This window comes from Psychrobacter sp. T6-5 (assembly GCF_052258485.2).
In the GTDB taxonomy this organism is placed as follows: Bacteria; Pseudomonadota; Gammaproteobacteria; order Pseudomonadales; family Moraxellaceae; genus Psychrobacter.
The window spans coordinates 692,059-749,729 of record NZ_JBQQEY020000001.1 but is presented as its reverse complement, the minus strand read 5'-3'; the positions used below and the strand labels follow the sequence as shown (position 1 = coordinate 749,729).

At 43.7% G+C, this 57,671-nt stretch carries 48 protein-coding genes and 3 pseudogenes (2 of these 51 only partly in view); 24 read left to right on the top strand and 27 right to left on the bottom strand.

Annotated elements, in window-relative coordinates:
• From ACTXGK_RS17825 to ACTXGK_RS17810, 4 genes are all read left to right on the top strand, one after another.
• Window positions 1–429 carry the final stretch of a SulP family inorganic anion transporter gene (locus tag ACTXGK_RS17825; protein WP_443515874.1) on the top strand. Its footprint begins 1,281 nt before the window's first position, so only the last 429 of its 1,710 coding nucleotides appear in the window; its start codon lies beyond the left edge, outside the window; the stop codon is at window positions 427–429.
• A gap of 224 nt (window positions 430–653) precedes the next feature.
• Window positions 654–980 carry a protein tyrosine phosphatase family protein gene (locus tag ACTXGK_RS17820; protein WP_371532859.1) on the top strand — a complete coding sequence of 109 codons (327 nt, stop codon included), beginning with the start codon at window positions 654–656 and terminating at the stop codon, window positions 978–980.
• Between the two features lie 73 nt (window positions 981–1,053).
• On the top strand, window positions 1,054–1,386 hold the full coding sequence (locus tag ACTXGK_RS17815) for a protein tyrosine phosphatase family protein (RefSeq protein WP_443515876.1): 333 nt from the start codon (window positions 1,054–1,056) through the stop codon (window positions 1,384–1,386).
• 179 nt (window positions 1,387–1,565) lie between these two features.
• On the top strand, window positions 1,566–2,318 hold the full coding sequence (locus ACTXGK_RS17810; protein WP_443515877.1) for a glutathione S-transferase family protein: 753 nt from the start codon (window positions 1,566–1,568) through the stop codon (window positions 2,316–2,318).
• Window positions 2,319–2,391: 73 nt separating this feature from the next.
• Here the strand turns inward: ACTXGK_RS17810 and ACTXGK_RS17805 are convergent, their stop codons facing one another.
• Entirely contained in the window at window positions 2,392–3,840 is a 1,449-nt protein-coding gene (locus ACTXGK_RS17805) for an alanine/glycine:cation symporter family protein (RefSeq protein WP_201597942.1), read from the bottom strand.
• 264 nt (window positions 3,841–4,104) lie between these two features.
• Window positions 4,105–5,682: an alkyl hydroperoxide reductase subunit F gene (gene ahpF / locus ACTXGK_RS17800; protein ID WP_443515879.1), complete on the bottom strand. Its 1,578-nt coding sequence runs from the start codon at window positions 5,680–5,682 to the stop codon at window positions 4,105–4,107.
• Between the two features lie 362 nt (window positions 5,683–6,044).
• Between ahpF and ACTXGK_RS17795 the strand changes: the two genes are divergently transcribed.
• The gene (locus ACTXGK_RS17795) at window positions 6,045–6,293 is read left to right on the top strand and encodes an HP1242/YdcH family protein (protein ID WP_240365428.1); all 249 of its coding nucleotides are present in this window, start codon (window positions 6,045–6,047) and stop codon (window positions 6,291–6,293) included.
• A gap of 166 nt (window positions 6,294–6,459) precedes the next feature.
• On the opposite strand, the gene ahpC is transcribed toward ACTXGK_RS17795, so the two are convergent.
• Window positions 6,460–7,026, bottom strand: a complete 567-nt coding sequence (gene ahpC / locus ACTXGK_RS17790; protein ID WP_058025494.1) for an alkyl hydroperoxide reductase subunit C — start codon at window positions 7,024–7,026, stop codon at window positions 6,460–6,462.
• A 266-nt stretch (window positions 7,027–7,292) separates the two neighbouring features.
• Here ahpC and ACTXGK_RS17785 point away from each other — a divergent pair, with 266 nt between their 5' ends.
• Window positions 7,293–8,201, top strand: a complete 909-nt coding sequence (locus tag ACTXGK_RS17785; RefSeq protein WP_443515882.1) for a hydrogen peroxide-inducible genes activator — start codon at window positions 7,293–7,295, stop codon at window positions 8,199–8,201.
• A 23-nt stretch (window positions 8,202–8,224) separates the two neighbouring features.
• Window positions 8,225–8,896 carry an HD domain-containing protein gene (locus ACTXGK_RS17780; RefSeq protein WP_443515883.1) on the top strand — a complete coding sequence of 224 codons (672 nt, stop codon included), beginning with the start codon at window positions 8,225–8,227 and terminating at the stop codon, window positions 8,894–8,896.
• Here the strand turns inward: ACTXGK_RS17780 and ACTXGK_RS17775 are convergent.
• The 7 genes from ACTXGK_RS17775 to ACTXGK_RS17745 form a co-directional block, all read right to left on the bottom strand.
• On the bottom strand, window positions 8,874–9,476 hold the full coding sequence (locus ACTXGK_RS17775) for a methyltransferase domain-containing protein (protein ID WP_443515884.1): 603 nt from the start codon (window positions 9,474–9,476) through the stop codon (window positions 8,874–8,876). The genes ACTXGK_RS17780 and ACTXGK_RS17775 overlap by 23 nt on opposite strands.
• A 106-nt stretch (window positions 9,477–9,582) precedes the next feature.
• Window positions 9,583–10,116 (bottom strand): M48 family metallopeptidase, encoded by a 534-nt coding sequence (locus ACTXGK_RS17770; RefSeq protein WP_443515886.1) that lies wholly within the window; start codon window positions 10,114–10,116, stop codon window positions 9,583–9,585.
• Between the two features lie 163 nt (window positions 10,117–10,279).
• Window positions 10,280–11,833 (bottom strand): DUF1513 domain-containing protein, encoded by a 1,554-nt coding sequence (locus ACTXGK_RS17765; RefSeq protein ID WP_443515887.1) that lies wholly within the window; start codon window positions 11,831–11,833, stop codon window positions 10,280–10,282.
• Window positions 11,834–11,836: 3 nt separating this feature from the next.
• Window positions 11,837–12,988, bottom strand: coding sequence for an imelysin family protein (locus ACTXGK_RS17760; protein WP_443515889.1), 1,152 nt, complete (start codon window positions 12,986–12,988; stop codon window positions 11,837–11,839).
• Between the two features lie 83 nt (window positions 12,989–13,071).
• On the bottom strand, window positions 13,072–14,721 hold the full coding sequence (locus ACTXGK_RS17755) for a di-heme oxidoreductase family protein (RefSeq protein WP_443515891.1): 1,650 nt from the start codon (window positions 14,719–14,721) through the stop codon (window positions 13,072–13,074).
• Between the two features lie 187 nt (window positions 14,722–14,908).
• Entirely contained in the window at window positions 14,909–16,366 is a 1,458-nt protein-coding gene (locus ACTXGK_RS17750) for an imelysin family protein (RefSeq protein WP_443515893.1), read from the bottom strand.
• Between the two features lie 426 nt (window positions 16,367–16,792).
• Window positions 16,793–17,449 (bottom strand): YiaD family glycine zipper/OmpA-like lipoprotein, encoded by a 657-nt coding sequence (locus ACTXGK_RS17745; protein ID WP_201597918.1) that lies wholly within the window; start codon window positions 17,447–17,449, stop codon window positions 16,793–16,795.
• 451 nt (window positions 17,450–17,900) lie between these two features.
• Between ACTXGK_RS17745 and yihG the strand changes: the two genes are divergently transcribed.
• From yihG to minE, 5 genes are all read left to right on the top strand, one after another.
• Window positions 17,901–18,875 carry a 1-acylglycerol-3-phosphate O-acyltransferase, YihG family gene (gene yihG / locus ACTXGK_RS17740; RefSeq protein WP_443515895.1) on the top strand — a complete coding sequence of 325 codons (975 nt, stop codon included), beginning with the start codon at window positions 17,901–17,903 and terminating at the stop codon, window positions 18,873–18,875.
• A 332-nt stretch (window positions 18,876–19,207) separates the two neighbouring features.
• On the top strand, window positions 19,208–20,299 hold the full coding sequence (locus ACTXGK_RS17735; protein ID WP_443515896.1) for a hypothetical protein: 1,092 nt from the start codon (window positions 19,208–19,210) through the stop codon (window positions 20,297–20,299).
• Window positions 20,300–20,375: 76 nt separating this feature from the next.
• A complete protein-coding gene (minC, locus tag ACTXGK_RS17730; RefSeq protein WP_443515897.1) occupies window positions 20,376–21,203 on the top strand; it encodes a septum site-determining protein MinC in 828 nt (275 codons plus the stop codon).
• 414 nt (window positions 21,204–21,617) lie between these two features.
• Window positions 21,618–22,430, top strand: a complete 813-nt coding sequence (gene minD, locus ACTXGK_RS17725) for a septum site-determining protein MinD (protein WP_058025481.1) — start codon at window positions 21,618–21,620, stop codon at window positions 22,428–22,430.
• A gap of 2 nt (window positions 22,431–22,432) precedes the next feature.
• Window positions 22,433–22,723, top strand: coding sequence for a cell division topological specificity factor MinE (minE, locus tag ACTXGK_RS17720; RefSeq protein WP_201597908.1), 291 nt, complete (start codon window positions 22,433–22,435; stop codon window positions 22,721–22,723).
• A gap of 143 nt (window positions 22,724–22,866) precedes the next feature.
• Here minE and ACTXGK_RS17715 read toward each other — a convergent pair whose 3' ends face one another.
• The 9 genes and pseudogenes from ACTXGK_RS17715 to pilG all read right to left on the bottom strand — a co-directional run bounded on the left by ACTXGK_RS17715 (window position 22,867) and on the right by pilG (window position 36,066).
• Window positions 22,867–23,388: a cytochrome b gene (locus ACTXGK_RS17715; protein WP_443515899.1), complete on the bottom strand. Its 522-nt coding sequence runs from the start codon at window positions 23,386–23,388 to the stop codon at window positions 22,867–22,869.
• A 141-nt stretch (window positions 23,389–23,529) separates the two neighbouring features.
• A complete protein-coding gene (locus ACTXGK_RS17710; protein WP_443515901.1) occupies window positions 23,530–24,027 on the bottom strand; it encodes a hypothetical protein in 498 nt (165 codons plus the stop codon).
• Between the two features lie 17 nt (window positions 24,028–24,044).
• A complete protein-coding gene (locus ACTXGK_RS17705) occupies window positions 24,045–25,043 on the bottom strand; it encodes a chemotaxis protein CheB (protein WP_443515902.1) in 999 nt (332 codons plus the stop codon).
• Window positions 25,033–31,941 carry an Hpt domain-containing protein gene (locus ACTXGK_RS17700; RefSeq protein ID WP_443515904.1) on the bottom strand — a complete coding sequence of 2,303 codons (6,909 nt, stop codon included), beginning with the start codon at window positions 31,939–31,941 and terminating at the stop codon, window positions 25,033–25,035. The genes ACTXGK_RS17705 and ACTXGK_RS17700 overlap by 11 nt, the downstream gene beginning before the upstream one ends.
• Before the next feature lie 30 nt (window positions 31,942–31,971).
• Window positions 31,972–32,910 (bottom strand): CheR family methyltransferase, encoded by a 939-nt coding sequence (locus tag ACTXGK_RS17695; protein WP_443515906.1) that lies wholly within the window; start codon window positions 32,908–32,910, stop codon window positions 31,972–31,974.
• A gap of 109 nt (window positions 32,911–33,019) precedes the next feature.
• Window positions 33,020–34,306: pseudogene (locus tag ACTXGK_RS17690) on the bottom strand (methyl-accepting chemotaxis protein); the annotation flags it as partial.
• 303 nt (window positions 34,307–34,609) lie between these two features.
• Window positions 34,610–35,140 (bottom strand): chemotaxis protein CheW, encoded by a 531-nt coding sequence (locus ACTXGK_RS17685; RefSeq protein WP_371532879.1) that lies wholly within the window; start codon window positions 35,138–35,140, stop codon window positions 34,610–34,612.
• A gap of 3 nt (window positions 35,141–35,143) precedes the next feature.
• On the bottom strand, window positions 35,144–35,506 hold the full coding sequence (locus ACTXGK_RS17680) for a response regulator (protein ID WP_201597892.1): 363 nt from the start codon (window positions 35,504–35,506) through the stop codon (window positions 35,144–35,146).
• A gap of 182 nt (window positions 35,507–35,688) precedes the next feature.
• Window positions 35,689–36,066 carry a twitching motility response regulator PilG gene (gene pilG, locus ACTXGK_RS17675; RefSeq protein ID WP_057761576.1) on the bottom strand — a complete coding sequence of 126 codons (378 nt, stop codon included), beginning with the start codon at window positions 36,064–36,066 and terminating at the stop codon, window positions 35,689–35,691.
• A gap of 679 nt (window positions 36,067–36,745) precedes the next feature.
• On the opposite strand from pilG, the gene ACTXGK_RS17670 reads away from it, so the two are divergent.
• The 7 genes from ACTXGK_RS17670 (at window position 36,746) to ACTXGK_RS17640 (ending at window position 45,257) form a co-directional block, all read left to right on the top strand.
• Complete coding sequence (locus ACTXGK_RS17670; RefSeq protein WP_443515909.1) at window positions 36,746–38,002, top strand: efflux RND transporter periplasmic adaptor subunit; 1,257 nt, start codon at window positions 36,746–36,748, stop codon at window positions 38,000–38,002.
• A gap of 298 nt (window positions 38,003–38,300) precedes the next feature.
• Window positions 38,301–39,023, top strand: a complete 723-nt coding sequence (locus tag ACTXGK_RS17665) for a response regulator transcription factor (RefSeq protein WP_058025471.1) — start codon at window positions 38,301–38,303, stop codon at window positions 39,021–39,023.
• A 76-nt stretch (window positions 39,024–39,099) separates the two neighbouring features.
• Window positions 39,100–41,145: an ATP-binding protein gene (locus tag ACTXGK_RS17660; RefSeq protein WP_443515912.1), complete on the top strand. Its 2,046-nt coding sequence runs from the start codon at window positions 39,100–39,102 to the stop codon at window positions 41,143–41,145.
• 254 nt (window positions 41,146–41,399) lie between these two features.
• Window positions 41,400–42,170, top strand: coding sequence for a methionine ABC transporter ATP-binding protein (locus ACTXGK_RS17655; protein ID WP_290175921.1), 771 nt, complete (start codon window positions 41,400–41,402; stop codon window positions 42,168–42,170).
• 19 nt (window positions 42,171–42,189) lie between these two features.
• Window positions 42,190–42,876 (top strand): methionine ABC transporter permease, encoded by a 687-nt coding sequence (locus ACTXGK_RS17650; protein ID WP_201597883.1) that lies wholly within the window; start codon window positions 42,190–42,192, stop codon window positions 42,874–42,876.
• A 169-nt stretch (window positions 42,877–43,045) separates the two neighbouring features.
• Window positions 43,046–44,041 carry a MetQ/NlpA family ABC transporter substrate-binding protein gene (locus ACTXGK_RS17645; RefSeq protein ID WP_443515915.1) on the top strand — a complete coding sequence of 332 codons (996 nt, stop codon included), beginning with the start codon at window positions 43,046–43,048 and terminating at the stop codon, window positions 44,039–44,041.
• A 367-nt stretch (window positions 44,042–44,408) separates the two neighbouring features.
• Window positions 44,409–45,257, top strand: coding sequence for an aldo/keto reductase (locus ACTXGK_RS17640; RefSeq protein WP_443515917.1), 849 nt, complete (start codon window positions 44,409–44,411; stop codon window positions 45,255–45,257).
• Window positions 45,258–45,343: 86 nt separating this feature from the next.
• On the opposite strand, the gene ccmE is transcribed toward ACTXGK_RS17640, so the two are convergent.
• The 5 genes from ccmE to ccmA all read right to left on the bottom strand — a co-directional run bounded on the left by ccmE (window position 45,344) and on the right by ccmA (window position 48,755).
• Complete coding sequence (gene ccmE / locus ACTXGK_RS17635; protein WP_443515919.1) at window positions 45,344–45,847, bottom strand: cytochrome c maturation protein CcmE; 504 nt, start codon at window positions 45,845–45,847, stop codon at window positions 45,344–45,346.
• Window positions 45,848–46,101: 254 nt separating this feature from the next.
• On the bottom strand, window positions 46,102–46,323 hold the full coding sequence (ccmD, locus tag ACTXGK_RS17630; protein WP_371532887.1) for a heme exporter protein CcmD: 222 nt from the start codon (window positions 46,321–46,323) through the stop codon (window positions 46,102–46,104).
• A 16-nt stretch (window positions 46,324–46,339) separates the two neighbouring features.
• Entirely contained in the window at window positions 46,340–47,128 is a 789-nt protein-coding gene (locus ACTXGK_RS17625; RefSeq protein WP_201597871.1) for a heme ABC transporter permease, read from the bottom strand.
• Window positions 47,129–47,357: 229 nt separating this feature from the next.
• Entirely contained in the window at window positions 47,358–48,014 is a 657-nt protein-coding gene (locus ACTXGK_RS17620; protein WP_058025499.1) for a heme exporter protein CcmB, read from the bottom strand.
• Between the two features lie 126 nt (window positions 48,015–48,140).
• Window positions 48,141–48,755: a heme ABC exporter ATP-binding protein CcmA gene (gene ccmA / locus ACTXGK_RS17615; RefSeq protein ID WP_443515922.1), complete on the bottom strand. Its 615-nt coding sequence runs from the start codon at window positions 48,753–48,755 to the stop codon at window positions 48,141–48,143.
• A 177-nt stretch (window positions 48,756–48,932) separates the two neighbouring features.
• On the opposite strand from ccmA, the gene ACTXGK_RS17610 reads away from it, so the two are divergent.
• The 3 genes from ACTXGK_RS17610 (at window position 48,933) to ACTXGK_RS17600 (ending at window position 51,870) form a co-directional block, all read left to right on the top strand.
• Window positions 48,933–50,042, top strand: coding sequence for a hypothetical protein (locus ACTXGK_RS17610; protein WP_443515924.1), 1,110 nt, complete (start codon window positions 48,933–48,935; stop codon window positions 50,040–50,042).
• A gap of 30 nt (window positions 50,043–50,072) precedes the next feature.
• Entirely contained in the window at window positions 50,073–50,846 is a 774-nt protein-coding gene (locus ACTXGK_RS17605; RefSeq protein WP_443515925.1) for a type III secretion system chaperone family protein, read from the top strand.
• Between the two features lie 109 nt (window positions 50,847–50,955).
• Window positions 50,956–51,870, top strand: a complete 915-nt coding sequence (locus ACTXGK_RS17600) for a histone deacetylase family protein (RefSeq protein ID WP_443515926.1) — start codon at window positions 50,956–50,958, stop codon at window positions 51,868–51,870.
• A 61-nt stretch (window positions 51,871–51,931) separates the two neighbouring features.
• Here the strand turns inward: ACTXGK_RS17600 and ACTXGK_RS17595 are convergent, their stop codons facing one another.
• The 3 genes and pseudogenes from ACTXGK_RS17595 to coaBC form a co-directional block, all read right to left on the bottom strand.
• Window positions 51,932–52,714, bottom strand: a complete 783-nt coding sequence (locus ACTXGK_RS17595; RefSeq protein ID WP_443515928.1) for a sulfite exporter TauE/SafE family protein — start codon at window positions 52,712–52,714, stop codon at window positions 51,932–51,934.
• 42 nt (window positions 52,715–52,756) lie between these two features.
• Window positions 52,757–53,206, bottom strand: a pseudogene (locus tag ACTXGK_RS17590) (phosphopantothenoylcysteine decarboxylase domain-containing protein); the annotation flags it as partial.
• A 162-nt stretch (window positions 53,207–53,368) separates the two neighbouring features.
• Window positions 53,369–54,154, bottom strand: a pseudogene (gene coaBC, locus ACTXGK_RS17585) (bifunctional phosphopantothenoylcysteine decarboxylase/phosphopantothenate--cysteine ligase CoaBC); the annotation flags it as partial.
• A gap of 128 nt (window positions 54,155–54,282) precedes the next feature.
• Here coaBC and radC point away from each other — a divergent pair.
• Both radC and ACTXGK_RS17575 read left to right on the top strand, forming a co-directional pair.
• A complete protein-coding gene (radC, locus tag ACTXGK_RS17580) occupies window positions 54,283–54,966 on the top strand; it encodes a RadC family protein (RefSeq protein WP_443515932.1) in 684 nt (227 codons plus the stop codon).
• A gap of 314 nt (window positions 54,967–55,280) precedes the next feature.
• Window positions 55,281–57,671, top strand: partial view of an acyl-CoA dehydrogenase gene (locus ACTXGK_RS17575; protein WP_443515933.1) — the 5' portion only. It continues 510 nt past the right edge of the window; 2,391 of the gene's 2,901 nt are visible here — the first part of the coding sequence; it begins with the start codon at window positions 55,281–55,283; its stop codon lies off the right edge, out of view.

Genomic DNA, 57,671 nt, shown 5'->3' with positions numbered 1-57,671 from the left:
CTGATTTGGCAATCAAGTAAGCCACATGTCGCCATCGTGGGACAGCTGGGCGGTACAGGACACTTTCGCAATATTAATCGTCACGATGTGGTGACTTTTGACAATTTATTGATGCTGCGTATCGATGAGAGTTTGTTTTTTGGTAATAGTGAATCGGTACATCGCCGTATTCTAAATGCCATGCAGCAATATCCAGCAGCGCAGGAAATTGTTTTGATCATGGCCGCGGTCAATCATATTGATCTGACAGCACAAGAGATGCTCAGTACCTTAAATAAAGAGCTTGCGCTGCAAGACAAGCGCTTACATTTTAGCTTTATTAAGGGCCCTGTCATGGATATCATCGGGCAGACCCCGCTTATTAGTGAGCTGTCAGGGCAGGTCTATCTCAGTACGTTAGATGCCGTCGATGCTCTAAAGGATAGATAGCGGCGTCATTATTTTTGTACCACACTTTCAATCGCTACTGTCGTCTATCGCACAATATCGCTATGATAGAGCCTGTGTTATGCTAGATTGACTGAACAGAGTAATGGTACATAAACACATATCACCCTATCTTTTCATTCTCAATAATGCATGACCTTATTTTTATCATTTCTGCCAAGACCCCAATAATAAATATATATTAACAACGATAACTGAAGCTATTTATGACCGATGACATAACGATTTATAAGCAAATCTATCCAAGCCAATGTATCAAAATTGCCGAGCTTGGCTATCGCTCAGTACTCAATATACGTCCAGACGCTGAGATCGAGACACAGCCCAACAGCTGTGATTTAGCGACTGCCACGAAGGAAGCAAATCTAACCTATCATCATCTACCATTTGATGATGAGCGCTTAAGTATGCTGACTGTAGAGCAGTTTGCTGACTTTTATCATGCGATGCCAAAGCCCATATTGATGTTTTGCGGTACTGGCGCGCGAGCCAAACTGTTGTATCAAAGCGCATTGATGCAGGGCTTGCTATAGTCATATTGCTCGTTTTGTCTCAATCACCAACGTATTTTACACCACCAACTGAACCAATAAAAAAGGAGCTCCCATGAGCCATGAAGTTAGCTTTACCGGACAGATCACCCCTGACCAAGTCCCTATGATTGCCGAAAATGGCTTTAAAACCATCATCAATAATCGTCCAGATGGCGAAGAGCCTGGTCAACCAACTAGCGCAGAGATTGAAGCTGCTGCTAAAGAAGCAGGACTTGCGTATAAAGAAATCTCATTTGCAGGTAACGAGCTGAATCAAACTCACGTTGAAGCATTTGCAGATTTCTTCAATCAAGCTGAGCAGCCAATGCTGATCTTTTGCCGTACGGGTAATCGCTCGAACGGTATCTATGAAGCCGCCAAGCAGATGGATTTGTTAGATGACTAGCTTGTTATTAAGCTAATAAAACTTGCTACCGCTGAAAATAAAAACGCCCGTCCACATATTGGATGGGCTTTTTTTGGAATATCATTTAAATGATAGAGATATCACACAAGTTATAGACTGGTTAATTCTCAATATTGAGTACATAATAAAATTTTATAGACATGGCTTGATAGGACTATATGATGCAAAAACCACTACTGATCATCGGTAACAAAAACTACTCCTCTTGGTCGCTACGGGCGTGGCTATTGCTAAAAGCATTTAGCGTTGATTTTGACGAGCAGCTGATTGAGTTGTTTGATCCCTCAGCCCGCCCAATACTTGAGGCGCATTCACCAACAGGAAAAGTCCCTGTATTGGTCTATGGTGAAGACGATGAAAAAGTCACTGTTTGGGATACATTAGCCATTGCGATACATATTAATGAGTATTTTACGGATATCAATATTTGGACAGGCATCAAAAAATCTGACGCTAAATCAAAAAATGATAGTCAGAACAGAATAAACAGCGCTTATTGCCAAAGCATCATTGCTGAGATGCATTCAGGATTATCAGGTATTCGTAATGAGATGCCGATGAATATCAGAGCAACTGCTAAAATACACCCAAGTGAGGCGTGCTTATCTGATATTGCTCGTATTGAGGCTATTTTTGCCGATTGCTTAAAGGGACGTTCGACGAACAGTTATTTGTTTGGACAGTTTACAGTAGCTGATGTTTTTTTCGCCCCAGTGGTACTGCGATTACAAACCTATGCTGATGCGTCCAATATCACTTTGCAACCGCTTACCAAGCAGTACTGCCAGACCATGCTGAATCATCCGCACATGCAAGCATGGCGAGCGTCAGCGCTAGAAGAAACACGGATTATTGAAGAAGATGAAGCCGGTGAGATTGTCTCGTTATCGGGTGTTTTAGCGAGCCAATAACTGCTTACATAAAAAAACCACTTTAGCTTAGCTAAAGTGGTTTTTTGTTTGATAAGACTTCAAGCATAACGTTTTACTGCTTTTGCTCTAACGCCTCTTTTACTGCTTTTTTGCCCCATGCACTCAGATCGAGATCTAATTTCTCATACTCTTGCGCATCGAATAACGGCTCTTTGACGCCTGATTTTAATTGACGGGCAAAATCGTCAAGTAAGCGCTTGGCACGTGGGAACAGCATAATCAAGGCCAGCAAGTTGGCTAGTGCGAGTACGCCCATCAATGGATCAGCGAAGAAGAAGACAGTGGTTGCCGCAGGTGCTACCGCGCCCAAGAACAAGATCGCAATCACCACAATGCGTAATACCAAGGTCGCTGCTTTAATATTCTTCTTAACTAAGAAGTTAATCGCATTTTCGCCCATGTAGTAGTTATACATGATCGAGCTTAATGCAAACAATAGTAGCGAGATGGTTAACACGTACTGTGACCAATCACCTAGCTGAGCGGTGAGCGCTTGCTGCGCTAGTACAATACCATCAACTTCGGCACCTGGCTGATAAACGCCGCTGAGCAAAATCATGAATGCCGTAGCACTACACACAACAATCGTATCGATAAATACTGATAGTGACTGTGAGATACCTTGACTAACTGGATGCGTGGCATAAGCAGTGGCGGCAATGTTAGGCGCAGAACCCAAACCTGCCTCATTAGAGAACAGACCACGCTTCATGCCTTGCTCAATCGCCACACCGATACCGCCGCCGACGACAGATTCAATGCCGAATGCATTTTTGACAATCATTGCCATCAGTGCAGGCAGTTCAGTGATATTCAGCACGATGATAATTAGTGCCATACCAATGTAAATCAACGCCATCACAGGAATGACAACGTCTGCGACCTTTGCAATGCGCTGAATACCGCCAAAAACGATAAATCCGCCTGCAACCACCAGTACCGCACCTGATATCCAGCGATCAATGCCGAAACTCTCAAGCGCAGAACCTGCTACTGTATTGCCTTGGAACGCCACAAACCCAATAGAGAAAGACAGTAGTAGTGAGATCGCATAAATGACAGCGAGCCAGCGATAATCTTTACCTAGACCGTGTAAGATATAGGTTGCAGGGCCGCCGCGAAAATTACCATCATTGTCTCTGCGCTTGTACAGCTGAGCCAAGCTACACTCGACAATACTGGTCATCATGCCGATGAGGGCTACAACCCACATCCAAAAAACCGCACCAGGACCACCTAAAGAGATTGCAACGGCAACACCAGCAATGTTACCGCCGCCAACACGTCCACCGATCGACACGAGCAACGCCTGACGGGCAGAAATTCCATCGTCTCCTACTTCATCCGTCTTAAACACACGGAACATACGTTTAAAATATGTAAACTGAGCGAACCTGCCCACAATGGTAAATAATAAACCAAAAATAATTAACATAGGCACGAGTGCCCAGCCCCACGTTAGATCCCCGACTAGGGCAAAAAAAGATTCTATATATTCCATGCCTATTTTCCTTATAGTTCATGACGCTATGATAGGTTTTATTGGGCTTATTATCGCATCTAAGACCCGTATTTGTAACGAAAATGGCGCATTTGTAACGTAAATGATGACATTTTTCGAGAGAAATTGCTTTATTCACTCATCGAAATGACTGGTTTTTAAACTTTAGGCGCTATTCTATAGAAAAATTCCTATAAAACGCAAAAAAAAGCCACCTCAATTAAGGTGGCTTTTCTCTTCTGAGACTAATTCTGATACTAAAACTTACTGCATAACCAAATATTCGAACGCTGATAATGCTGCTTTACTACCCTCACCCATCGCAATATTAATCTGCTTGAATGGTACGGTGGTCACGTCGCCGCAAGCAAAGATACCTTTGCGATCGGTGCGGCAGCGCTCATCAATCTCAATCTCGCCAAAGCGGTTTAAATCGACAAAGCCTTTGACAAATCCAGTGTTTGGTACGAGTCCGATTTGTACAAACACACCTGATAAATCACGCTCATGCGTCTCACCTGTGCTGCGATCTTGATAGACGATAGATGATACCTTACCATCAGTCGCCTTAATCTCTTGCGTCGCCGCACCAGTAATGAATTCAATATTGGATTTTTCTTTGGCCTTATTGATCAATACCTGGTCTGCTTTTAACTCATCAGCGAACTCTAATACAGTGACGTGCTTAACAATACCTGCCAAATCTAACGCAGCCTCGACGCCTGAGTTGCCACCGCCGATCACTGAGATATCTTTACCTTTGAAGAATGGACCGTCACAGTGAGCACAAAACGCCACGCCTTTACCGATGTTTTCTTCTTCGCCTGGTACGCCAAGCTTACGCCATTGGGCACCTGTCGCCAAGATGATACTACGAGTTTCAAACGTCTCGCCGGTATTTAGGTTGATGCTGTAGTTTTCTTCTTCTGTCTCGCCGATATCTTTTACACTTACATGCTCTTTTAGCGTGATGTTGTATTCAGCCAAGTGCTTAACGAAATTAGTCGACAAATCAGTACCATTGGTTAAAGGTACAGAGATTAAGTTTTCGATATCTTGCGTGTCTTTGACCTGTCCACCGATACGGTCAGCAACCATGGTCACTTTCAGACCTTTACGCGCGGTATAAATGGCTGCTGCAACGCCTGCAGGACCTGCACCAATGATAGTGACATCTTGTTGCTCTAATTGCTCAGCGTCGTCTTCGACGTCTGCCAACAAATCTGGGAACTGCTCTTGTAATTTTCCAATCAGTTTTGCGGTGTCAATCAGACCATTGGCAAACGGTTTTCCGTTTAAGAATACCGCTGGTACGCCTTGGATTTTGTTTGCTTCTACTTGCTCTTGGAATAGCGCGCCATCAATCATCTCATTGCTGATACCATCGTTTAGTAGCGCAAATTGGTTCAACGCCTGAACCACTTCTGGGCAGCTATGGCACGATAATGATACGTAGGTCTGGAACTGTAATGGCTTATTAAAACGCTTGACCAGCTTTTGAATACCTTCGTCCAATTTCAGCGTATGACCACCCGCTTGCAAAATGGCTAGAATCAATGACGTAAACTCATGACCACCAGGAATACCACTGAATACGATACCTGTGTCAGCAGTCTCTCCATCAACATGACTGACTACTTTAAAACTAATCGCGCTTGGTAAGCTGTCATCAGTCGCTTCTGCATCGAAGTTAATTTTGTCAGTTGTACCAGCAATCTTGGTCAAAAAATCAATGAGTTCAGCGCGTTTGCTGTGCTCACCGCTACCCAATACAAAAGTAATCGGGCGCGTCATGTTTTCGCTATATGTCTTAACCGCGTCTAATAAATTCTGATCTATCATGTTTGTTCCTCATTATGACTGAATATGTAACGGCAACTGTCATGCTGCACGCCTAAATATGAAATTCTTACGCTTAATAATTTTATAAAAAACATTGTATATATCGAGCTTTCGCTCTTGAATGACCCTATTATCAGGTGTTCGCAGCATTTGGGCAAGCTGAGAAACTCAAACCTTACGTTTTATAAAACCAATCGTTAATGGGTTTAATTAATTAAATACAAATACACTGGTGGATAATAGCCATAGTATCTAGGCTATTTTTTCGCTACAATCGAGAATAGTTCTTAAGTTAGGCCGTCTTTTTAACACCATACGCGATTGCTTGTGACAAGCTTGCGTTTCATGACAAGGATGAACACATGAGAAAAACAGATACTTTCCACGATAACAGAGATATTATTGCCGAACTGAAGCTCAAAGACAGTCATTTTGCGAGTATTTTTGATGAGCATACCGAGCTTGATCAAAAGATTAATTACCTCGAAAAAGATCTAGTGAAGCATGCCAGCCGTGAAGAAGAAATAGAACAAATGAAACGGCGTAAATTGCATCTCAAAGACGAGATTTATAAGATTATTGATAAAAATAAAGAACAATCTCGCGCCTGATACTACGCCTACTACGCTTATGATCAACAAATAAGACTCATAAGATTGTAGCTAGCGCCATAAAAAGACCCCATCAACATCAGTTAATGGGGTCTTTATTTGTAGAGCTGATTCCCATAGAAGTATGAAATTCAGCACTACTTTATCTAAGTAATCAAATAGCTACTTAGATTTTACCAACTAGGTCAAGACTTGGCTTAAGTGTATCGCCGCCCTGTTCCCAAGCTGCTGGGCAAACTTCGCCGTCGTTTTCACGAACATACTGAGCTGCTTTTACTTTACGTAACATGTCTTTTGCGCTACGACCGATACCGCCAGCATGAATCTCAGCAACTTGGATCAAGCCATCAGGATCTACTAAGAACGTACCGCGTTCAGCCAAACCTGCTTCTTCAATCATGACGTTGAAGCCGCGAGTGATTTTACCAGTAGGATCGCCGATCATTGGATACTGTACTTTGCCGATTGCTTCTGAAGAATCATGCCATGCTTTATGCGTGAAATGCGTGTCAGTTGATACTGAGTATACTTCAACACCCAAACCTTTTAGCTCGTCGTAATGAGCAGCCATGTCTTCTAGCTCAGTTGGGCAAACAAAAGTGAAATCAGCTGGGTAAAATAGGAAAATCGCCCAGTTGCCTTTTACGTCTTCTGAGGTGATGGTTTTGAACTCACCGTTTACGTATGCATCTGCTGAAAATTCTGGGATTGCTTGATTAATAATAGACGCCATGATTGGCTCCTCTCTTGTTAAGTAAATTAAAATTATTTATAGGGATTTTTTAACTAGCCCTTTAGCTTTCTGGGCTACCCGACAAACTATACGCGAATTCTATGGTTAATCCAGTTAAAAGTTTTTAATGTGATGTTTTGTTTTATTAAACTTGTTAAACTATTCTCTCTATATCCTATCATTGGTACATAACTGGTCATTTGCTGCCTTATAAAGGTTGGCTGACATGATAAATTACATTAAAAACCCATTAAAAGAGAGGTTTTATGATTACTTTACGACAACTTGAGTTTGCCCTAGCCGTGGCCAAGCATCGTCACTTCAAACGTGCTGCCGAAGATTGCAATATTTCGCAGTCTGCCCTGAGCTTGGGTATCGCAGAATTAGAAAAACAGTTAGATACGCAGATTTTTGAGCGTAATAACAAGCAAGTACTGATTACTCCTATCGGTCAAGAAATCCTCACACGGGCGCAACGTGTGTTCTCTGAAGTGAGTGATTTGACCACGCGTGCCCATAGCCATCAGACGCCGCTGGCCTATCCTATGACCGTCGGTATCATTCCCACGATTGCGCCTTACTTGCTACCAAAGGTTCTACCAGCCCTGCGTGCTCAGTATCCAGAGTTCCGCATGACCATCGTTGAGCAGCAAACCGAGCGGTTGCTCGAACAAGTGCGCTACGGTCATATCGATACCGCTATCATTGCGCTGCCGTATGCTGTAGATGGCCTGCACAGTTTTGAGTTTTGGAGTGAAGATTTTTTTGCGGTGTTCCCAAAAGACGACATTCATGCCAAGCTTGACACAATCAACGCTGACGAGCTGGCCACTGCCAATCTTATGCTCCTTGGTGAAGGCCACTGCCTAACTGATCAAACGCTGTCTGTCTGTCATTTTGACCGTGCACAGATGAAGTCAAGCTTCTCGGATGCCAGTCTAAACACGCTGATTCAAATGGCGCTCGCCAATATGGGTACGACACTAGTTCCTGAAATGGCACTCGATCAGTTGCACCTGCAAAATCAAAATGCCGTCGCCGTACCACTGGCTGAAGAAGGGCCGCACCGTCATATTGCTTTTGTCACCCGCTTAAACTATGCGCGTGTCGACGATGTTAGCCTGCTGGGAGAAGTATTTAATAAAGCGTTTAAAGATGCGGCTAATACAAAATAAGTGGCAACCAAAAGAGGTTAACTATGAATGAATTGCCACTCATAAATATGGATCTAGGCAATCGTTTTTACTTATGCTTGTCTGCTCTTAATAGTGATGTGACGCCAGACGAAGCACAAGCGCTCTGGCAAAATATCTCTGTGCGCTATGGTGAACCACAACGTGCTTATCATACCCTTAGTCATATTGAGCAGTTATTGGTACAGTTTGATAGTATCAAGCATCATCTGTCTAAGCCGCATATTGTGGCGTTGGCACTGTATTATCATGATGTGATATACGACCCCACACGCTCAGATAATGAGCAAAAAAGCGCTGAATATGCAGTAGACGCGTTGAGTTCTTATCTAAGCCCAGAGCAGTGCCAACATATCTACGCACTCATCATGATGACTGCCAATCATCAAATAGATGAGTCGATATATAGTGTTAAATACAGTGATGCGGCATACTTATTGGATATGGACTTGAGTATTTTGGGTGCGCCTTGGCCTATATACCAACAATATACACAAGCGATACGTCAAGAGTATGCGCATGTTTCAGATGACAATTACCGTAATGGTCGTATCGCGGTGTTAAAAGGACTATTAGCGCATCCCAAACTCTATCTGACTGATTATTACTATAGGCAATTAGAAACACAAGCTCGGGACAATATCAACTGCGAGCTTATTTCGCTCGCAGCTTTATAAATAACTCACTGCCTTGCCGTGCTGGATGCGAATTATAACTAGGTTCCATAATATCGATATCAAAATGGCTTTGAAAACGCTGCTGGTACTCTTCCTTAGTGCCACCAAATGGTGGTTCCTCTCGTCCAAAGTCAGTATCAAATAACAATCCCACCAGCTTGCCTTGTGGTTTTAGTAACTTTGCCATCTGCTGCACATACTCATCACGTCGCACTGGATTAATCGCACAAAAAAACGTCTGCTCCAGTATCCAATCAAATTGGTACTGCTCAGCTGATAAACTAAAAAAGTCTGCACACATTAATTGCTCAGATGGAAAATCAGGATAACGCTTAGCAAAGGCTTCAATCGGCGCTGGCGCAAAATCGACCAACGTGACATTGGTAAACCCTTGCTCATATAGATAGCCTACCTCGTAAGCGTTACCAGCACCTGGTACGAGTATCGCCTCATCCTTGGCATTTTCAGGCAGCTGGTCAATATAAGCTTTGAGCGGTGGCGATACTTGTCCCATATCCCAGCCAGTACTGTTTTTCTCATAGCGCTCCTGCCAAAACTCAGCTTGGTTAACGTTTTCCATCTGACATCCTTGTATATAAAAATATTGTTTAAACGAAACAATTTGTATCGTTATTTCTTATCATATCAGGATTATTAAAATTATCTATATCACTTAGATAGTATATTTAATCCAACTGCCCTGCCTTGCCTGCCAACATATTATGCCATTGCTGATAATCTGGCATCGCGGTCGCCACCGTTTGCCAGAACGCATGACTATGATTGGCATGATGCAAATGGCATAGTTCATGGACGATCACATACTCGGTGCATTCAATAGGGTAAGCAGGGAGATAAGCGGACAACCAAATTCGCTTCGCGCGCGTGTTGCAACTACCCCAGCGTGTGTGCATTTTTTTTAGCCTTATCTCCTTGGCATACGCACCAACGATTGGCTGCCATTTCTCAAATAACGACGGCATGACATCGGAGAGCTGCTGGCGATAGTATGCTATTTTTTCATCATGACTTAACATAAAGGTCTGCTCATTGCCCCATAGATAAACAGGGTTCTTAGCAGTTATAGGATCTAGTGGCGCGCTTTGTTTACGCTGGTGCTGTTCTAGTACTTGCGGGTGATGCGCAATCGCCCAAGGCACTCGCTTGGCAACAGCATAAAGTATTTGCGGCGCGCTGGTATGGATTGGTACAGAGACCATCAACGTATGAGGCTTTAAACGAAAATTGATATTTTTGACACGTTTTTTGCTGATATGCAGCTCAATGCTTGCCTGTGCGAGCTGCTGTCTAACAGTGTCTAAACGGATCTCTAGGCTGATGCTTCATCTCCTCAATGACAGTAACTGTACCGATGGCTACGTACTATAACGCTTGTAAATGGTTATCAAAGGACATCATATGCAACTTACTATCCTTTATAATACGAGCATGTTGTTCAGCATCGTTTGCGTCTAATTTAACTTCTGAAGAAACACTTACTCTTAACGCTGTTAACTGCCCTTGCCCATCACTCACGATAAATCCTGATGACTCGATGGAATTGTCGACTTTGTTAGCTGAGCTACTAGCACTGGATAGGACGGATGCCCCTGCACAATCTGGCAAACTCACATCGTCAATCAATTCACGAGTGTGCAAATCATAAATCGCTGCACAGCCCCCAATCGGAGTGGTCACACAGAGCAAATTACGGTCGCTATCGACGGCTACGCTTGCGATATATTGGTGAAAACGTTGCCATTGATTATTCGGCATAGTCAGGGGCGTAAAGCTGACATCACCGCGCTGGTGAGTCAGTACCAACGGTACATTGATGTGCTTTTCGCCTTGGAACTGAATACCGATCATGACAGTGCCATCATTGTGCATGGCTAAATGGCGTATACTCATCTGATTATGCTCGGGAGTCACTTGCTCAAGCAGTTTGCCATCATGACGATTCAGGTAGACCAGCGATGGTCGCATGGTATCTAAATTTAGCTCTTCACGCGAAGCCTGCTCGGTTTTGATGCCCCCATTTGCAATGACTAGCGTTTCGCTATCAGGATGCATAATCAGTTCATGCGGCCCGATACCATAGGAGTCAAACTCTGCTACTTTTTTATAAGCATCGTTAGCATCATAGATACCAATTTTACCTGCCAGACTCACTGTGTCATTTTCAGTTACGTAGAGCAACTTTCCATCTAAGCTATAACAAGCATGACCATAAAAATGACGGTTTAAATCCGCTTTGATCGCATACTGCACCTGTCCATTTGAGGTACTCAGTACCCAGAACCTTTCGCTTGGACGACGACCCATTACGACGACGTCACGGCTGTGGTCGGCATCGCTATGTTGAGATTGAGAATCCGGTACATTAACAGGTACAGGTTGAACGACGATATCATGGACGCGCTCAGGCATGGTCGTCTGCCAAACGATTTGTCTATTGGTATCAATACCTACCACGCCAAAGTCATGCTCATTTTGATTCAATGAAGCGGTATTTTTTGGCATAGATGCAACACCGCTGACCCAGCGAACAGGCCGTGCGAGCATCGTCGTCGTATGCATAGCAGTAAGATCAAGCACGTCACTCTCATTATCATCTATAACATGATGATAAGCCTGCTGCCATGTCACCGCTGCTTGCTGACAAGCATAGCGAAAACGTCTGAGGTTTGGCGTTGACCCAGCGCCCGACTGCAATGCTTGCAACTGCGCTCGAATACCTGTCACATAATCTTGTAGATTGGCATCTGGATGCTGCTGCTTACGATAACGATGGTGAATACCGATCAGCGCTGCGGTGCCGACTGCCGTGAGCATGGACGTCGTTAGGAGCTCACGGCTTACTGAACTGGCTTTTGGCCCATCTGATCTGTCATGACGCTCATCTTCTGACATCGTATTGCTTTTAGTAATAAACATCACTTAATCGCCATCGGTGCTATTAAAGCCCACACGGATACCGAGTGCTGGGATTAGCTCACGTTTAATCAAGCGAGTGACGGTAGTGAGATGGTCATATAGGGCCTGCTGATCGTCTTTATTTGCGGCTGATAAATCTTCTGGCATTTGTGCCAAGAGGGTCGTTGTGTCAGCCAGTGCCGTCGATAGATTATTAGCGACTGTGCTCTCATCATTGCTATTAAGTATCGCTGTCAATACGGGATCCGTCATGGCTTTGTTGATGGCGTCTAGTTTTGCATTGATAATAGCGCGGCTTTGACCAGCAGTAGCCGCTGGCAAATGGCCTTTTGCTTTACCCGTCAGACCGAGTGGCTGGTCAATGGCGTTAGATTTCATGGTCTCAACCAGTGACAGTAGAGAGTTGATCCACTGATTTAACCCCTTATCGCTCTCTGCTGTTTGATCTATCGCCAGCAACTCAGTAGCGTTTTGCTGCCAGTTTTTCTCGATGTCTTTTAGGCGTGTGCTCAACGCACTACTGGCACTAATTACGTAAGCACATTGTCCAGCATTCAAGCTCTCATTGGCAAACAAGGCTTCTTCCAATCCTGGTACACCTTGCACGATAGCGCTCTCGCCCGCGAGCTGCTCTGGCGTTAGCTTTGGATTGGCAGCAATCAAATCAGCCACCCCACTGTGTACGAGTCCGCGCTCATCAGGATAATAGTTGATGTACAGATTGCTCATACTGGCAGTCGCAGGACCAAAATTAATCATCTCAGCACTCGACCATGCTTGTGCCAATACTAGCCACTGCGCGCGTAATGCTTGTAGTTCAGCGCCGCTGACTGGTGCTTGCTGACAATGTTTCTGCGCTAGTTCATTTAATAGATCACTTTGCTTTGCTGCATCAGCATACGCAGGAATCACGATATCATCTGCCACATGCGTCAAATACGTTTTTTGAGTCTCAGGGCTGATATCTACCGCAACGATCTGCTCAGTGCTTTCCTTACTGCTTTCTGCTGAGCCGTCAGTAGTCGAATTATTCTGTGCAACTTCTTGACTATCCACCTCTGCAGATTTGTTGTCGTCGGCAGGTTTGACACAGCTGATCAGCAGCCCGGCACTCAATGCAGACAGCGCCATCGCCAAAGCGTGATTTATTTTCATAGATTTCTCGGTAATGTTATAGGTAGTAATTTATAGCGTTTTTATAATGAATTTATTACAGTGACTTTATTATAGCGACCTTATTATAACGACTTTAGGAACGCATTTAGCTCGGCGCGACCTTGCTTGTCTAATTTCAATACTTGTTGCTGTTGCTTTTCGGCTTCTCCGCCGTGCCAAAGAACCGCTTCCATCAGCGTGCGAGCGCGTCCATCATGTAAAAACGTCGCTTGTGGATCAACCGTTTGCGCAAGTCCCACGCCCCAAAGTGCGGGCGTACGCCATTCATAAGAATTGGCTAAAAACTCAACTTGAGCGTCTTTTGGTGGTAGCTTACCTGCGATGGTACGATCAGCGAGAGCATCACCCATGTCGTGCAGCAATAAATCGGTGTAAGGATAAATTACTTGTCCATGCTGCTCAAGATGATCATCGTCAGTTTTTGGCAACTGATATCTTGGTGTATGGCAGCTTTGACAGCCCATGTCATAAAATCGCTTTTTGCCCGCCAGCACAAGCTCATTATCCGCATTGCGGCGATGCGGCACTGCCAAATTACGGGTATAAAACTCCACAAACTTAGCCACATCATCATTCACTTCTACAGGCGGTTTGCCATTGCCTTGCTCATCAGCACCTGTTGTCGCATTTAAGCATGCGGTCTGGGTCGGCATACAGGATTCATGAGGACGAATGTTTGACGTCAAACCCATGTCTTCGTTAAAGGCACTTTGATTTTGAGTAATCAGTTTGGTTTGACCGGCTTTCCAGCCAAAACGTCCAAGCGCACGTTTGCCAGTCTGTGGATCCATTACCCAATTGAACTTACCACTAATGTCGCTATTACCCTTATTGTTTGCTTGTTTCTTAATATCATCATCAGGTATTTGCTCTAGTAGCCCAAGCCCAATCATCGGCAGCGCCACTCGCGGTGATACCATCATCGCCTCATCAAAAGCGCCATAACCAGGGTTAGTCAGATTAAAGGTTGGCGCACGCAGTGTCTCAACATGCCCATCAGCAAAGGTGACTGGCTTATCTGTCCACTGCACCGCAATTCTGGCTTCAGCAGGTACGCCCTGAATACCGCGGTCTTGCAATTGTCCACCATACATAGGGTGAACAACCTTTTCAATAAGCGAATCCTGTAGCTGTTGTCGCTGCTCATCCGTCGTTGCTGGCATAGAGAGACGAAGCAATAAACTGTCCGCGTCATCATCGGCAGTCATCGGCGCATGACCACGACCATCTTTTATATGGCAAGACTGACAAGCGGCAACATTGAATAGCGCACCAAGCCCATCTCGACTGTCGGTACTGGCAGGAGCGACGACCCAAGGCTGCTTAAAGAATGCATTACCAATGAAAAACGAGCCCTTACGCGACGCCGTTAGATTTGATGAAGGCTTAGAGTAGCTTTCAGCACTGGTAATACTGATACCAGAGTTGCCACCCTGCTTGATCTCTTGAGGATCAAAACTGACCAGTTGCTGCATCGGCACACCAGCCAGTGCTTCGATATTTTCGGTACGTTCAGAGGTGAGCGGTTGAGCTGTTTCACTGGTACTTATATTACTCTCATTGTCCGAGGTCTCATTCGACACGCTATCAGCCGGTTGACATGCGCTCAATGCTACCGTACCCATCATCATAAGTGCAAGTTTGGATGGCAAATTTTGTATTATGCTAAAGGAGAAAAGAAAAGCAGAAGATTTGGTATAAATGGCTTTCATAAAAATTAAGTGCCTTGGTTTTAGACTAGAACCATGAAAGTCGATGACAATCATATCGTAGACTGTCATCGACCTTTTGGTTCGGAACACCGACCTATCGGCCTATTTTGATACTTGCAAAAATACGTTGCCGACCGTAATCGACAACGTATATATGAGATCCAATCTATATTTTATAAAAGTGAGCTTAAAACTGTGACCCTGCATCTGCATCAAGATTATCAATACCAACGGCTTTTGCGGCATTTTCGATACCAGCGGTCAGTTCTTGCAAGCTATTAATACCCGCTTCTACCCAGCCACGACGGATATTTTGCTCTTCAGCAGAGACACCTTCTTGACTCGCTTGACCAACCGTTGCAATCATTTGGTCAATCTTAATCCCTTCTTTCTCGCCCTTTTCAACCATGACGTTGAATGCACCTTCGACTTTACTAAAGTCAGCAGCCAATTTATCAGCTTCCTCTACATGACCGCTGTCAACGAGATAGTCTTTAATACCATAGCCACCGACTGTTTTACCAGCGACTGTCTGGTAGCTACCATTAAAGACATTTTGGATACCGCGGGCATTGTTGGCATAGCTGAGATGCGTCAAGTCACTAAAGCATTCGTGCTCATCTTCGGTAGACCCTGTGACAAAAGCGACCTGCATACGCTCAGAAGCCAACTCACCCAATGCTAAACTACCCATTTGGTACATGATTTGACGCAGGCCATTGTCATATTTACGCGCCATCAAATCACTGCGTAAAGTATTTTCGGTATCAGGCTGCCACTGGGCTTCCATCGCCGTCAAATCATCCACCAGTAGTTGAGTGGCGGCTTTTAAGAACTCACCGCGGCGCTCACAAATACTGACATCTTCATTGACCGTATCCCCGCTGGTACATTGTCCATCTTCTGTCGTATAGTCGGTGACTGGGCGATTACCCGCGCCTTCTTTTATGCCATTGGTATCTTGACCCCATAGCATAAACTCAATCGCATGGTAGCCAGTCGTTACATTGGCTTCGCTACCACCGATCTCGTTCATTTCTGCAAGCAGCTCAGGTGTAATTGTGCTGGTATCTTGCTTGGCACTACCGACCGTAATGCTGTCGCTATTGATGATGTTTTCTTGACTGTTGTATTCGCCTTCATAGTCATCACTGACATAATCAATCAGCGCTTCATCTAGTGGCCAAGCATTGATCTGACCTTCCCAGCTATCAATGCTATTGATAGCGCGCTTATCATTTGCCGTCACAAACCCTTCATCAAAACGAAAGATTTCCGTCTGTGAGTACGGCTGGCGCGCAGCTTTATAGGCAGCTTTTGCCGCATCAAGGTTGGCTTGAGTTGGCGTCGCAACATAGGTATCTACCGCTGCTTGTAATACCTTAGCAGTATCTAGCGAGTCTTTATAAGCGGCGTGTGCCATGTTTGCATAGCTGATAATCAGTCTATCAATATGTGCTTTTTCGGCAGCTGATATCTCTGTATTGTCGCCTGTTTCTGTGCTTACAACCTCTTTCTGCGTCTCAGTAGCAGTAGTGTCTTCTTCGGTTTTTTTGGTACAGCCCGATACCATTAGCAATCCTGTAAGTGCAACAGCTAAAGTAGTTGGTAAAATCTTACGGCGTGTTTCTGTGGTAATCGTCATACAAATCCTCAAAGAGATAGCAAAATTCGTTTTGGTTAAATGGCTTCCATCATATCGATTATCAAATCACGCCTTAATCAGCTGATTTGATCTCGTATATCTATGCTTATCGCATATTATCAAGCTTGTAACTATTCAGTAATAAAACACTAACAAATTATAGTGTTATTGATAATCATTATCAATACTTAATTTTATATTAATAATCATTAATCTTTATGATGATTTTATAAAATGTTATCAAACGCTAAACGAGTACTATTCTGTTTTAGACAGCAGACATTATACTCGCACTTTTCTAACTATCTAGTTTGATCAATCAAAATTTAGCGCACAAAAAAAGAGCCAGCATATTGCTGACTCTTTTTGCTAGATAAGTGCGTGAAAATCATTCGCACCTACCAAACAGTTATATGGAACTGTCGATTAGTTGACGCTTTGTGGTGCATTAACCGTTAGCTCAACACGGCGGTTTTGCTGACGACCAGATTCAGTGTTGTTAGTAGCAACTGGACGTGACTCGCCATAAGCGACTACGTTGATACGGTTAGAAGCAACACCGCGAGCAGTTAGGTAGTTAGCAACTGAGTAAGCACGGTCACGTGACAGACCCATGTTGTAAGATGCTGAACCTTGGCTATCAGTGTGACCAGCAATCGTGATTGTGTTCTGGTTATACTGGTTCATGGTTGAAGCAAGCTTATCTAGCGTTGGCTTGAATGATGAGTTAAGCGTTGCATCATCAAACGAGAAAGTGATGCTACCTGGCATAACAAGATCGATGTTACCAGTAGTTGGGTTTTGGTTAACAGTCACGCCTGTACCAGCCATTTGCTGCTCAAGCTGACGAGCTTGACGTTCCATGTAGTAACCAACGCCAGCACCCAATGCAGCACCAATAGCAGCATCACGACCAGTTTTGTCGCCACCTGTTGCTTTTGAGATAGTTGCGCCACCTGCTGCACCAACCAAACCACCTAGAGCCGCTTTGTTCAAACGTTGCTGCCCAGTGTTTGGATCAGTCGTACAACCGCTAAGTGCTAGACCTGATGCTACTGCTGCAATTAATAATGTATTACGCATGATATTTCCTCTATAAGTTTAAAAATATTATAAATCGTGCTTTATCAAGATTGTCCGTTAATCTTATTAAGTACTTATTTACTTTCGTCATTATTATGGCAATTACAATCTAACTCTGTGTAATATTTTGTCACACCTATGTATGAGAAGTGCAGATTAACTTTGCGGTATTTCTTAGCATTTAAACTATCCAATAGCTGTTCCTTGCTATCACTAGTCACGTTTACACTCGTACACTGCGAAACGTTTCTGCTAAAATTATGTCACCAAATTGCTCATCGTCAAATGACCGCTTTATCAGGGATTAACCAGTAATTTTTCTATGATTAGCGCTTAGTTCACTGGATTATTGATCATCAATCATATGAGCAGTTTTGGCAATATTTGAACACATCGACTTGTGAAATATATGGCTTACTTAATTAATTAAACGGAACCAAGAGGATCAAGCATGCGACTGACATCCACCATTCGAAATCTACATAAACGCACGCCTAAACTGGGCAAAGCTGTTTCTCTAGCCACGGCAACAGGCGTCATTGCAGCCAATAGCTTCGGTGGTAGTATTCCTTTGTGGTTAATGGGTGTCGGCAAGGTCATTACGGGTGCGCCTATCGCAGATAAAGCGGTCATCAAAATCGCGACTTATTGGATCAGCAGCAATAGTGCCCTAATCGATGACATGCTGCCTCGTAAAGACTGGCGTATCAGCTTACCAGATGATATTCGTATCGATGGTAAATACCTTCTGGTCAGCAACCATCAATCTTGGGTCGATACCAGCATCGTGCAGTATATTGGCGAAAAGCGCCTGCCATTGACGCGTTTCTTTACTAAGTTTGAGCTGATCTATATTCCTATCGTTGGGCAAGCTTTTTACTTTTTAGATTTCCCCATGATGCGCAGGCACTCTAAAGAAGCCATCGCCAAAAACCCTGCGCTCAAAGGTAAAGATATCGAAGAGGCCAAGCGTGCCTGTGCCCTTCTAAAAGACAAGCCATTCACCTTGCTAAATTATCTAGAAGGCACCCGCTTCACCAAGGCCAAACATGCCAAACAGCAGTCTCCTTATACGCACTTGCTAAAACCACGAGCTGGCGGCTTATCCCTTGCGATTAACGCTCTAGGCGAGGATATCGATGGCATACTGGATGTGACCATCGTCTATCCTGACGGTGTACCAAGCTATAGCGATCTGTGGAAAGGCAATATCAAACGTCTGGGTGTGGATCTAAGATATATCGATATACCAGATGCGTTGTTTGAGGGAATTAAGCAAGGCGGCTACGAAAATGATGAAGAAATAAAAGCGCAAATGTTTGACTGGGTTGAACACATCTGGCGTCAAAAAGATCAGCGCATCACCGACATGCTGGCTGATTTTGAGACAGGCCCTGAAACCAGCACTAAAGCTCAAAACATTTGATACAGCATGCCCTTTAATATAAAGCATTAAATACGTTATATACAGGCACAATAAGTCATAGCAAAATAAGTTATAAAGGCGAGTAGTATTCGCAATGAGTTATGGCGTAATCGACCAAAATAATATTGATAATAATAAGCGAGCATTTTATTTGCGATGCTCGCTTTATGAGTTATAAATTATTATGCGTAAATTTTAATCGCAGATGGGTTGTTTTTTAGCCTTATTCATTGATAATGTGACTAATCATGAACTCATAAATTTTCGATGGTTATTTTTGAATACTCATTAGAAATTTACTCATTTTTTGTACCATTTATCACTTATAAGGTATGACTGTGCCCGCCTCTCCTCCTCCTAACCCGCCTCTTACGACCGCACCGGTTTCGCCTCATCTTGCAACCAGTGAGCCGCCAAGACCGGATCGCCCGCAGCCAAGTCGCCTAAAGCTCACTTACGACATCATAATGATCATCGCCATCAGTATTGATTTATTACTGATCAGTATTGACGCGGTACTGATGAGCGACTTTAGTAGTAATGCTGCACAATGGCTGTCAGTCAGCGAGGGGCTCAACTGGTATCAGGCTACCTTGCATGAGCCGTTACGTACCGCTGGTGGGTTTTTTACTATCTTTTTGGTTGGTGAGCTGGTATTACGCTGGGCGATTGCAATCAAAGAAAAAGTCTACTATCGCTGGTTTTTCTTTCCTTTTGTCCATTGGTATGAAGTCTTGGGCTGTTTTCCGCAACTGCGTTTGTTACGGTTATTTAGGGCAGTCGTTATCGGGCGTCGGTTGTACCAGCTTGGCTATCAAGTACTACCGCAGCCATGGATCAACCGTATCAAGTTCTATATTGACCTACTACTAGAAGAGCTATCGGATCGTGTGATTTTGACGACTATCCAAAACTTTAGACAGGAATTGACCAATCCTGAAACGCACAAATCATTCATTGAATCAGCCATCACGCGTAACCGTGCTGAAATTGAAGCGGCCGTATTATCTATCCTTCGCTCCGAGCTTGCGCCAAAATTGCAAGAGCTGACTGCCTCATCAGGTGGCGGCAGCATGTTGGCTAGCGACATGGGCAACGCCATTGAAGAAGGCTTAGCCAATACCCCTGAGCTACGACGCTATTTGCGTATGATACCCATCGCTGGTCATTTGATTGAATCACAGCTACAGCATGTCGGACATAATATTGGTGAAAATGTTGTTTATGCGCTGAATAAGCGTCTGCTTGACCCTGAGCGCCTCGACTCATTGATGGTCGCTATTGCCAGTGGTATCGCCCAAATAGATACCGATAATACCGCGCTTGATACATTGATTTCGAGTATCATTGATGACAGTTTGACTGCATTTGAAGCGCAAGTAAAAGTACAGCAATGGAAACACCAAGACATGCTAAATCTATAGTATGTCGACTAACATGACACGATAATAAAAATGACACCGTGAATACAGTGATAGAATTATTTTTAAGGGTTTATATATGACAGTTTCAGACAATAATAATCAGACTGCAAGCGCAGCACCAGCCTTAGCCCTATATGGCAAGATGCTGACTTTTTCACGTTTACAGTTCAATACCAGTGAGCTAGGCGCTATTGAAGCCCAGCTTGCTGAAACGCTGAGCAACAAATCCAGTAATATCCCAATCCTTATCGATAGCGCGGTCGAGCAAGATTTGTCTGCTTTAGTAGAGTTATTATGGTCATGGGGGCTGCAACCTATCGGTGTGGTGACAGGCCTACTTGATGATCAAGCGCGCGAGCAACGTTTGGCCATATTTCCAGCAGATGGTAAACGTATTGAACGTATCGTACCTAGCAAAACAGCCCCTACACCGTCCAATAAACCCAAAGAAGATAACGGCGCAGAATCAGCCAACGCTACTAGCACCGAGAGTGCGGCAAATATACCTGCCATTGAAACCACCATCTCTAGTCTTCCAGATGAAACATTATTAAGTGCTCAGCATATAACCAGCCTAATATATGACCAAATGCTGCGCTCAGGACAAAGCTTAAACCATGTTGGCGGCGACTTGATTTTAACCAACAGTGTCAACAATGGTGCTGAGGCAATCACCGACAATAGCCTGCATGTCTATGGGCGTGCGCAAGGTCGCTTGGTTGCAGGTGCAACGGGCGACAAAGATGCCCGCATTTTTTGCCAAGTTTTCAACCCTTCATTGGTTTCCGTTGCGGGGACATATTGCTTACGGGACAATCTACCAGATCACGTGATAGACAAACCGGTGCAAGTCAAGTTTGTGGAAGGTGAAGGTCTAGTATTTATCGTGATGGATGAAGCTTAACGATTACTCGGTTAAAAATAATAAACGGTTAGGTGATTGTCTAGTAAAGTAAACTGGGTAAGGTAAGCCGTAATTATATAAGCTGCTGTGTCAGATAAATAAAACAAGATATATCAAATTAATCGTTACAATTGAGCTATTATTAAGTGTTGGTTTTAACGTTATTTGCCGTATATTTAAATAGCTATCAAGCGGCTAAAAATTATCGCTGTTAACTGTGCCATTTATAAGCAAAAACCCTTTATAGCTCATATCTCAGTTGTTTTTCTGCTTTAATATAGACTTGCTATAAATCCTTGTATATTTATGCTAGGCTAGCTTCGCAGATAGTACATATATAATTAGTAGATAAATACCATGCAATTGTGCTATTTATATAAAAGATATCCCATTGATTCATAGGAGTGTGCCATTGTGGCGAAGATAGTTGTAATCACTTCAGGTAAAGGCGGTGTGGGCAAAACCACGACAAGTGCCTCTTTTGCCGCTGGTTTAGCATTGCGTGGCTATAAAACGGTTGTAATTGATTTTGATGTAGGTCTACGTAATCTAGACTTGATCATGGGTTGTGAAAACCGAATTGTTTATGATTTCGTTGATGTCATCACTGGTAGCGCACGCTTGTCGCAAGCACTTGTCAAAGACAAACAGCTTGAAAACCTGTATATCCTTCCTGCCAGTCAAACGCGTGATAAAGACGCACTGACAGACGAAGGTGTCGCAGAGGTCATGACTGAGCTGTCTAAACAGTTTGACTATATCATCTGTGACTCACCTGCTGGTATCGAGCGCGGTGCACAGTTGGCCATGTATCACGCTGACGAAGCCATCATTGTTACCAACCCTGAGATCTCTTCAGTACGTGACTCGGATCGCATTATCGGCATCTTGCAAAGCCAAACGAAAAAGGTTGAAGAAAACCTAGGCTCTGTACGTGAGCACTTGGTCATCACTCGTTACAATGCAGAACGTGCTGCTGCGAATGAGATGATGGACATCGATACTATTTCTAATGATATTCTAAAAGTACCATTGCTCGGCGTTGTGCCTGAGAGCCATTCTGTGCTCGAAGCATCGAACCACGGTGAGCCTGTTATTCATTATACCGACTCTGTTGCTGGTCAATGTTATGATGATATCGTCGCCCGTTTCTTAGGCGAAGAGCGTCCACTACGTCATATTGATGTGAAGAAAAAGAGTTTACTACAGCGCTGGTTTGGGGGTTAATGATGACTAAGAAAAAAGGATTTTGGAGTAGCCTATTTGGTACTGACGATAGCAGTAGTGCAGGCAGTGCCAATCTAGCTACCGAACGTCTCAAGGTTATCGTAGCTAGCGAAAATCGTCTAAATAATCGTCTAACGGTTGATCGTATCGAAAAAATGAAACGTGAAATCTTAGAAGTGGTCAACAAATATGTGAATGGTGTACAGATTGATGATGTCAATATCAATCATCGCTCAGAAGATAGCTTAGATGTGTTAGAGATGAACATCAATTTACCTGAACACAAAAAGTAAATTTGTAATCAGACCTTTAGACAGCAAGCATTTTCATTTATCACTTAAAAAGCCCTAAGTAATGTACTTAGGGCTTTTTTGCATCTTTAAGTTTATTGGTACGGCGTGATATATATAGCATCCGAGCATTGATCAATGGCAGATCATTTCATACGTGATATTAAATTGTCTTTTTTGATAAACTGATGATACAAGGCAGCACCAATATGCAGCGCTGTAAAACCGATAATCATCGGCCAAATAATATCGGTATGTAAATCATTATAAAAGCGTGCCAAACTCCTATCAGGAGTCACAAACACGGGTATTTGGAATAAACCAAAGATATCGACAGGACGACCACCATATACCGTCATTAATAAACCAGCAAGCGGCATGGCGATTAGAATGGCATAGAGAGCAAAATGCGATAACTTGGAGACCAGCGATTGCCATTTTGGCATTGGTATTGATGGTGGCGCTTTGGTAAAGACGCGGTTGATAACTCGCGCAATCATCCAAAACAACAAGCTTACCCCAAACGCTTTGTGAAATCCGATATATAGATTGCTATCGAGATTTTCATACAGCAGTATCATCACCCATGTGATCAACAATAAAACTGCGCTGATCCAATGAAATATACGACTGCTGAGCGACCATTTTGATACGTTAGAATTATTCATGAGCGGCTCTATAGTTTTTATTAAGCGTTATTTATAATTGATATTATATATAGGACAGCAACTCATCCAATAACAAAAAGTAATCAGCATTGCTCGGGTACTACCTATGAGGTGAAGCATAACTGAAACTTAGACGAGAATCTAGTTATCTAAATTAACCAAATGATGCGCAATTTTGTCCAAGTCTGGCACCAAATAAACATTGTCGTCAATCATAACGGTTTGATACAGATAAGAGAGCACAACGTTTTCGTCGGACTGCCCCTCTATTTTATCAACACCAGTATCCGCAAACTGCTCAGGAAGCTCTGTATCTTTGACGTCAGAAATACGGGCTTGTAATTGGCGCAGCTCACCTGCCGTTTGCAAAGCAAATCGATGCTCGGTGGTATTGCCCTCTAGTACGATAATTTTCTCTGGTGTTCTATCTTGCGGTAACAAGTGAAAGACGGCAAGATTTTGCTCTTGCCACTGATACGTAGATATACGCTCTTGATAATCCTCGACGCTCAAAATCAAACTGCTCGGAATGATCCAATCAGGTTGGTTAGATGCTGGCACGATAGTCACATCAAGCATACCATTATTCGTAGTCAGTAAACTTACCGCTTCAAATGAGTGTTTCAAAATTTGTTTCATACGTCGCTCACAATCAGTTAGCGTGAATGGCTTGCTGCCCTTTCACCAATATAATCAGTCAGTTTTTTTGCCAAATCTGTCGGACTACCAACGAAACCACAATATCCTGAATCAATAATAGCCTGAGGTTGACTCGGACATGCACTCAGACTAGGGTCTTGCGCCCATAACTGGCTGTTGTTGTCTTGAACCATGTCTAAATACTGAGAACCATCATTACCCATGCCCGAAAATATAATATTGATTAGATCGCTACCATAAACATCGCTGGTATTTTTAAGAAGCTGACCAATAGCAGGCTTATATTCACCGCTCCACGCCTGCTCCAACAGTATCACCCGACCTGCCGAATCACAGACAATCTGCTTATCGATCGGTGCTATGAGACATTGTCCTGCTCGCAAACGCTGCGAGGAAGCGATAACCTCACAGCGCCAATCATTATGGCGATTGAGTATCCGTGGTAGCGTACCAATCATAGTCTGATTGAAGTGATGCGCCAATAAAATGCACACTGGCAGTGTCGCTGGTACATTATCTAAAAACTCTTTTACTGCACTAGGACCACCCATAGACGCACCCAGAAATACGACATATTGCCAACTTCTTTCATCATCACTCTTATGAGCAGCAGTATCCAGTAAAGTTGGTAACGCCAGCAGTTTCGCCAGTTTGCGTTTTAACTTACGCTGCCATTTAGCATATTGCTGTGCTTCGTTAAGATAGGGTGCCTGACTAAAACCCACCAAGACAGCAGCAGATTTGGAAGCTGTCGTTGCGGTTGCAACACTATCATCATAATCACTGTCTATGAGCCAAATATCGATATCTACATTAGACAGCTCACTTTTTTCTTGCCACTGAGCCCATGATACACAGCCGACAAGCGTGAAACCGCAGCTACGTACGGTGTCCGAAAAAGCCACACGCTGGCGATGATCTTCTGCCACCACCAGCACTTTAATCTCATTATTATTTTTTTGTCGCAGTGCTAAAACACGTGCATTATCCTTCATTAGTTAGGCTGACCTCTTCACCAAGTAGTCTTTGGATTTTTTCAAGCAACTCTTTTTCTTGGAATGGCTTACCCATATAGTCATTTACCCCAATCTCTAGAGCACGCTCACGATGCTTTTCGCCAGTACGTGAGGTAATCATAATAATTGGAATATGCTGTAATCGACTATTGAATCTGACCTGAGTCGCCACCTCGAAGCCATCCATACGCGGCATCTCAATATCCAGCAATATCATATCTGGCGTCGTGTCCTGTAATATCTCGAGCGCATCGATACCATCTTTTGCAACCGCCACATTGAACCCTTGACGCTCCAAGAAACGAGAGGTCACTTTACGTACGGTCACGGAGTCATCGACTACTAACACCGTCGATTTGGACTCTATACGTCCTCGCTTGGCACTGGCAGATTTCGAGCTGTTCTTCACCAGCTGCACATTTCGCATTAACGCAATCAAATCTAAAATGAGCATTACCGAACCATCACCCATGATAGTAGCAGCTGAAATACCCGGTATATTCGATAATTGCTGGCCTAGGGGTTTAACAACCACTTCAATACGTGATCCTGCAATTTGATCAACTTGTAGTGCGATGTTTTGTCCCGTACGGTTTTTAATAATAATCAGCGGCAGACTGGTGTTGGTATTGACGACCAGCTCATTCAGTTTATTACCTGATAGAATCTCATTTAGATAACGTACACGATATTCGGTATCTTCAAAGTTCAGGGTGGCAGCATCTGACTGATAGTAATCATATAGCTTTTCTGGGTTGACGCGCACCACGCGCTCAATCTGTACCAATGGTATGGCGTAGTAGCGATCTGCTGCGCGCACGACCAAAGCATCAGACACAGCGACCGTCAATGGCAAACGCATCGTGAAGTTAGAGCCTTTGCCAAGCTCTGAAACAACCGAAACGGAACCACCTAGTTGACGGATTTCACTAATCACAACGTCCATGCCGACGCCGCGGCCAGAGATCTGTGTCACTTGCTTACTGGTACTCAGCCCAGCATTGAAGATGTATTGCATGATATCAAGATCAGAGAGACTGTCATCGTTTGCATCAATCAGACCTTGAGAAATAGCTTTATTGCGTACTGCCTCTACATCGATACCACGGCCATCATCTGATAGTTGGATGACAATCTCGCTACCTTCTCGATGGACCTCAAGCGTAATATGTCCACTACGTTCTTTACCTGCTTTGAGGCGCGTCGAGGTAGTTTCGATACCGTGATCGACAGCGTTTCGTAGCATATGCTCAAGCGGTGAAGTAATACGTTCTAGAATGGTTCTATCCATCTCGTCATCAGCATTAATGATGGTCAACTCAACGGATTTGTTCAACTCATTAGCCGTCTGACGAACAATACGCTCAAGACGCGGTGTCAGACGCGTGAATGGCACCATACGCGAGTTCATCAGCCCATCTTGCAACTCAGTCTGTGTTCGCGATAGCTGTAGCAACAGGCTTTCACTATCACGAGTCTTTTCTAATAAAGTATGGTTAATATCAACCAAATCCGAGGCAGATTCTGTCAATGATTTTGATAACTGGTTCAGTGAAGAATACTGATCCATTTCTAGTGGATCGAAATCCTCATTATCAATAAGCTCATCATCTATCTGTGACAAAATCTGAGCTTCAAGCTCAATCTCCATACGGCGTAACTGATCTGCCAGTCGCTGTACCGTAGTACCCATCTCTTCAATACTGTTAGTCAAGCTACTAATACCCATATCAATACGGGCGCGGTTAATCGCTGACTCACCAGATAAGTTAATCATATGCTCAATCAGACCACCTGAGATACGAATCATTTCATTACTACTAGTGCTGTCGTCCTCCTCATTAGTGGTACTGAACATAGATGGCATCTCGCTGATATCTTTTGCAAGATAGTGAGAGTCTTGATTTTCTTTGGCAATCAAAATTGCTTCGCGCTGAGACTGTAGAGATTCTTTAGGAACTTGTTTGAGACTATCAGGATTTCTCCCAAACTGCTCTAACGCCTCGATTAATAGTGCAGGCGTTGGTGGATTGACATTTTGTTGAAGAATAAATACGGCATCGGCAAGCCAATCATGACTGGCAACTAGCAACTCTAATACTTTCTGAGTAGGGGGACGACGGTTACTCACAAAGTCTGTATAAACTGACTCCATCTCATGAGCCAAATCAGCAATACCGGACGCAGTCACCATTCGGGCACCGCCCTTAATGGTATGCAGATCTCGCTGAAGTGCTTGTAACGCTGTGGTATTGTTTGTGTCGTTTAAGAACAAATGCAGGTATTTATTACGATTGGTAAGCTCTTCTGCCTCTTCTAAGAACACCGATAATATGTCTGGATCAGGCAACCCATTAGGCCATGATTGCTTAATCATAGTATCTAGGCTGAGCAATTCTGATGTTTCGGTACTGCTATTACCCTCATCCGCTACTACGTTTTGCACGTCTGGTTCAAAATAGTTCTTCGGTACTGGTATGATCAGCTCTACCGTTTCTGGTAAGGTTTTTTCACTTTCAAGTACTTTTAACTGTTCGATAAGCTCTGAGGTAAAAAAGGATCTTTTATGATTCACGATATGCATCACTTGTTGCGACATCGTGTCTTGCACCATTTGCATAATCTCGAGCCACTGTGTTGTCGGCTCTCGTCTATTTTCTACAAAAGACTCATAAACGCTTTCTGCTTCGTGAGTTAGATCACCAATACTACGAATGCCAGCCATCCGTGCGCCACCTTTAATGGTATGCAAATGACGCTGTAATACTTTTAGCGAATTGATATTAGTAATATCGTCACGCCATTTATTGAAACTCTCATCTAGCGCGTTATCAAGCTCTTGAGCCTCTTCTAAGAAAATCTCTAATAGCTCAATATCCGTATCAATCGTTTCAAATTGAATTTCAGGTGCTGAAATAGCTCGAACGACAAAGCCTTCGTCGTTATCGTCAAGGTTATCATTTTGATAGATACCTTGTAGCTCACTCATTACCTGCTGGTCTATTTTCAGTGACGTACTACCAGCTAGCGCATCGAATAGACCAATCAACTGGGCATGGCCCGACAGTAGAATAGATTGGATATCTCTATCTCTCGCTTTATCGATATTATCACTCAGGTAGCTATAGGCATTACCAAGCTCATTCAGAACGGTAATGAATTTTGGAAATGCTTGAGCTTTATCTATTAAACAGGTGATTTGTGAAATTTGCTGCGCGATATAGTCTTGACTGTGTTCTGTTTCAGCATGACCAAGCGCCTCTTCTAACTCCCACTCAGCATCTAACAACGTGTCGATATTATTATCTAATAGCTCTTCTATCGTTGGTTTGCTATCAGTGACAACGGTCGCATCAGCATCACTAATGACATACTGCTCAGCCAGCATTGCTTGCAATGACGCTATGTCTTGCTCTTGCTGACTGTGTGAATCTTCTTCTATGACACTACGCTGCTGAATATTTTGTTTGTAGCTACTTAAATAACCATTTATCAGCTTGGCAGATTGCGCTAAAGCCTCTAAATGTTGGGCACTCATAGCAGTATCTTGCTGCTGCAATAGCTCCAAACTATGCTCTATCGTTGAGCTAACTTCGCTGATTGCAGCCAAAGCACTGGAGCCAGATGCAGCTCGCAACGTATGGAATGCACGTACTATGTCATCCGTTATCTCAATAAGCTGCTGATCTTGATTGTCGCTGACAAATTGATCAATGTGATGAAGTAACTCTTCTGCTTCATCAATAAATATCTTACAAAATGCTTTTTCTTCTTCGCTTTGAGGTGTTAGAACGACGGTTGCCTCTGCCATTTTTTCGTTGACAGAATGAAAGGTCTGTAACGTCATGTCTATCGCTTCATTAGTCTCATCATAGTCAGGATTGGCTTCGTCTATACCAGTATCCAATACGGACTCTTGTGCGGGGTTATCTTCGGACTGGCTTGTTGCTTGCTCATATAAACGAGAGTAACTAAACGCATCACCCTGTTGCTTACTATAGGCATTGGCGCAGGCAATCCATAAGGGCACTAAAGATGGGTAATCTTGGCTATTATTTTCAAATGCTACTAACATTTCAGGATAAGCGGCCAATACATCTGACATTAGCTGACACATATCGCTTGAGACAACAACACTATGATCCAATACGCGATTGAGCATATTCTCTATCGCCCATGCTAGCTCGGCGGTGTAGTTAGCGCCCACCATGCGGCCAGAGCCTTTTAGGGTATGAAAACCACGACGGATATCTTTTAGAGCGTCTAGGTCGGTTGATGCTAGCTGCCAACCTTCATATAAAGGTACAATTTCGGCAAGTACTTCCTCGGCCTCTTCTATAAATATCTCTTTAATATCAGGATCTGCATCATTCGCATCGGCTGCTAATTGCTCGGTTTCTTGCATAAACGGAACAAGTACTGCCGGAATCTCTAAACCAGATAGCGATGCTGGTACATTTGTATTATTGTTTTCAGAGTCTGTTCCTGCAGTATCATCAACGCTCGAAAGTAATGTTTCTAACGATAAATCATCCATTGAATCAGAGTCATTGATACCTAACGCTACTTCAGCTGATGTTTCAGTGATTCCAGTCTCAAACGTATCTAAACCAGCATTGACAGGCTGCTGCGCCATTAGGTTACTACTTTGCAGAATAGTAATAGCAGGATCAAAGTTCGGTGATTGTTGTGCGGAAAAATCTGTCAGTAGCACTGGCAAACGTTCCGCCGTCTCTATCACCAGACGTACGACATCGTCTGTTACAGGGAGTGTTTTATCCAACAGACGGTTAAGTAGGTTTTCTATTGACCATGCCATCTCACTGATGCTAAAGGCACCAACCATACGGCCTGAGCCTTTTAAGGTATGAAAACTTCTACGCACCTCAGTCAATGGTGTTAAGTCTTGTGCATCCTGCTGCCAAATAGGCAGAAAATCCTCCAGATCATCGATTACTTCAGTGACTTCTTCGATAAAAATGTCACGAATCTCTTCATCAACTTCAAAGTTATCAGGCTTGACTTGTTCACGAGCACGCAGCAATGCGTCACTCTCTACATTAGGACTAGTATCAGTGTTATCTTGCGCTGCTATCACCGTTTCATCATCTGAATCGGTCACAGGTGCGATCTCACCACTATCATCATAACGAAGCACATTCATCGCGACTGGCTTTTGCGTCAGCCATGTATCGTTAATCGTTTCTGGTGATGTCACATACACATTAAGAAGCTGTGATGCTTTCGCTGCATACTCATGTGCCTGCGTCAGTAAGTTTTGGTCAAAGACTTGCTGCGCAAGATAGTCGAGTAACAATTCAATCGAGGTCAGACTCTCTGCCAAGGCTTGGGTCACATCCCAGCTAAGTACAGCAATCTCATGAGTGAGCAGTTGCGTGAATATGCTACCTATATTTTCTATCGTCTCACTAATGACTGGCAGTCCCATATCATCAAAAGTATGGGCAATTTTGTCAAAGTCAGCAATGGCTGGTAAAGACTGAATATCTTGACGTTGTATATACTCGTTAAAGCTTTCCTTGATTTCTTCAACAGCAATACGTAGCTCACGTAAATCACTGTCAGTAGAAACTGATTCATGTCTACCTTCACCCTTTACATCACTGATATCGAACGCTTCAGGTGTAGTAGCAAAAGAAGCAGCAGCGCCAATTTTGAGTGATATTGCCTGCTCGGTATCATAAATAGCACTATAGAGCTCTTGTAGCTTGCGCTCAATGTGCCATTGCTGCTGCGTAAACTCTGTCTCTGATAAGCGTGCTTGCTCTAAATCTGCAAGGATTGATTCGACTTGCGACGCGTATTGTACCCAACCTCGACTCTCAAGCTGGCCTTGTATATGTCGTAGAGGATTGACTAGCGTGTCTGGCTTATCTAGATTAAAGATAAAGGTCTCAATCTCACTGAGTAATCGCGTTAAAAAACGTGAGGTCGAAGGCCCATGCTGTGATATGTCATTAAGGATAGATTGAGTTCGCTCGCTACTATTCTCTAAATAGCTGAGCTGGATATAGACACTGGTGATTAAGCTTTTGACAAGGCTCGAAGATAACTGGGCTGGCTGAGTAGCAGATTCTATGACGCGATCAAGCTGACCTAATAGTGGCGCATAATATTCAGGTAACGGCGCTTCATTATGAGCAAGATCACTCAGCCACAATTGAGTCAAATACCATAGGCGCTGTAAATCATTGTCTTGAGTGGTCTGCCATAGGTATTGACTAACTTTTTCTAAAACCTGTAGAACCGGTGCCTGATTGATATTGGCAACCAGCAATTTTTGTACTTGCTGTCGCCACACCAGTAACATCTGCTGATAGTGCTGATCTTCCAAATTGGTCGTGACATTACTCGTGGGTACTGCGATCTGAATGCTATTGACAATATCTTCATGAACAATATTTTCATTAATATCATCGTTATTTCGATGATCGTGCTGGGTATCAGTAGCATCTATAAACGCGTCTGCTTCCACACCTCGTTGCGATAGTATCTGGGCAAGCTCATTAGTCGCTTTATTTATTAGAGCGCGGTTGTATTTGCCTACACGCGCATATTGGTTGAGCGCATGTTGCAACAATTTATGAGAAAACTTGCCTATTTGACAGTCTCTAGTAGACAGATCATCACTCTCCCCCAAGCTCGCCATAAGGCTCAACTTATTGGCAATATCTGCTAGTAGAGGCAAGCGAATCATCGTCAGCGCGCCGCTAATCTGATGGTAGTGCGATGTCATCTGTTGATAACTGTCGATGTCAGCACCTGATTGCCAGCCATCAGATATCTGTGATAATTGCTGATTGAGCAGTGGCGACAACCACTCAAGCGTCACTATGTCATTGGGCTGCTTTTTCATAGGTTTATCCTAACTCGTCTAGGCACTAATTTAGGCACTAATTTTTTGCCACACATTCACTTGTGGGTGCGCAATACGGCGCATATTCGAAGGACGCCAAAATAACGCCTCACCTGGAGCCAATATAATATATCCCTCTACCGCACACTGCTCTGATAGCCGTGCCAAAATATCACGCTGATCAAATTTACGAAAATACAGCAACATATTTTGGCAGATAATCACATTTTGGAGATGCGAAGTGGGTGGTTTTTGTTCAATAACATTGTGCAGAGCAAAGCTAACATAAGGTCGTAAAGCCGGCGCTACTTGCCAATCAACGTGAGTATTGATAGACCTTTCTGCTTTACTAGAAGCATCAGCCATACTCAGCTCATTTTCTGCATTCTTGGTGATCAAAGGGTGAACAAACTGCTGACAATTTTGAGGAATCAGTGACTGCTGCCGTTTATCATATTGTCCTAGCCGCGCGTTTGTAATCGCTTGCTCGCTCACATCTGTTCCCAGTATCACATGATTAGACAACTGCGCGGCTGTCAGACTCATAGCCAGCGACCAAGTCTCTTGCCCACTTGCACAACCAACACTCCAAATGCGAAACGGGGTATCCGTTTTATTTGCTCGTTGATAATTTGCTGCATATTTTGTGACAAAGGCTATAGAAGGTCTATGGCGAAAAAAGCGACTCTCATGAATCAGCACCTTATCCAATAACTGCTGGCGAATCTCATTATCTTTTGGCAATTGATGCCAGAGCTGCTGAATAGTGAGTCCATTTAACGTTGCTGTATGGTCAATGGCATTGGTCAACCACTGCAGCTGCATATTTGGCAATATAAAGCCAATCTCTTGTTCTATATATCGCTGCCACTGCTGCAAATTAGCGCTATCGCCCTGTATCATCTCATCACCCCATACAGGTTCAAATGTATTAGATAGAGCCTTTTCTGCTTGTGTATGATTGTTCACGTCACCTGCTATTATTACTGCTGCACGGCATCAATACTTGTACAGCATTTTAGTTAAAACCTTATACAAAAAGACGTATCAATACTGCTTTAACATTCACGCTAAAAGGTTAGACAATTTCTGATAAGGTTTGTTCAGAGTGAATCATTTCATCATCTAATAATTCATCATCGTTCGATACTTTAAAACCAGTAACAGATTCTTGTAGTGCGGCAGCCATTTCACTCAACTCACCAATAGAACGTGCTGTGGCCAACGTACCAGATGAGGTTTGTGAAGTAATATCTTGAATGATATTCATAGTATGAGAAATATGGCCAGCAGATTCAGCCTGTTGTAATGCAGCATTTGAGATATTCTGAATCAAGTCAGCCAACGTGTTAGAAACGCTCTGTACCTCTTCTAGTGCTTCACCAGCATCTTTTGCCAAACGAGCACCACGTACTACTTCAGATGTCGTCGACTCCATCGACATAACAGCCTCATTAGTATCCGCCTGAATGGTTTTTACCAATGTTTCAATCTGTTTGGTCGCATTCGCTGAACGCTCAGCCAGACGCTGAACCTCATCAGCAACAACCGCAAAGCCTCGACCGGCCTCACCTGCCATCGATGCCTGAATGGCGGCGTTCAATGCCAATACGTTGGTTTGGTCTGCAATATCGTTAATCAAGCCAACGATATCACCAATCTCTTGCGAAGACTCACCAAGACGTTTGATACGTTTCGACGTCTCTTGAATCTGATCACGAATAACGTTCATACCTTCAATCGAACGCTGTACAACTTCTGCCCCATTATAGGCAATGGCAACTGAACGCTGAGCAACCGTCGCAGACTCTGACGCATTATTCGAAACTTGGTCAATTGACACGGTCATCTCATTAATAGCGGCTGATACGCCAGCAATTTCTTGCGCTTGATGTTCAGAAGCTTCAGCAAGCTCAACAGCGTTCATCTGCGTTTGATCTGAAGACTGTGCAACTCGGTCAGCGGTGCTGTTAATAACCAAGACCAATTGACGTAATTGGTCAATTGCGAAGTTTACTGAGTCGGCAATTGCCCCTGTAAAGTCTTCTGATACGGTAGCATTGACCGTCAAATCACCTTCTGCCAAATCACCCAACTCATCAAGTAGGCGTAGAATAGCGATCTGGTTACGTTCGTTTTCTTCTTGAATTTGACGAGCTCGTTCAGACTCTGCTTCTGCTTCTTGACGGCGGCGTAACGTTTCTTTTTCAATCAGTAAACGCTCCGATCCACCACGTTGCTTGAGCAACTGATATGAGGCAAACATAATACCCACGGCTCCGATTGCAAATATCGCCGCCGGTAAAACAACCGATTGATCAAAGCTATCAAAGTATTGACTTACCGTTGATAGGGAGTTGATCAGCCAAATCAGACAAGCCAAACTTAATAGCACAAAAAATCCTAATAACAATTTCCATGTACTATCAGAGCTTTTGCCATCTACTGCTGTTTGGCCCACGCCAGCTACAGGTTTTCTTTTAACATCACTCATCTTGCGTATTCCTTTCAAACAATCGTCAAAGTCTTATCGTGACTGACTTTGACAATCTTATTGTTATCAAAACAATGATTAGCAAAGCCTGTATAAATACTGACATCCCACTGTATCGTGTCAGTCGCTATCAATCTGTCGTTACCGAATAAATAGGTCTTCTATTATCGATTACTATATCGCAGCATCTGAATACTGCAGATCCTGTGCCAGCAAGCTTGGCATAAAAACGTACCACTCCTGCTCGTCTTTCAAAAACTTACCATGGTTATAAGGTGCAAATGGTGAATTGGAATCAATCGCTTCTGGGCGATATTGTTCCTGAGTGAACTGTTCGATACCAAGCACTTGATCGACCAGTAGCCCTGAAAAGTTATTGTCATGATCGATTACAATAACTTTCCGCTGGCTTAGCTGTGACAAGCGACTTGGCACTTGTAAAAAGTGTGACAAATCCGTCAGAGGTAGTAATCGTCCGCGAATATTGGCAATACCTAGCATCCAAGGCTTTACTAGAGGTAAGCTAGTATATTCTGGCATGGATAATACCTCTGATACCTGACCCATAGGGGCAACTAAGCGCTGCCCACCAATCTCAAATACCACCCCTTGCCAATCAAACTCTTGACCACCGCGGCGACCACTTTTGCGCGCACGTGCCAAGTCTGCTAGACGCAGAAGCTCAATAAATCCTCTAGAGGCCACAAGTTACTCCATCACTTTGCGAATCATATTGACCAATCCATTTTCATCGACTGGTTTATTCATATACTCTTTGGCACCTTGACGCTTGCCCCACACTCTATCGGTTTCTTGATTTTTGGTACTAATCATAATGACAGGTATATGAGCGGTGGTTTTACCACGAGTGATTTTTCGCGTAGCCTGAAAACCGTTCATTTCTGGCATGACCACATCCATTAAGATGACATCTGGCAAGTGATCAGCTGCCATCTGACAGCCCTGCTCGCCATTTGATGCTTCTAATACTTGAAAATTATTTTTGGAGAGCATGTCGCGAAATTTCGCCATTTCTGATGGCGAGTCGTCAATGACTAAAACGGTAGTCATAGGATTTTCCTTTATTTCTAAAATATCTATGAAGATATATTGTTGATAAAAAGATTGAAAATGATGCCCAACAACTTATTCGTGATTTATTTTTATGCTAGTCACTTAGTATGCTAGTCACTTAAATAGTGAGTCATTATTTTTAATCTTAGCAATCACTATATTTGAGTCTACAGAGCTGATTAACGGTACTGGTTAATCGCATCAAAGAGCTCATCTTTACTAAATGGTTTGGTCAAATACTCATCAGATCCGACGATGCGGCCACGGGCCTTATCAAATAAGCCATCTTTAGATGACAACATAATCACGGGTTTATTAGCATAATCAGGGTTATTTTTTATGAGTGCACAAGTCTGATAGCCATCTAAGCGCGGCATCATGATGTCGACAAAAATAATATCTGGGTTGTTATCAACAATTTTTGCTAAGGCATCGAAGCCATCTATAGCGGTTACGACTTCACAACCCGCTTTTTGTAGCAAGGTTTCTGCGGTACGGCGAATGGTTTTTGAATCATCAATCACCATTACTTTTAAACCTTCAAAATTATTTTCCATTATCATTATCCTATGAACGACTATTTATTCGTAACGCTCTCTGTCTATATAAAGCTCTAACGATTATCTCAAGTCATGATATCAGTCAATATTAGACCAATACAAAAGACTGAGATTTTATTAGACATTTTATGACAGTGAATACCTTTTATCAGTGTCTGCCCATCAAACACAGCGTCAACATGAGTTACTATACGCACTTTGCTCGTAATAAGCTCATAAAATTGAGTGCAACTCTTAGCTTTTTAGGCTCAATATTTTACTTCTATAACCATCAAGCAAGACCGTATTATCTCTTAAAACACTCAAAAAATTTTGAACTTACTTACTGTCAGTGACAACGTTATTCAAACAACGAGGCAACCAACTTTATGATATTCCTGCATTATATAGAATCAATAATCACATTGCTGAATAATTTTCTTTTGTGATAAAAATGTATCATAGTATTTCGTTATGTTTGTTTTAGCACAGTTATTGATGCTTTTCCAGTCATTAGCAAATTAATGTTCTAACTAATGAGTATCATAAATCGCTGTTCTTATTTAATAAGCTGGCAACCACATCTGTTTTCTTACGACAAACGCTTACGCTACTTAAGATTAGTAAGTATGGCGCAATTGTTCCACCGCGTATCTATTCACTATATAATGAAGCGACGACTATAACGGTGACTGCTATGACAGCCTTTAAACATTCCAAAAAAAGCCTTTACTTGCTCAGCGTTTTATTGCTTGCTGCTTGTCAGCCCTCACCACCTGAGAATGAATCAGTCGCTCCTGAAAACACGGCAACGGCAGACTCCCCCGTTGTCATTACCAGTGATAGTGTTACGATGACGCCTGAACACATACTAAGTATAAAGTCCTCACGTTATCAGCCAAGTCTAGGGCTGCAAGGTAGCATCGAACCTATCAAACAAACCAAATTTGTTGCAGTACATCCAGTTAATATAGAAAAAACGTTCGTTAGCGAAGGTCAATGGGTAGAAAAAGGTACGCCCTTACTAGTTGTCAGGCGTTTGGCGGCGGTGAGCGATCCTACCGTAAAATCAGACACATCTACAGAAGCCAACTCTTCTAAAGAAGATACAGTGACAAGCACTACCAATAATAAGAAACCAGAGAATACACCAAGTATTGACGACAATTCTGACTCTAGCTCTACTAAGGCTTTATCTGTTGATAATGATGCTAATGTCAATAATACTAGCAATGATAAAGAAGAGGCGTCAGCAGCAAACCTTGTGACAGATAATAGTGATAACGCCGATAGTAATGGTGTAAAAGCTGATACTAAAAAACCGAACCCACAATATAATTTGGTTACGATAACTGCTAGCTTTTCAGGTCGTGTAGAAAACCTATATGCCACAACTGGTGAAAAAATGGCGGGGCGCACTCCCCTATTAGAAATTAGTGACGAGACCAAATTGCACTTTGCGGCGACACTACCCATTCAAGCAGAGCCTCAGCTTTCAGTCGGTCAGACTGTCAATTTTACGACCGAAGGTATCACTGACAAGTTTACAGGTCAGGTCAGTAAGCTTGTGCCTACCAGCCAGCCCAAAAAACTCTTGGTGTATGTTAACGTCATTGACAATGAAGCCAGCCGTGACAAGCTACAACCAGAAATGAAAGTCACGGGGCGAGTCAATTACGGACAAATAGACGTAGGTACTATCGTGCCTAAGCGCGCCTTGCATGATGTTGACTTAACAGAGTTACAAAAACCGCCATACATGCCGCTTAAACCGTTAACAGCCAATGTCTGGATTATTGGCCAAGACCAGCGTTTGACACGCCAACCTATCGAGGTTATTGAGTATGATCCGACCACGCAACAATATTTGATTGCTGGTGTGAGTAACGATAGTTTAATTTGCTTGGCTGATTTACCTATTGATTCTGAAGGCAAAAAAGTCATCGTGTCATAGTAATTCATGCTGACAGTTACATTTGGTAGAAACATTAACAAAGCCTATCTTGTTTTGTAACAGCATCATTAGGCAATATAGTCGTATTATATATAGCACTATCCGAGTATTTAGGACTATTTTTATCACTACGTATTTTTATCATCATGATAGTTCAGTACTCTAAAACACCTGAAAACTTAGAGGCTCAGAGGTTTAATGGCATAGAATGTAAAAATTATTGATACTTCTATCATAGTTAAGCGACTAGCGCACATTAGACCTTTGGCAAATTATAACAACAATTAGAGGATATCCCATGAGCAAGCAGATTTTATTGATTGAAGATGATCCAGACTTAGCAGAGCTGATCAGTGATTATTTGACCATGAATTACTATGACGTCCATCATGCAGGTTTGGGTCAAGAAGGCCTTGATCTGTTAGATACCAAAGAGCGTGATATCGATTTGGTCGTACTTGATTTGATGCTGCCTGACATGGATGGTATGCAAGTATGTCAAAAAATTCGTGGCAACAAGAATAATATGACCAATAAAGTGCCTATTATTATGTTGACCGCAAAAGGGGATACAACTGATCGCGTGTTAGGTTTGGAGATGGGTGCTGATGACTATATCGCGAAGCCTTTCGAACCGCGTGAGCTTCTTGCCCGTATCCGTGCTGTTATCCGCCGTCATGAGCAACCAAACCAAGCAGATAGCCAGTCAGATAGCTTAACTTTTGGTCGTTTGAGTGTATTCCCTGACAGTCACGAAGTTACTATCGATGATGAACCTGTACGTTTAACGACGCATCAGTTCCAATTACTACACTATTTTGCTACCCATTCTGGCAAGGTATTAAATCGCGAGCAGCTTTGGCAGGCAATGCCAAATGATGATAGCTCAGATAACATCGATCGTGCCATTGACGTGCATATTTCACGTTTGCGTGCTTTGATCGAAGACAACCCACGTCAACCAAAACGCATTATCACGGTGCGCGGTGTTGGTTATCAATTTGCCACTGATCAGGTTTGATTGTAAAAGATGGATTAATCGACAGAGAGCATATTAAGCTCAGTCGATATTAGCGTCTAATAACAGAGATTGTTTAATGCAGCAATTGGGTTTTCGTTCCGTATTTGCCAAACTATTTGCCAGCGTTATGCTGGCACTTACTTTATTTGCAGTTGCTATGGTGCTATTGACCCAACTGGTGCATGACAAGGACGCAGGAATCCGATCAGAGATATTGGCCACGCAGATTTTGGGTCAGATTGATCCATTTCTGCATGAGTTAAATATCTCTATTAGTAAGGACAATCGCTTACAGTCACGATTTATGCTGGCTGTTGTGAAAAAAAGCTTTGATATTTTTGATGAGTCACTACAGGCCAAAATGGGCTTGTACGACAGCGAAGGTCGGTTGCTCATGCAAACTGATAATAGCGATTTGCCACTAGAGCTACCACCTACGCCATCTTTATTTTCACGTGTTTTCCCTTCATTTGCAGATACCTCCCCTACTAAGCAGGCTCAAGTATATAGCAGCACTGGCTATACTCTGCTATATGAGTCGCGTTTACCTCCTAAAAAGCCCGTACTTTCTGCAGCGCTGAATCTGTTTACAGGTACGTTGTTGCTGCTCATTATTATGGCAGGTGTTCTGTGGTTGATTGCTCGTACCATGACATGGCGTATCGATCAGTTAAGTCAGCAGATGGCTCAGTTAGGCGACGGGGATTTTACGGTTCGAGTGAACGCGCGTGGTAATGACGAAATTGCCTCATTGGCGCGGGGATTCAACCAAGCAGCGCAAAAGATTGAGCACCTTGTTGATGCCAATAATTTATTATTGGCGCATGCTTCTCATGAGCTGCGTACGCCTATCACGCGCATTCGCTTGCAGGTTGAAATGATGGATATGTTGGCTGGTGCGCTACCGTCCGACACCAAAGCCAAGTTTGATAAACGCGCTCATGCCATCACTCGCGATCTGTCAGGTCTCAATGATTTGGTCGAAAGTATATTGTTGGTCAGCCGTCTAGATGCAGGTCATGCGCTGCAGCAAATTGAGAATCTGGATTTATACGATTTGGTCAATCAAGAACGTCAGCACTACCCTGAAGCCACGTTGATTGGTGAGCACATCATGATCGACGGTCAATCATCAATGTTGACTCATCTCATTCGCAATCTACTGACTAATGCCATGCTTCACGGCAAGCCGCCCGTTACCGTGTTACTGTACGGCGTTCAGACTATCGAAGAGGCTGGCACTGTTCCTGATTACCTATTGCAGACCGTGCTCTCTAGCAGCTTCACCGATTATAATAGTTTGTTGGATTTTGACTCTTATGAAGAGTCGCTTGATACCAATATAGATGCACAAGAATCTGCTTTATCCGAAAATGCTGACTCTACTCTGAGCAATAAAGACAAAACTGAGTCAGTCGAGCCAATAGCTGTCTTACCAGCACCGCCAATCTACAAGAATGGTGAAAATCTAGCAGTCGATGAAGATGTAAATGCTGATATAAGTACAGATCTTAACCTTATTAAAAACACCCCAAGCTCTGTAAAACCTGATGCTCATATTACTAGCACCGATTTAGATAAAGTGATTTGGAAGGCCGTTCCTGATTCTACAGACACTCTAGACTCTAATGAAATCGAATCTACAGACGGAACAATCGATAATCGTGCACACGCTCTTAAAAACGATAGCAATAGAAAAACTGACAAAGTAGCAACTGATACAACTATCAGCAAAAATGGCAGCAAAGATAAAGCGAAAAACGGCACTAAAGTCAACACCCAAAACAATAACGAAGCCTCAGCCACGCCGCGCAAAGAAGGCTTATTTGCTAAGCATCTGAAAAAGGCAAAAACTGAGCCTGTACGCCCACTACCGAAATACGCGGTGCTAGCAGTGATTGATGAAGGCACAGGTATTCCTGAAGAGAAGCGCGAAGAAGTGTTTAGCCCATTCGTACGATTGCAGCAGAAAAACAAAGGTTCTGGTTTGGGCTTATCTTTGGTTTCACAGATTGTCACCGCGCATCAAGGGCGGATCACTACTGATACGCTAAACGGTCATACTCGCTTCCTAGTCGCCATACCTGTTAAACATGACCCTCATTACAATCAGCATGAGTAGTCAGCTATATTTGAAAACACATTATTTTGTTGATATTACTCCCACTGATACCCCTCAAACATTCCTTCCTTAATAGCTATTCATCATAAGTCAGTCACGGATGTGCATATCCAAAGTGGCTGATAATATGCTATATTACCGCCCCTTATTATACGGTTATTGACTGTTGTTGTTTTGATGGGTTTCTTATCTAGTAATAGAAGCATAACGACACACGATGACCATTAAAAAATTTATTGAATTTTGAGCCCTCCATGAATGACATGATTGTCTTAAACGATGTGACCAAAAGTTTTTTAAGCGACCGATCAATCAAAGACAAAGACGGCAAACCACATTGGTTTACCGCTGTTGAGCCGACATCTCTGACTATCAAACAAGGCGAGATTTTTGGTCTAATGGGCTATTCAGGCGCAGGTAAATCTACCTTGTTGCGCTTGATTAACATGCTTGAGCGTCCAGATTCAGGCCAAGTGGTCATAGACGGTACTGACTTGACCACGCTATCTGCCAGTGAACTGCGTATCGCTCGTCACAATATCGGTATGATTTTTCAGCAGTTTAATCTCATGTCTAATCAAACGGTTTTTGACAACGTAGCATTTAATTTAAAAGTGTCAGGCTACCCTAGCCGCGATATTCATAAACGCGTTATGGATTGCCTTGCAATCGTGGATTTAACTGATCGCGCCGGTCATTATCCTGCGCAGCTATCAGGTGGGCAAAAACAACGTGTCGGTATTGCCCGCGCAATTGCCCCAAGTCCAAAAGTATTGCTGGCCGATGAGCCAACCAGTGCGCTTGACCCTGCAACGACTCGCAGTTTGCTGACTTGTTTGCGCGATATCAATGAGCAACTTGGTGTGACCATCGTCATCGTAACCCATGAGATGAGCGTCATTCGCAGACTCTGTGATCGCGCAGCATTATTGCATCAAGGTCAGCTATTAGAAGTGGCCGATGTACGAGATGGTCTGATTCAGGCAACTACCCCGATTGGCAAAGGTTTAGTCGTTGAGGACTAATGAGGCAGGAGAAATAGATATGTTAACTGGTACTGAATTATCCGCCTCTATAGACAAGCTGCTTGCCCTACGCAAAGAGATTGTGAGCGCGTTTGTTGATACGTTCGTCATGCTTGGTATTTCAACCACGGTCGCTATCCTTATCGGTGGGCTCTTTGGCGTATTCTTGTTTTTGTCTAGTGATCGCCAGTTTTTGCAAAACAAAACACTGTATGGTGTGCTCGGCGGCATTACTAACTTTATGCGCGCCTTCCCTTTCGTGATTTTGATGATTGCGATGAGCCCATTTACCAAGGCCATCGTCGGCACTGGTATCGGGCCGATTGCCGCATCGCTCGTACTGGCGATTGCAGGTTCATTTTATTTTGCGCGTTTGGTTGAGCAAAATTTACGTGAAGTACCGCGCGGTATTATTGAAGCAACCGAATCGATGGGCGCCAGGCCTTTTACTATCATCAAAGTGCTACTCAATGAAGCGCGCTCAGGATTGGTACTCTCTGTCACCATTTTGTGTATCAGTTTGCTATCTTACTCAGCGGCGGCTGGTATGATTGGCGGTGGTGGTTTGGGTGATTTGGCCATTCGTTATGGCTATTATCGCTATCAGACCGAGGTGATGATTTTTATCGTGATTGTACTATCCATCATGGTTATATCGATTCAAGCCTCTGGCAACTGGCTCGCCAATCGTTTAGACAAACGTTAAACCGCTTTAGAGAATACTTGACATTGCGAGCGACTAGGTTTATTTTTGGCAACACTCAACCCTTGTCTCAGCTATCACAAAAAAGCAGCATTACTATTTATAATGTTGCTTTTTTAATGTATCGACGATAAACGCTTTACTCAATCCCATTCATTATTAAGGACATATTATGAAATTAACAGATATCAGCCGTCAGTTAGCCACCGCATTTGCTGCCGTTGGCGTATCAGGTTTGGTCTTAGTTGGTTGCAGCAACTCATCAGCGCCAGAAGCGACTCAAGAGCCTGTTACCGAAGGTGCCACTGCAGAAACTACTGCTAGCACTAGCGACATCGACCCTGAACATACCAAAATCGTTATCGGTACGACTGAAGGTGATTTTGCTGATATGGTTCGTAACCAAGTGAAAGGAACTCTTGAAGCTCAGGGTTATGAGGTTGAGTTGATTGCGTTTACTGATTATGTTCGTCCTAACCTTGCTTTGGCTGAAGGCGATTTGGATATCAACATCTTCCAGCACAAGCCTTACCTTGATACCTTCAAAAAAGAGAACAACCTTGATCTTGTTGAAGTATTCCAAGTACCAACCGCACCACTTGGTATCTACTCAGGTAAAAAGACCAGCCTTGACGCTGCATTCAAAGGTATGAGTGTTTCTGCACCGAACGATCCAAGTAACTTTGCTCGTGCGTTGGTTATGATGGACGATCTTGGCTGGATTAAGCTAAAAGACAATATCGATCCATTGACTGCATCAAAAGCTGATATCGCTGACAACAGCAAATACGATATCGATATCGTTGAGCTAGAAGCGGCTCAATTACCACGCGCGCGTGATGAAGTTGACTTCGCGGTGATCAACGGTAACTACGCAACTGACTCTGGCATCAAGCTGACTGAAGCATTGTTCCAAGAGCCAAGCTTTGCTTATGTGAACTGGTCAGCGATCAAATCTGCTGATACTGGTAAGAAATGGGTTGAAGATGTCACCAACGCTTATAATTCAGAAGCCTTCAAAAAGTATGCTCACGAAACCTTCCCTGGCTACAAGTACCCAAAAATCTGGGGTTCTGATAACAGCGCAAAGACAGACACTGCTGCCAAAACTGAAACTGCAGACACTGGAACTACAGAAACTGCAACTACAGAAGCCACTGCTCAGTAAGACATTAAAATCATAAGTACCCAAATATAAGGGTATTTCAATGATTATCGGCGCCCATTACTTAACCGTGATGGGCGTTTTTTTATGGCGTTGAGTTTAAGATTTTGCACTTTTAAACAGTTTATACATTCTAACTGGTCATCAAAATCACGTTACAGCCTGTTTGTCCTTTGTAGGGATGCGTCACACGCTCTTCCACTTTGCTCCAGTTTTTCTTATAATAGATAAGCTTGGTTATTAGATGAGCTAAACAACTGCTTAGGTTCACTAAGTTTTTCTACTAGTATCAACTGTCTTAAATGTCTTGTTTAAAACCATTTTTAACTCAAAACATACTATAAATTATAAATAAAATAAGGATAAAAACATGAGTACTAAAAACTATAATATTCGTACCGCTGGAAAAGCCAATATTCCCGTTCTAGGACTGGGTACTTGGCAGTCAACTGGTCAAGACTGCATAGATGTGGTCAAAAAGGGTCTAGAGATGGGCTATGAGCATATTGATACCGCTCAAGCGTATGACAATGAAAAAGAAGTCGGCGAAGGTATTAAGCAGTCTGGCGTGGCTCGTGATAAGTTTTTCTTGACCACCAAAATTTTTCCTGATGACATGAAGTTTGAGCCAGAAAAGCTGAAAGCTGCTGCCCAAAAGTCATTAGAAAATTTGGGCGTGGATTATGTTGATCTGTTGTTGCTACATTGGCCAGATGACCGTGTTCCTTTATCTGAGACCATCCCTGCATTGTGCGAATTACAAAAGCAAGGTCTAACGCGTCATATCGGTGTCTCGAACTTTAATATTGCTAACATCACTGAAGCTGAAAAATATGCAGACGTACCTATTGTCGTAAACCAAGTTGAATTTCATCCGTTCATTAAGCAAGATACATTACAAACCTTTTTGAACAACCATCATATTTTGCTAGAAGCTTACTCACCACTCGCTCGTGGCGATGTATTTGATAATGATGTTATCAAAGAGATTGCAGACAAGCACGATGTAACGCCAGCACAGATTTCATTGGCATGGATTTTGTCAGATAAAGACCGTGTTGCTATTCCGAAAACGTCTAACCCTGATCACTTACAAGGCAACTTAGACGCCATCAAAGTAGAGTTGAATGCAGACGAATTAGAAAAAATCGGTAAGCTAGCAAGTTCTGATGGTCGTAAGATTGAGCATCCTGACTATAGCCCTGTATGGGATAACTAATCATTAGCTGAATAGCTAAATGCAATGTATTAAAAAGGCCACCGATTATCGGTGGCCTTTTTATATGTCATCAATACTTATCATTATTACTGTTGCAGGGTTTCAGTTTCATGAATTCTTTCGGCAGGATTATACTGTTCAGAAGAAGGTACTGCTGCCCCATTACGATTGTTTTCTTTCATGGATTTAGCGACTTCTGGTGGCATATAGTTTTCATCATGCTTTGCCAATACTTCACCAGCGACAAAGGTATCCCCTTGCATCTTGCCCGTGGCTACGACGCCTGAGTTTTCGGCAAATAAGTCTGGCAAAATACCTTGGTAAGTCACAGGTACGGTTGATTGAAAGTCAGTAATCGCAAACTCAACATTCAATGGATTGTCTGCTGCACGCTGGACACTACCTGCAACCACCATACCACCAGCACGGATACGCTTGTCTTGAGGCGCCTCACCTTGAGCGATAGCGGTCGCATCAAAATAATAGTCGGTTTGCTGCCCGATAGCATAAATAACCAATATGACTGCTACAGCTGCACCTGCCAGCGTAAACATCACCCACATCAGCTTTTTCCGACGAACTGCATTCATACCTCTACCTCATTGATGAGTCTCTGTTTTAAAGACAATTAGCCCATAAAACAGAAAATATTAAAGAAACGACGATTAGAAAAACGCTTTCAATAAACATTGTCAAAAAATCTTTCTAATCGTAATCTTCTAATGATCATATGATAGCATTTTTCGGACAAATCAATAAGCCCTATAGCTACTCGCGAGGTCATATTTTTGTCAGTAAAAGCATAGGGTTTCTTACGCTAAAACCCTGATATTAAGATGATTTCTCAGTCAGATTGCTTGGTGATCGGTGTGGATGTTTTGGTAGTGCGCTGTGCCTGACGCGCTTGCTGAATGGTCAGCTGCTTGATAAGCGCTTGTCTTTGTCTGCGACTATAAATAATAAAGGCCAGCATCACGCCGATGGTAATCGCCCAACATGACCATACAAAGACCCCATGCTTACCCATGGCGACAAACTCAGATATGCTATAAAAGTAAGGCTGCATAGTAGGTTCCTAGCCGTTATTTGTGTTGAGCGCGAATGTATTCTTTGACCCATGCTTTGCCTTGGTCACGATGTAAGATCAGCGTATTGGTACGATAAATCGCCATGGTCGCAACCAGTAAATAACTACCGATAATCATGAGCAACAGTGGCATCCACATGTCAGCTGACATCTTCGGTGCTTCGGTCAGACTAAAAGTGGCACCTTGATGTAAGGTATTCCACCATTCTACAGAGTACTTGATAATTGGTAGATTCACCGCGCCCACGATAGATAAAATAGCAGCCGCTTTACCGCGATTGGCCGTGTGTTCAAACGCAGCAAACAGTGCCATCACGCCCGCGTAAAGAAACGCTAATATCAGCATTGAAGTGAGACGCGCATCCCATACCCAGTATGTCCCCCATGTTGGCTTGGCCCAAATAGACCCTGTGAGCAAACTGATCACACAGAGCAAAAATCCCATCGGAGCAAGTGCCTGCGCGACCAGACTGGCCGTCTTAATCTTCCACACCAAATAAATCACCCCCAACACCGCAAGGGAAAAATAAATAGAGATAGCTAGACTGGCTGCTGGAACATGGATAAAAATAATACGGTAGCTATTGCCCTGCAAATAATCAGGCGGCGCAAAAGCAAGACCCCACACGCTACCAATAAGCAAGCAGAGACTGGCTAATATCGCGAGCCACTTGACCCAGGGACTAAAAATCCGAAAGAACTGCTTGGTGCCTACAGTGGTCAAGAAGCCCTGCCAAATGCGCTGCCATAGGCTAGGAGACGAGACGTTATTCAGGTTGGGCATGGGGATAAACCTATTACACAGCTTACTGGTCATGACCGACGTGGCCTACAAAAGCACACTATCAGCTCACCTGCTGGCGTTAAACACTGGATAGAATCTACAAAGAGCTGTTTACATATTCAATTGACTATTATAGCAAAATTGCCCGTTTTCAACACGATGTTAATACATGGCGTTCAGATAACTGGATTTAGACAACTAAGTTTTTAATATCTGGCAAATACATTAATCAATTGAGCCATGACATTTTTAGGGTCAGCGCAATTACCCACGGCATGACCAAGACAGATATAATACTTCCTGCCAGCAACAAGGCCAAGATCGGCAGACCATTCAGGCCAGTGGCAAATAAGTCAACCGCGCCTGTGGCAAAAATCAATACTGGCAACTGCATCGGTAACGCAATCAAAGGCACTAGCACCGCGCCATTCTTCAATGACAGCGTTAAACTACTGGCGACTGCGGATAGCATCAAAAGCATCGGACTGCCTGTCACGATAGATGCCATCAATATCCACGCTTCAAACCAACTCAGCTGAAATAGCGGCACAGCAAGCAGACTAAGCAATGCCACAATACCACTGCTAAAAATCCAATGAATGACCAGTCTAATCAATACCCATAACGGTAGTGACGCTTTTGCCACGACCAATTGCGCAAGCGTACCATTATCAAGCGCAGGCTTGAATAACCCGTCAACGCCCATCACCAAGGACAGCAATGCAGCAATCCACACGGCTGATACGCCAAGACGCTGCAAAAGCGCAGGCTCACTACCAACTGCTAGTGGAAACAAAGTGATGATTACTAAGAACAATACCAATGGGTACAACCATTGCACCGCCCCTTGCTGCTTGACTTGCCATTCACGGCGCCACAACTGCATAAACCCAATACTGCGCGGCGTTGTAACAATAACATTTGAGTTTTTATTTGCGGTTATGGTTGTGCTCACTTGCGTTGGACTGTCTGTCATTATTCATCCTTTTACCGATACTGATAGCAGTCACATTTAGACCATGTAATCTGACAAATCGAGCATTTGATTAGCGACACCCACTGCCTGATGGCTGGTCATGAGTATCGAGCCGCCAGCCTGCGCAAAGTTGCATAACCGTGCTTCCATACGTGCCACCATATCGACATCTAGCGCTGTAAACGGCTCATCAAGTAACCACAGCGGTGTGACAGCTGGCGTCAATAAATACAATCTTGCCAGCGTGATACGCCGTGTCTGACCAGCAGACAGATGACTTGAGCTGATCGTTTCAAACCCTTGTAGCCCAACCCATGTGAGCGCATCATCAATATCGGTAGCGCTAGGCGTGATGCCATATAAATTCAATAAAAATGTCAGGTTTTGTGCCACGGTTAGATTCGGATGGATACCCAACTGGTGCGAAACATATAGCGGTTGAATAGGTAGACCTGATAGACCTTGATAAGTAACTTCACCTGACAGAATGGGTAATAATCCTGCCAGCTGCATGAGTAACGTGGTCTTTCCGGTTCCATTTGCCCCAATCAGATGACAGATACTACCGGCAGACAGGTGCAGCGTCACCCCTTCACAGAGCGGTATCTCGCCGCGCTGAACCGTCATCTCATCAAGCGTTAGTACAGGCATATCCAAAACCGTCATCAAAACCTCTGGTTATTTATCAAGCAGCAGTCAATATTCATCACAAACAAAGGTAATGTTCGTGGCATAATACCCTATGCTCACCACAAACACACAGTATAACAAATTGTCGATTGCTCTTACTCCAAAAAGTACAACCTCAAAAAAATACGACCTCAAAATATGACTTTAAAACCTATGCCGACTTCACAAGATAGCCAAAACCAAATGCCTGATGCAGAGACTAATAATGTCAATGTAGACACCAACTTGTCAAAAGCACCATTAACCAGCCGCTTGACGATAGACAGTTTGATCGATGCGCAAGTTGATTTTATGCAGCAGTGGTTGCACAAGCAGGCCGAGCCTTTAGCGATGGAAGCTTGGCAATGGTTTGGCGCGCAGCCCTTAAGCAAATATATTACCTGTGACCATTTACAGCATTTGATGAAAGACTGGCTGTTAAATCAGCCAATGACTGAGGTGATGCGTACAGATATCCGTGATATCTTGCACACGATTATCTATCATCCAGTCAATGACAACGTGCCTTTGTCTGAACTGGTCGATGACACCCAAGTTCAGACTCTTGCTCACTATATTGGTAGCCATGAGCAGCAGCGTAACGTCCTCATTCATACGCTGGTGGGTAACGAAACCTTTGCCGATCTGTTGACCCAAACGCTCTATCACGCTATCAATGATTTTATGGAGACCACGCTTGATAAAGCGGGCGGAGTTGGTAAATTGATGAAGCTTGGGCGCAGCTCGTTTGAGAAAGCGACCAACAGAAACCTCGATGAAAAACTGCAAACGTATTTGCATCGCAATATCAAAGACTTGACGCGCAAAGCTGAGGCCAATGCACAAGCGCATTTATCAAATGAAGAAGTGGCGCGTCTGATGGTCATGGGCTGGGATCGTATCAAAGACCAACCAATCAGTGAACTACAAACCTACTTAAGCAATGAGCCTGATAACAGTAGCATCGACCATATCGAAGCGGGTATCCAGCAAAGCTACAACCGCCTGCGACTGTCACCCTATTTGCACAGTTTGGTATCAGCGAGTATTGATACTTGGTATGCCAATCATCAGTCTGATACGATAGCGACCATTGCGGCGAGTTTGCATATCGATGAAAAGGCTATGGCGCAATGTAGCAGCGCTCTACTACCCATCGTATACGACGCCATTGAAACGCCTTGGTTAACGGCTCATATTCGTGACATGCTAGAAGCATTCTATGCGCAGCCTGCTATTAAAGAAAGTTTGGCTCTCAATCACGATTAATTTATAACTTTTACTTGTTAGCATACTATTATGAGTCAACCCAATAAACTCAGCTTATGGCAAAAAATCAAACGATTACTGACGGCTTCCGCACCGCAGTCAGTAATCGAAGGTATAAACGAGCCAGCACAGCCATCACTTGCTGACGGCGACATTGATAATACTGCCTCTAAAACTGCGCCCGAAGACGATACTACTCAAAGCAACGAGAAAGCGCAAACAGATGCGTTTCACCTCAAAACTGACAAACTAAGTTCAGAACCACAAAATCATAGTGACACGCCCATTGTTGACTGTCTAAAGCAATACTTCAATGACAAGCAATGGCACTATACGCACTATCGTCCCAAAACCAACGACAGCCAGCAATCGCATCATTTATCCCTAAGAATGCGTCATAAAAAAATAGACTGTGGTTATCTGTTTCGTGTTCAGGAAAAAAATAAACTGTTAGCAATCTATGGTATTTTGCCATTTTTGATACCAGAGAGTCATCAGAGCGCTGCCTTACTACTCATCACTCAAATTAACTACGATATGCTCATCGGTAACCTAGAGATGGATGTCAATGATGGGGAAATACGCTACAAAAACGCGATCGATATCGAAGCAGTTGGTATCGATACTGAGATCATTGAGCACTCACTACAAAGCGTTGTTGCGATGACCACGGTTGCAAGCGAGCTATTTGGCGATTTGATTAATAATCAAGACCCTGCTGAAGATATGCAGACATTACTGACAGAGCTGCGCCAGCAATCAGATGCACGCACATTCTTTTTACCGACGCAGTTTGTTCAGTAGTGCGTCAGTTTATTCACTTATATAGTTCACTCAATAAGGCCGCACTCAGCGGTCGCTCATCTATCTATTTGCATATCCAAAAAACCATCAATATTAAGCTAGAATTCTTATGCTAAAAATTGCCTACTCTGACGTCTTTCGTTACTCTGTGCCTGAAAAGCACCGTTTCCCCATGCAAAAATACATCTTGATTCCGGAGCGCTTATTGAGTGAGGGCACGATCAGTCAAGATAATTTTTTTGCCCCTGCCTGCTTAAGCGAAGAGGAGATTTTGACCACTCATACAGCAGAGTACTGGTATCAGCTCAAAACCCAAACACTACCACGCAAAGCCGCTCGAGCGATTGGGTTTGAGATGACACCGAAGTTGGTGGAGCGCGGTCGTTATATTGCCCATGCAACCTATGAGTGCGCGCTATATGCTCAGCAATATGGTGTCGCCATGAATGTTGCAGGCGGCACCCATCATTCTTTTGCCGATCATGGAGAAGGGTTTTGTGTGTTCAATGATGTTTGTATCGCTAGCAATTTATTATTAAGTCGCGGACAAGCGAAGAAAATTTTAATTGTGGATTTGGATGTTCATCAAGGCAATGGCAATGCCAGCATCATGAAGGACGAGCCACGCGTTTTTGTCTTTAGCATGCATGGCGCCAAGAATTATCCGTTTCGCAAGCAAGTATCAGACCTAGACATTGAATTGGAAAACGATGCTGGTGATGATGAATATCTAGAGATATTAAAAGACACACTCCCACGGTTAATCGCTGAGGTTGCGCCCGATATGATCTTTTATCAATCTGCTGTCGATGTACTGGCTACCGATAAGCTCGGCAAACTTGGACTGACCCAAGCAGGTTGTAAGGCGCGTGATGAGTACGTATTGCATCAAGCAAAATCAGCCAATATCCCTATTGCCATTGTCATGGGCGGCGGCTATTCAGAAGATATCGAAGATGTGGTCGAGGCGCACTGCAATACGTTTCGAGTCGCACAGCAGATTTATTTTGGTGAAATGGTTTAATACTCAATTCACTCAGAAGATAAGAGTGATTTCAGAGTTGAACTCGTTCTGGCAACCTTGATTATAATAATGCAGTCACGCCTTGCCAGCCTACGCGCACTCCAAGCACGATTAGAATCAATAAAATAAGCTGACGAAAACGCGCTTGTGGCAAATAACGACGTAGACGAATCCCGACTAAAAGCGTAACAATAGATATCACACTGAGCAAGGCAATCAGCTGCCACTCACCGCTACTCAATGCCATGATAGGCTCACGCAGTACAATAATTTGTGCGATTTTTCCTAAGAAATAGCACATGTTACCCACTTTGGCGATGGTGTTTTTATCGTCACTTGCAGAGAGCAAATACATCATCAGGATAGTCGACATCGCATTGGTTGAGCCGCCAATGACGCCTGCACCAAAACCTACGGCTATCAACATGGGCTTCGTATCTGGTAAGCGGATTTGTTTGCCGAGCAAGCTACTCACGACGTAAAAGGCAATGACCGCCGCCAACAATAAAAGGATATAAGCGCTATCGACCCATAGCAGTAGCTTCGCACCTAGAATACTGCCTAGTAAACTGGTAAGCGCAAGCAGCCAATAGCGTCTGCCATAGTAGATAAAATTTTGCCAAACGGTGCGCTCACCACCTGCTAGCCAAGTCATGACATTGACCACTAGCGAGGGGAAGATCACCAATACAATGGCATGTGGCAATGGGTACATGCTAGCAAGCGCGGTAGTCGTCACGAGCGTCGCGCCAAGTCCGCTAATACCGTGTAGCAGTGAAGCAAGCGCAAAAATGATCGTCAGCACTAGCATCTGAGTGCTATCGTTACCAGCTATGTTGGTCATATTGTTTATACCATTTGAGGCTTAGCGCCTATATTTATACCACTAGCTGTTTTGACGTTGAGCGATTGTTTCACCAATAATACTGGCTAACTGCTCAGCGATTTTGTCTTTGCTAGTTTTGTCTAACGTTATCGCATCACGCTCATAGCGCTCAGAGAAAAATACCTGCATGGCATTATCATCACTAGCAAAACCAATGTCTGCCCGTGAGACATCGTTACAGGCAATCATATCTAGCGCTTTTGCGGCGAGCTTACCACGCGCATAACGCTCGACATCCTGTGTTTCTGCGGCAAAACCAACGACAAATAATTCTGGATGAGCAAGAGAAATCGTCGCTAAAATATCAGGGTTTTTGACCAAGCTGAGATTCATAGCATCTTGCGTCTTTTTAATTTTTTGCGGTGCGGCTTCCTCAGTACGATAATCTGCTACTGCGGCGGTCGCGATAAAGATATCCGTCTTTACGAATTGGTGTTCAGTATAAGCCTGCGGTAGTGCATGCTCATCACCGCAACTACAATCGCCATGATGGTTCTCATGAATGTGAGAATGACTATGTTCATGTGCGTGTTCATGTGCGTGCTCATGAGAATGGTCATGCTCATCTTCAAAATCCAGTTGAAGCTCGCTATGAGTTCCATCCACACATTGCTGGGCAGCGATCAGCATATCTTTAGCAGACAGCACATCAATTCGTGTGACATTAAGCGGCGTAGGCAATGCCACTTTTCCACCAGCAATTAAGATCACCTCTGCGCCAGCTGCCACACAAGCGCGCGCTAGAGCAAAGCCCATTTTTCCTGAAGAATGGTTAGACAAATAGCGCACAGGGTCGATCGCCTCTACTGTAGGTCCTGCGGTAATGACCACTCTTTTGCCTGCTAATAATTGCGGCGTCGTGTTCATTGCTTTGAACAGGAGTACTTCGGCTAACAACTGCTCAGGCTCAGGCAGCCGCCCTGCGCCCACGTCACCACACGCTTGCTCACCGTTGGCTGGCTGGATAATCTGATAATTCATATCGCGCAGGGTTTGTACATTCAAATTGACTGCTGGATGCGCCCACATCTGCTGATTCATGGCAGGAGCAATAATGACAGGCGCAGTAGTGGCAAGGCACACTGTGGTCAATAGATCATCAGCCATACCCATTGCCAGACGTGCGAGTGTATTGGCGGACGCAGGGGCAATGACAATTAAGTCCGCCCATTTAGCCAGCTCAATGTGCCCCATCCCCGCTTCTGCCTGCTCATCGAGTAATGAGACATGCACCTCGTTACCTGTCAACGCTTGTAGAGTCAGCGGTGTGATAAATGCTTGTGCGCCTGTCGTCATAATGACGCGCACATCAAAGCCTGCCTTAATCAGCAAGCGGGCAAATATAGCAGATTTATAAGCGGCGATACCGCCGGTAATAGCAAGCACAATATTGGACATAAGCGTGGCATCAATAAAAAAGTGAAAAGATAAAATTGCGCTTATAGTAACAACTATGAGATAAATTGGGTAAAATTTTCCGTATTTACCTCAGATAACAAGTAGCAATTTATTCTTAAGGAGTGGCAATGGCGATTAAAGACTGGCATGAGGATGACAGACCACGCGAAAAATTATTGAAATTCGGTGCCGCTCATTTGTCTGATGCGGAGATACTGGCCATATTTTTGCGTACGGGTACGCAGTCACAGTCAGCGATTGAGCTCGCGCGTCATTTGATTGATCAGTTTGGCAGTTTAGCTGAGCTATTGGCCGCCCCGCAACAAACTGTTCTTGCTTGTCATGGTATCGGCCCCGCGAAGTACGCTCAGATATTGGCATCGCTTGAGATGGGTACACGTTATCTGGATAGTAAGCTAAAAACGGGGCAAGCGCTCGGGCGCTCGCAAGTGGTTAAAGATTATATCAGCACCCAGTTACGCGGTGAGCATCGTGAAGTATTTGCAGTCCTCTGTCTAGACAATGCGCTGAACCTTTTGAACTTTGAGGTACTTTTCACCGGCGGTATCTCATCGTGTTCTGTCTGTATCAAGCATGTACTCCGGCACGCTCTAAGCCACGCGGCTAGCCAACTCATTATCGCGCATAATCATCCCCATACCGATGCCAAGCCATCAACAGCAGACAATGTATTGACCTATGAGCTAAAAAAAGCCTGTGACCTATTAGACCTCTCTCTTGTTGATCACATAATCGTTGGACGTAACGATACCTTATCTTATGCTGAAAGCTGCCTTGCGCCTTTTAGTTAGTTCATAACACTGATCGCTTAACTGGTCAGAAAATTTGAGCTGCTTGGCAAACCCTCTTCATTAGAGCCTATTAGTCATGATACCTGATACATATTATCGACAGAGCGTAGCATTTTGGCTCTTGATAGTCATCGACAACTGTTTCATATTATTAGGTAGTCTTATAGTTCGCTTATATATATTTTTATTATCGATGTATCCATTACAATGACATAAGACAAAACAATAATTATCGTTATTCAGACGTTTCTTACCTTTTATATTTTTCACTATATTTTTCACGCTTTTTATTCAGTATTCCACAGGAGATAGTCATGGCAATTGGCTTGTTTATTTTGGCAGTCATCATTCAATTAGCCGTGGTCTTGGCGATCTTTTTGTTGTCCTTATCACGGGTTACGGGCAGTGTCGTTGCCCTGATTACCGTCATTGTTACCGCGATTATCAGCCCACTGTCCCTGATTTTGGGCGTACCAATCGCATTGCTTTGTTTGGTTTTACTCATCACACCTATCCGTCAGTCTTTGATTACCAAACCGGTCTATGAAGCATTAGGCGGTGCGATGCCAAGTATGAGTGATACGGAGCGTGAAGCGCTCGATGCTGGCACCAGCTGGTGGGAAAAAGAGCTATTTATGGGTGCCCCAAATTGGGAAGCTTTTGCTAATTATCCTTATCCGCAGCTGTCAGAAGAAGAGCAAAACTTCATTGATAACGAAGTAGAAACGTTATGCGCCATGCTCGATGAGTGGCAAATCCAGCATAAAGATAAGGAGCTGTCACCTGAAGCGTGGCAATTTATCAAAAGTAATGGCTTTTTAGGGTTAATTATTCCAAAAGAGTTTGGTGGTCTAGAGTTTAGCTCTTACGCGCAAAGCCGCGTGATGAGTAAAATCGCGTCGCGCTCGCCGACTGCTGCGGTGACCTGTATGGTACCCAATTCGCTCGGTCCTGGTGAGCTACTAATGCACTATGGCACGGACGAGCAAAAACAGCGCTGGCTACCCGGTCTCGCCAAAGGTGATGAAGTACCTTGCTTCGGTTTGACCGGACCTGAGGCAGGCTCTGATGCAGGTGCGATTCCTGACACAGGCGTCGTCTGTTATGGCACGCATGAGGGCGAGCAAGTACTTGGTCTGCGTATGAACTTCTCCAAACGCTGGATTACATTAGCCCCTATCGCCACTGTCGTGGGTTTGGCTTTCAAGATGCATGATCCTGAAGGGCTGCTTGGAGATCCGGACAAAACCGACTACGGTATCACCTGTGCACTGATCCCTGCCAATCACGAAGGGGTGGTCACAGGCCCACGTCATAACCCAATCGGCTCGCCATTTATGAATGGTACGGTCGATGGCAAAGATGTCTTTATCCCATTAGATTACATCATTGGTGGTGTCGAAAACGCTGGTCGCGGCTGGCGTATGCTAATGGAGTGCTTAGGCGTTGGACGCGGTATCTCCTTGCCTGCTCTATCAACCTCAGCCAGTGAAATGACCTACCTGTCTGTCGGCGCGTTTGCGAAAGTTCGCGAACAGTTCAAAATCTCAGTCGGTAAGTTTGAAGGCGTACAGGACGCCACCAGCCGTATGGCAAGTAACACTTATATGTTAGAGGCTTTCCGCCATTTGGTGACTTGCGGGTTAAACCAAGGTGGTACGCCATCAGTAATGACGGCAATGGCAAAATACTACGCGACCGAAACCATGCGTAGTGTGGTCAATGATGGTATGGATGTCGTTGGTGGTCGTGCCGTACAGATGGGCCCACGTAACTTCTTAGCGATACCTTATCAAGCGATTCCTGTATCTATCACTGTTGAGGGTGCCAATATTTTGACCCGCTCGCTGATGATTTTTGGTCAAGGCGCGATGCGTTGTCATCCTTATCTGTTCGATGAGCTGCAACTGCTACAGAGTGAAGATAAGAAAGCAGCGACTGAAAAATTCGACACGCTTTTCTTCAAACATTTAGGCTATACCTTTAACCGCGGTGCAAAGGCGTTCGTCGCAGGTTACGTCGGTGGTAGTGATAATGCGCCACGTTTTGCTGATGCCTTTACTCGTCCTTATTATAAGCATATCAACCGCCTTAGTGCTGGCTTTGCATTGACTGCAGATATGGCGTTAGGACTGTTAGCAGGGGATCTAAAACGTAAAGAGATGCTGTCTGGTCGCTTAGCGGATATTCATAGCCACTTATTTATCGCGACGGCTATTTTGCAATTTTATGAACATGGTAGTAAATCCGAAGCTGAGCGTTTACATGCTGAAGTTGCGTTACAAAACAGCTTATACACGATTCAAGAAGCCTTTGTGTCTTTCTTTGCCAACTTCCCTAATCGTATGGCCGCCAATGTGGTGAGCTTTGTGACTTTCCCTAGTGGACGTATCTTTACGCCAGCAAGCGATGAGCTAAAACGTCAGCTGGGTGATACCTTCATGGATGATTTTGCTGCCAATCCATTCCGCGATTATCTCAAAACTATGGTTTATTACAATACTGACCCAGATGATGTGACAGGCCGTATGGAGCATGCTTATCAGACCTTGGTTGAGATCGAACCACTGTGGCAGAAGTTCAAAAAGGCAGAACATCAGGACAGCTTTGAAGGCCTGACCTTTGAAGACCATGTGGTACATGCGAGCCAAAACGGCGGTATTACTGAGGAAGAGGCAGAAGTGCTGATTCAATACAATGCCATG

Excerpts from the sequence above, each read along its gene's own strand:
- ACTXGK_RS17820 (WP_371532859.1), top strand. The coding sequence starts at position 654 with ATGACCGATGACATAACGATTTATAAGCAAATCTATCCAAGCCAATGT.
- ACTXGK_RS17815 (WP_443515876.1), top strand. The coding sequence starts at position 1,054 with ATGAGCCATGAAGTTAGCTTTACCGGACAGATCACCCCTGACCAAGTC.
- ACTXGK_RS17810 (WP_443515877.1), top strand. The coding sequence starts at position 1,566 with ATGATGCAAAAACCACTACTGATCATCGGTAACAAAAACTACTCCTCT.
- ACTXGK_RS17805 (WP_201597942.1), bottom strand. The coding sequence starts at position 3,840 with ATGGAATATATAGAATCTTTTTTTGCCCTAGTCGGGGATCTAACGTGG.
- ahpF (WP_443515879.1), bottom strand. The coding sequence starts at position 5,682 with ATGATAGATCAGAATTTATTAGACGCGGTTAAGACATATAGCGAAAAC.
- ACTXGK_RS17795 (WP_240365428.1), top strand. The coding sequence starts at position 6,045 with ATGAGAAAAACAGATACTTTCCACGATAACAGAGATATTATTGCCGAA.
- ahpC (WP_058025494.1), bottom strand. The coding sequence starts at position 7,026 with ATGGCGTCTATTATTAATCAAGCAATCCCAGAATTTTCAGCAGATGCA.
- ACTXGK_RS17785 (WP_443515882.1), top strand. The coding sequence starts at position 7,293 with ATGATTACTTTACGACAACTTGAGTTTGCCCTAGCCGTGGCCAAGCAT.
- ACTXGK_RS17780 (WP_443515883.1), top strand. The coding sequence starts at position 8,225 with ATGAATGAATTGCCACTCATAAATATGGATCTAGGCAATCGTTTTTAC.
- ACTXGK_RS17775 (WP_443515884.1), bottom strand. The coding sequence starts at position 9,476 with ATGGAAAACGTTAACCAAGCTGAGTTTTGGCAGGAGCGCTATGAGAAA.
- ACTXGK_RS17770 (WP_443515886.1), bottom strand. The coding sequence starts at position 10,116 with ATGGTCTCTGTACCAATCCATACCAGCGCGCCGCAAATACTTTATGCT.
- ACTXGK_RS17765 (WP_443515887.1), bottom strand. The coding sequence starts at position 11,833 with ATGTTTATTACTAAAAGCAATACGATGTCAGAAGATGAGCGTCATGAC.
- ACTXGK_RS17760 (WP_443515889.1), bottom strand. The coding sequence starts at position 12,988 with ATGAAAATAAATCACGCTTTGGCGATGGCGCTGTCTGCATTGAGTGCC.
- ACTXGK_RS17755 (WP_443515891.1), bottom strand. The coding sequence starts at position 14,721 with ATGAAAGCCATTTATACCAAATCTTCTGCTTTTCTTTTCTCCTTTAGC.
- ACTXGK_RS17750 (WP_443515893.1), bottom strand. The coding sequence starts at position 16,366 with ATGACGATTACCACAGAAACACGCCGTAAGATTTTACCAACTACTTTA.
- ACTXGK_RS17745 (WP_201597918.1), bottom strand. The coding sequence starts at position 17,449 with ATGCGTAATACATTATTAATTGCAGCAGTAGCATCAGGTCTAGCACTT.
- yihG (WP_443515895.1), top strand. The coding sequence starts at position 17,901 with ATGCGACTGACATCCACCATTCGAAATCTACATAAACGCACGCCTAAA.
- ACTXGK_RS17735 (WP_443515896.1), top strand. The coding sequence starts at position 19,208 with ATGACTGTGCCCGCCTCTCCTCCTCCTAACCCGCCTCTTACGACCGCA.
- minC (WP_443515897.1), top strand. The coding sequence starts at position 20,376 with ATGACAGTTTCAGACAATAATAATCAGACTGCAAGCGCAGCACCAGCC.
- minE (WP_201597908.1), top strand. The coding sequence starts at position 22,433 with ATGACTAAGAAAAAAGGATTTTGGAGTAGCCTATTTGGTACTGACGAT.
- ACTXGK_RS17715 (WP_443515899.1), bottom strand. The coding sequence starts at position 23,388 with ATGAATAATTCTAACGTATCAAAATGGTCGCTCAGCAGTCGTATATTT.
- ACTXGK_RS17710 (WP_443515901.1), bottom strand. The coding sequence starts at position 24,027 with ATGAAACAAATTTTGAAACACTCATTTGAAGCGGTAAGTTTACTGACT.
- ACTXGK_RS17705 (WP_443515902.1), bottom strand. The coding sequence starts at position 25,043 with ATGAAGGATAATGCACGTGTTTTAGCACTGCGACAAAAAAATAATAAT.
- ACTXGK_RS17700 (WP_443515904.1), bottom strand. The coding sequence starts at position 31,941 with ATGAAAAAGCAGCCCAATGACATAGTGACGCTTGAGTGGTTGTCGCCA.
- ACTXGK_RS17680 (WP_201597892.1), bottom strand. The coding sequence starts at position 35,506 with ATGACTACCGTTTTAGTCATTGACGACTCGCCATCAGAAATGGCGAAA.
- pilG (WP_057761576.1), bottom strand. The coding sequence starts at position 36,066 with ATGGAAAATAATTTTGAAGGTTTAAAAGTAATGGTGATTGATGATTCA.
- ACTXGK_RS17670 (WP_443515909.1), top strand. The coding sequence starts at position 36,746 with ATGACAGCCTTTAAACATTCCAAAAAAAGCCTTTACTTGCTCAGCGTT.
- ACTXGK_RS17665 (WP_058025471.1), top strand. The coding sequence starts at position 38,301 with ATGAGCAAGCAGATTTTATTGATTGAAGATGATCCAGACTTAGCAGAG.
- ACTXGK_RS17660 (WP_443515912.1), top strand. The coding sequence starts at position 39,100 with ATGCAGCAATTGGGTTTTCGTTCCGTATTTGCCAAACTATTTGCCAGC.
- ACTXGK_RS17655 (WP_290175921.1), top strand. The coding sequence starts at position 41,400 with ATGAATGACATGATTGTCTTAAACGATGTGACCAAAAGTTTTTTAAGC.
- ACTXGK_RS17650 (WP_201597883.1), top strand. The coding sequence starts at position 42,190 with ATGTTAACTGGTACTGAATTATCCGCCTCTATAGACAAGCTGCTTGCC.
- ACTXGK_RS17645 (WP_443515915.1), top strand. The coding sequence starts at position 43,046 with ATGAAATTAACAGATATCAGCCGTCAGTTAGCCACCGCATTTGCTGCC.
- ACTXGK_RS17640 (WP_443515917.1), top strand. The coding sequence starts at position 44,409 with ATGAGTACTAAAAACTATAATATTCGTACCGCTGGAAAAGCCAATATT.
- ccmE (WP_443515919.1), bottom strand. The coding sequence starts at position 45,847 with ATGAATGCAGTTCGTCGGAAAAAGCTGATGTGGGTGATGTTTACGCTG.
- ccmD (WP_371532887.1), bottom strand. The coding sequence starts at position 46,323 with ATGCAGCCTTACTTTTATAGCATATCTGAGTTTGTCGCCATGGGTAAG.
- ACTXGK_RS17625 (WP_201597871.1), bottom strand. The coding sequence starts at position 47,128 with ATGCCCAACCTGAATAACGTCTCGTCTCCTAGCCTATGGCAGCGCATT.
- ACTXGK_RS17620 (WP_058025499.1), bottom strand. The coding sequence starts at position 48,014 with ATGCAGTTGTGGCGCCGTGAATGGCAAGTCAAGCAGCAAGGGGCGGTG.
- ccmA (WP_443515922.1), bottom strand. The coding sequence starts at position 48,755 with ATGCCTGTACTAACGCTTGATGAGATGACGGTTCAGCGCGGCGAGATA.
- ACTXGK_RS17610 (WP_443515924.1), top strand. The coding sequence starts at position 48,933 with ATGACTTTAAAACCTATGCCGACTTCACAAGATAGCCAAAACCAAATG.
- ACTXGK_RS17605 (WP_443515925.1), top strand. The coding sequence starts at position 50,073 with ATGAGTCAACCCAATAAACTCAGCTTATGGCAAAAAATCAAACGATTA.
- ACTXGK_RS17600 (WP_443515926.1), top strand. The coding sequence starts at position 50,956 with ATGCTAAAAATTGCCTACTCTGACGTCTTTCGTTACTCTGTGCCTGAA.
- ACTXGK_RS17595 (WP_443515928.1), bottom strand. The coding sequence starts at position 52,714 with ATGACCAACATAGCTGGTAACGATAGCACTCAGATGCTAGTGCTGACG.
- radC (WP_443515932.1), top strand. The coding sequence starts at position 54,283 with ATGGCGATTAAAGACTGGCATGAGGATGACAGACCACGCGAAAAATTA.